This is a genomic window from Lysinibacillus sp. NPDC056959 (assembly GCF_042674095.1).
GTDB lineage: Bacteria > Bacillota > Bacilli > Bacillales_A > Planococcaceae > Lysinibacillus > Lysinibacillus zambalensis.
Map to the genome: position 1 here is coordinate 44,557 of NZ_JBHURE010000021.1, position 41,117 is coordinate 85,673.

Genomic DNA, 41,117 nt, shown 5'->3' on the forward strand with positions numbered 1-41,117 from the left:
TCGCTACGTTACCACTGCTTTCGCACAGAAAACATTTGTTGCTGTCGCTACGTTACCACTGCTTTCGCACAGAAAACATTTGTTGCTGTCGCTACGTTACCACTGCTTTCGCACAGAAAACATTTGTTGCTGTCGCTACGTTACCACTGCGTTTTCGCACAGATCAATTGCCACAGGACGTGGCACTCTTAAACTGAGACCCTCTATTTCAGCAGGTATTTAGACACACTCTAAAAAAGGAACCCCATCCGCATTCATTCCACCACCTTGAAGTGGAAGTCTTCTACTGAATGGAAATAAAATGCACCTTACCACTATTATATGGAAGACAGCTCTATATTGGTTACACATATGCTCTCAATATTAAGCCAATAAACAATGTAATAAACAAAAAGACAGTGACATGAATCCATTTATACATTTCTAATAAACCAATAAATTCACGAGTAAATGCATTAGGTACATAATAAAAGGCTGTCTTTGAACCAACACCTTGTGCATCAAGCTTCACCTTTTTGGCATAAATACTTGCACGAAAAACATGAAAATTATTCGTTACGAATAAGGATCGATATTTTTTCCCCTGAGCATGTTTATCCATAATTTCTTTAGAGAATGCCATATTCTGCTCAGTATTTGTCGATTGATCTTCCATAAATACTTTTTGAGACGGTATTTGATGTTCGTCAACTATATATTTTTTCATGGCATATGCTTCTGATACTTTTTCATCACTTCCCTGTCCACCTGAGACGATAATGTAAGGTCGTTCATCATACTTTTGAAACTGCTTTACTGCCTCGTCTAAACGGCTAGCTAAAAGCGGCGGTACTTTATCTCCGATTAGTCCTGACCCTAACACAATAATATAGTTAGGCTCATAAAAGATAGGCGTAAAATGATATAGAGTAGCGTAGGCCATTATGCTTGTATATAAAAACATTGTATAACCGAAAACCAAGAACCCATAGAAGAAAAGAATATGCCAAAGATCATTTTCGATATTCATAAAAATCACAAATACATACCAAATCATCATAATAAAAAAACTCAAACCAAAAACAGCTAACAATAGATTTCGTACTTTACGTCCTTCTTTTTCAAGTAAAACTTTACTATTAAAAAACGTAGCTATCGATAAAATAAACATTATACTCGGGAAACTTCCAAGTATTACGACTATACCCATCTTCGACACAATCCCCTGCTCATTCGGGAGAAATACAGGATGACTAAGTATAATGCCTAAAATAAACAACCCTACAAGACCCAGCACTACTGCATTGAAAAAACGTCTTCTTTCCGTTATATAAAAAATTAAAAAAATTAAAATTAATAGTAGTAATGTTGAAATCATCGTTTCACTCCTTTCTTTCTATATACCTTTTTAAGGCTTATCCTCTTAACTCGAGATTGAATTCTGCTCCTACAGGGGCGGACGTCCAACCTCCACTACAATTAACGATATAAGGAATGCATGTCCAACATTTGGATTAACATTGTCACTACTTGTTCAAATTTGTGCATATACCTAAATTGATGAAAGCGTTTATTTTATTTTTCGAGATGGTTCATGTAAAATTACTATTAGATTAGTTTATGACAAAACTAAAAATTATATTGGAGGAATGTAAGTAATGAAAAAAATTCTTGCCGCTCTTTTTGCAGCGACACTTATGTTTGCAACTGTAGGTGCAACATTGTTCATCTCAGATACACCAACTGCAGAAGCTAAATCCTATAAGTCAGGTAAAAAAGGCTTCTCAAACAATAATAATAACAATAGCTCAAATTTCCAAAAATCTCAGGATAAATCTAAAGATCAAAATAATGCAACAACAAATAAAAGCACAAACAAAACGGATTCAACAGCTAAGAAAGGCGGCTTCTTCTCAGGTGGTCTTATGAAAGGCTTAATGCTTGGTGGCTTAGCTGGCTTATTATTCGGAAGTCTTTTCAGTGGTATGGGTATGCTTGGTAATATTTTAGGCTTATTAATTAATGTTGCAGCCATCATGGTTATCATAATGCTAGTTGTAAAAATTGTTAATATGTTTAAAGATAAAAAGCGTAAAGAGGAAGCACAATGGCACAAATAATTAATGAACAAGATATTATAAATGCAATTTGCTTATCTCAGGCTTACTATAAAAATATTCGCCCTGAGGATGTACTTGTAGAACTAACATACGATGATGACGCAGGCTTCGGTGCAGAAGTTGAAACGAATGGTCAAGTCGAGATGTTCAATACATCAGCAATGATTGGTGCACTACGTGTATGGATTAAAGACGTCCTACATGGTGATCCATTTTCAACAGGAATCGAATTAGTCTTAGACGATGAAGAAGGCATCATTGCTAGACTATCGTAACTAAGTAAAGAATAGCAGTTCAGTAAATCTTATAGATTTATTGAACTGCTTTTTTATTTTTTCAGACGTTTTATTGCTTGTTCTTTCTTTTCTTCCTCAATTGTAAAATCGACTATTGATCTGCCGAGCATTAATAGCGTAATAAACATGACGCCTGTTCCAACGATTAAATAAATCATCGTAAATATCTTTGAAAAATTACTAGTAGGATACAATCCCGTCTCAACACTAGTTGGAATTAAACTCACTACTGCAAAATACATGGCATCAATCCAATACCATCCTTCCGTTCCTTTATAAAACATTGTCCCTGAAAGAATGATAAAAAATAATGTTGTAAACAAAGATAGAAATTGTGGACGCTTGAATGACTTCCACATGCCTACTAACAATCTTTTTGCAGATAAAATAAATGACAGCATCGCATTCTCCTTTGATCCATTTTCACTTCAGCGTTATTACAATTTTAAATTCGTTTCTTGCCATAACGTGGGGTTGATTTCCGTTTCCGGCTGGGCGCTTTGTTGCTGCCGCTACGCTTTCGCACAGTTAAAACATTCGCTGACGCTTCGCTTTCGCGCAGAGCTTCCTGGGGGCGTCGGGCCAACACGATGTTGGTCACGAAGGCGTTATCACAGGATGTGATGGTTTTAGCCTTCGTTCCTCTATCCCTAATCCCCAAGGAGTCGCCCAGCCGTATCGAAGATCAACTTATCAATATGGCATACTTTTCAACTAATGTTATCTCCAACTTTTGATAATGAGCGCCTAAACTGTACTAGATATCCATCGAAATAAAAATAACATATGCAAACGCCTAAAGGTAGAGGTTTCTATTTACAACCTCTACCTTGAATGATTTCATTTCTTTAATAGACTATTAAAATTTATAAATATTTTCGCTGCATGGCCTCGTTTTGTAGGAGCCTCGGGTGCAAATCCCCCTTCACTACCTATAATAATACCTTGCTCATATAACATAGTTATTGCATGTTTTGTTTCTTCGTCGCAAGAGGCAATATCAGAGAATGGGGCTTTCCCTTTCACAGCATAAGATTGCTTTTTCTCATATTCATAAGCACGATTAATCATTACTGCTAATTGAGCGCGAGTAACTGGCAGCCCTGGGCTAAACGTCCCATCCGATCCCTTAATTAGCCCATATGCATACGCTGCTGCAATTTCTGACTGAGTTCCGACATCATAAATTGCAATGTCTGTAAACGGTGCCTGTTCATTCGTCGTTAAACCAAGACTTCTAACAAGCATCGAAGCGGCCTGTGCACGAGTAACAAATTGATCAGGTTTAAACGTACCATCTGGATACCCGTTCATAATACCCAATTCAGCTGCCTTCAATATAAACTCCTTTGCCCAATTCTTTTCTATATCAGTAAAGCTTAAATTTCTTCCCGTAGTAAAAGTAACTGTTGGACTTTGAACACTTTCATTCCCAGCCGCATCAACCGCTTTAATTGCTACCGTATATGCTGTATTCGCTATTAAATTATCCAACGTTATAGCGTTTATTGCAGCATCTTGTGTAAATGTTAGCTTACCGTTTACATATACTTTGTAACTAGTGACACCTACATTATCCTTTGCTTCCTGCCAGCTTATTTTTACCGTTGTACTATCCATCATGTTTGCTTGGATCGTTTTTGATACATCCCATAACGTACTTGTTTTAATCGCTGGTAAAAACGCCTCGTTCGCTACTGCTAAATAGCCTGCTTCACTTAAATGAATATTATCAGGGTTTGGTAAATAGCTTGGAACATCTTTTGCTACAATATTGTATGTCGGTACAAAAATGGCACTCGCTTTTTCAGCAGTTGTTTTTATCGTTGCATTCATAACTTTTAATAGCATTTTAAATTGTTGCTGTACATCCTCACTATAGTAAGGAAAAGAATTATAATAGCCCATCACATAAATTTGAGCATTCGGATTAAGCTTCTTAATTTCTTCTAATATAGCAGCAATATTTTTTATTGCTCCCTGGGAAGCTTTTAGCATCATTGCTGCATTAATGCCTGTTGTCTGAGACTCTTCTAAAATAGGTATTAAATCATTGGCACCAACGGTTAGTGTAATAATTTCAGCCTCTTTAATAGATGTGTGAACCTTTACCTTCTCACTTGGATAACCGAATCCTACCACTGACTTTTCCACATTATTTTGTATATCCTTTAATACATCACTCGTTGTATAGCCTGAATTGGCAAAACCCTTATTATAAGAAGTAATTAAACCATCTTGCTGTAAAGCTTGTGCAACAAAATCCGTGTAACCTAACCCGATCATACCAATCTCATTCATACCATGTGCTAAGGAATCACCCAGTGCTACATAATCTGCTTGAACTACCCAACTTGGCGCTATGTAGTCTCTTTGTTCCTCCGCATTTACACCTATTGGTACTACTAATTGACATACCAGAATGCTAGCCGCTAAAAATCGAAATTTCTTTGATAATTGCACACCCTCACTCCTCCAAATTTTACTAATTACTATTTTAATATACAGGAGATGGAAATGGGCTAAAAAAGCGTAATTATTTTTAATGTTCATCACCAAAAGTTATGATGCGTTTGTTAAAATGTACGCCATGTCTTCGTTCCGGCTGGCCGACTTCTTGGGGATCAGTGAACTGCGCCTATGGTGATGAACCTTTTTTATTCCAGCTGAACCTTCCCATAAATGCCGCCGCCACCAACTTCGATTGCCAATTGCCCCGTTCTTGCTAAATCAATCATCTTGGCAATTTTATGTGGCACGATTTGTTCGAGTTGTTCTAGCGTAACTCGATGCAAGATGTTCATCTCTGTACCAAATGCTTGTACTAATCGTTCCATCATTTTCGGCCCTAATCCTGGAATAAATTCTAGTGGTACTTGGTGAATAAATGGTGGTCGTGCACGTTTATCAGTTACTTGCTCTGAAAGCTCCTTTATGCGTGTTGCAACCCCTTTTATAATTTGCGTGCTTTCACAGTTTGTACAAATTGTTGCGGCGGTGCTGAGCTGCTCACCACATTTTGCACAGACGGTTTGATGATATTTACCAAGCAAAGGATTTAAACCATAATTGGCTGTTACTGCTCGACCTTGTCGCTCATGAAGCGCCATCTTTAATTCTGTAAAATTTGCATTTGATAGTCTCAATTTTTGATACTCACGTGCAATTTTCCCAAGTGAATGTGCGTCAGAATTGCTAACAAATGTATATGCTTGCAGTTCTCTAATGTTACTCACCATTTCAGTATTGGAGCTTAACCCAAGCTCTATCGCATCTATAAGCTGAGGGTCAAAAACTTCTGTTAAACTACGATGTACACCTTTACCGAACAAACTTTTAAATGGTGTGAAGACATGGGCAGGAATAAAAAGACCGCCTAATTCATGAACCTTTTGCTGCAATGTTAGCCCATCAGAATAAATTCGCTGAGAGCTTAAATGGATATTTTTCATATGATTAGACATCCAGTTTGAAAATTCCCTCATAAGCGAAAGTGTTGGAAAATAAGCAAGCACATGGATGGGTCCAAGGCAATGCTGATCATATATCTCAATTTCAGAACCTGGAATAAGTGTAGTTTCTTGAAAACGAAGTCCTCCCTGTTCCAGCTCCTTCAGTTCACCCTGTTCTATCATCTTTGCCATTTCATCCATTACTTCTGGTGAATGACAATCAATAATCCCGATAATTTCTAGTCCCTTTCTTGCGCTTGAAATCTCTAAAATTCTCGCTAGCGTTAACGTTTTACTGCCAGTTATTTTAACAGCACGTCCACTTGAAGTGCGTCCAATATGAATATGTAAATCTGCATAGAAATCCTGCATCATTGTAACCCCCTATCCACTCTTTAAGTGAAATAAAAAAACCTCACATTGCTGCAAGGCATTTTATTCGTAATTATGATGGATGATTGCTGTTAGTGCTATTATTTGACTCAAAGGCACCCGAGCCTTGTGATGGCAATGTTGAAGAATCATAGGCTACTAAGGTCACCCCAATGTTCTTTTCTAGCTCATTAATCCTTTCAAGCTGTTGCTGATTTAGTTGCGCAATTTTTATCTCTTCCATTTTCATCAAATCCTTTCACGAATAAAGTTCCCTAAATAAGAAACATATATACACAGAAAATAATGACTGACTGTCAGTCATTATTCGTTGACTTTATTTCAGCTATTTTGTAACATAATAAATAAGCAGGCTAAAAGCGAGGGATTCCATGTCAAAAGAAGAGAAAATTATTCAAGCTGCAATTGAAGTTTTTCGTGAAAAAGGAATTGAAAAGACAAAGGTTTCAGATATCGTAAAAGCTGCAGGTATTGCGCAAGGGACATTTTATCTTTATTTCCCATCACGGCTTTCAGTTATGCCAGCCATTGCAAAAGTTATGGTTGAGAAAATTATTGCTGCTATAAACGATGGTATTTCAACACAGGAGCCTTTTGCAAAGCGGCTTGAAAAGTTAGTAGATATTGTTTTTTCACTAACAGAGGAATATCGAGATGTATTTGCACTTATCTATGCTGGTATTACACAAACCGAGCATATGAAAGAATGGGAAAATATATATGCTCCCTATTACGAATGGATGAATAATTTCTTATACGAGGCTCAACAAGAAGGAACGATACGTGAATCTCTAAACACTACACGTTCTTCTAAACTTATTATCGGTCTAGTAGAATCTGCTGCTGAACAAATTTACTTGTATGATGACAGTGAAGAAGAAACAATTAGACTTCAAAAGCTTGAGCTCCTCAACTTTTTACATCATGCACTCGGTTTACGTCACGCCTAAGTGACGTTCTCTTTTACACTTAAAATGACTGATTGTCAGTCATAATCATGGATAAATGAAAGGAATAACTATGCAAAAAGATTGGATTTATGTTGGATTAACTAGTTTGTTTGAATTGTTTTGGATATTTGGTTTTAATGTTGCCGGTGCTTGGTGGCATTGGATTATTATTGTGTCCTTAATTGCGTTGGATTTTCATTTCTTATCGAAGGCTTGTGAAAACCTACCTACTGGCACAGTTTATGCGACTTTTGCAGGGGTCGGTGCAATTGGTACTACATTAATGGACATTTTTATTTTCGATGTTGAGTTTAATACGATAAAAGGAATTTTCATGTTTATTTTAGTATTAGGTGTTATTGGTCTTAATTTAGCTGATAACCCTTCAAAAGATTATGATGAAAAGAAAGGAGCTAATGCATAATGGGCTGGTTACTTGTTTTATTAGCCGCAATTTCAGAAATTATCGGTGTTGTAGGTTTACGCTTTTATAGTCAGAACAAAACTATACGTAATTTATTAATATATGTGGGCGGCTTTGGTATGTCCTTTGTGCTTTTATATACCTCCTTTAACTATCTACAGTTAAGCATTGCCTATGTAGTGTGGATTGGTATTGGTACAGTTGGGGCTGTTCTCGTGAATATTATATTCTTCGGTGAATCTAAAAACCTGACTCGAATTATTAGTATCATCGCCATTATCATTGGTGTGGCAGGCTTAAAAGCAGTATCTTAATTTGTCTTCAATTCTAAGTAAGTAAATGTGTCCTAAAGCTTATGGCCCTTTGGCAAAGCGAGGGGTTGATTTCCGTTCCGACTAGGTGCTTTGTTGCTGCCGCTTCGCTTTCGCACAGTTAAAACATTTGTTGCTGCCGCTTCGCTTTCGCACAGTTAAAACATTTGTTGCTGCCGCTTCGCTTTCGCACAGTTAAAACATTTGCCGCTGACGCTTCGCTTTCGCGCAGAGCAGAGCTTCCTGGGGGCGTCGGGCCAACAGATGTTTTTTGCGCGAAAGCGTAATGCTAACGTAGCGACAGCGGCACGATGTTGGTCACGAAGGCGTTATCACAGGATGTGATGCTCTTAGCCTTCGTTCCACTATCGCTGATCCCCAAGGAGTCGTCCAATCGAAACGAAGATCAACCACAATTTATAGAGATAAAAAGAAACCTCAGCATTGTTTATTTGTGCGAAAGCGTAGCGACAGCAACAACAAATTTTTCACTTTTCTATATACATTTTTACTTTCAAATCTCTCCATAACAATATGTATCAATCATTTAACTTCCTTCGTGAATTGCTCTGGGATATAGGTTAAATATGGCTTACCTGTCAGTGGATGTGTTTGAATATCGGCATAAACCCCAAATACATCTTGTAATAATGTCGGTGTAAGTACTTCTTCTGGCGTGCCAAAACAAACAATTCGACCTTGCTGTAAAACATAAATTTGATCGCAATACATAGCCGCAATGTTTAAATCGTGGATTGCAGCAACAACTGTTAATTGTAAGGTTTGAATTAGATCCATAAGCTGCAATTGATGCTGAATATCTAGATGATTTGTTGGCTCATCTAAAATAAGCACTTGTGCTTGCTGAGCAAGGGCACGGGCAACCATCACACGCTTTTTTTCGCCACCCGAAAGAGAGCTATAGCTACGTTTCTCTAAATGAGCGATACCCGTTTGCTTCAGTGCATCCTTTACGATTTGAAAATCTTTCTCTTGATCAAACTCCAATAGTTTTTTATGGGGTGTTCTCCCCATACTCACTAAATCATGCACTGTAAAATCAAATAAGACCGGTGTTTCTTGACTCACAACTGCTAGATTTTTAGCTATGTTTTTACTCGATTGCTTTAGAATATCTTGTTCATTTAATAACACTGTTCCACTTTCTGGTTTTAATAAACGGTACATATTCTTTAATAGCGTTGACTTCCCACTACCATTAGGACCGATCAACCCAACAAATTGCTTGTCCTTTATTTGAACATTTACTTCATGTAATATGCGTTCATCGGAAATGGAGAATGATATTTGTTTCGCTTCTAATGTCATATTTTTTTAATCTCCTTCACCGAAAGAATAATTGTTACGACGTAGCAGCCAAATGAAAAATGGGCCTCCGCAAAAAGCCGTGATAATTCCTATCGGCATTTCCTCAGGGGCAATTAATATTCGAGCAAGTGCATCTGCCCAAACTAAGAAGATCCCCCCTAATAATGCGCTAATCGGTATGACATACTTATGATTTGAACCTACAATTAGCCGTACAATATGTGGAATGATTAAACCAACAAATCCAATTGAGCCACTTACAGCAACCAGCACACCCGTTAATAACGATACTAATAAAATAAGCTGTATTCGAAATTGTTGTAAGTTAACCCCTAATGTAACTGCGGCTTCTTCTCCAAGAAGTAATAAATTTAAGCTGCGATAGTTGAGCCATAACAAGGCAAATACTGCAATAAAAATGACTGCAGGAATTACAAGAATACTCCATTTCGCACCTGCTAGGCTTCCTAGCATCCAAAACATGACTGCCTTCATTCCCCCCTCTTGCTTCGACAACATTAAGATAAAATTTGAAATAGCAGATAAAATAAATGACACCGCCATCCCTGAAAGCAAAAGTCGAAAGACGGATACTCTACCGCCAACATGCGATAAGAAGAAAACTAACCCCATTGCTGTGAGAGAGCCTAAAAAAGCCGATACGGAAAGAGCATAAACGCCCAGAAATGAAAAGGCACCTAAAATGATGACAGCTGTGGCACCAACCGTCGCTCCAGAAGAAATCCCTAAAATATATGGTTCTGCAATTGAATTACGAACGAGCGCCTGAATAGCTGCTCCTGCAATTGCCAAGCCTGCTCCGACGATAGCAGCGAGTAATACACGCGGAGCCCTTATTTGCCAAATGATAATTTCCTGTGAGCGACTCCAATCTTGTTCGATTGAGCTTTGAATAATAGGGATTTTAGAAAGGATAACCTTCCATACATAAAGTGGCGTAACGGAAACCGATCCAACCATAATTGCAATTGTCATTGAAATAATAAGTAGTAGAAGAAGGGTCATTGAAAGTAACATAAATTTTCTATTCATCTTTTTATTAACTCCTAATCATTAAACATTAATTTCATCTAGCCGTAATTGTAGCTGATACTCTGCTACTATTTGCAGTACGAAGATAAATGAAAGAAAAAAGGGTATTCCATGCAAATGCGCATGGAAATACCCTAGAATCAATTATGCCTGGCATAATCGCGTCTTTCAGCGTGTATTTGGACACCTGCTGAAAGAAATTAAACAAAGTTAGATTTTCTTCTACTATTGTCCGTAATCGCTTTCATCCTCGTGGGCATTACAGGAATAACTAAATGGCAGGTCTCCTGGCTTCGAATCAATGTACCTATGATTGCCTTCCCATTCTAGAACAGTGGCTAAATCATCATAGAACTCCTCGTTACAGTTGCGGGACAGCGTCGGATTTGCACCGATTTCCCTTTTAAGTGACACATTGTACAAGATGTCACACCATTAGTATCGAATGATTTAAAATTATGACAATTCTATCATATATTTCAATAGTTAGTCTATACTATCAATCATTTATCAAGTTAAGAAACACCTTTATGTTAACCTAAAATAATAATAAAATTGACACAAAAACTTTATTTTTTTACACTATTATTATCAACATTACTTTTTAGGGGTGACATAATGACAACCGTTGTGGAACATACACATCAAAAATTAAGAACAGTAGATATTGCATACATTGGACTATTTTCAACATTAATGATGATAGGAGCTAATATTACGTCCATTGTACCTTTCATGGTTGTTGGCGGAGTACCGATCACATTACAAACGTTTTTTGCTATTTTAGCGGGACTTATTCTCGGTAGTAGAAAAGGGGCACTCGCTTGTACTGTTTATATGTGCATCGGTTTAGCAGGCGCACCTGTATTTGCACGATTCAGCGGAGGCTTTGGACAAATTTTAAGTCCTACATTTGGTTTCATTGTCTCGTTTATATTAGCAGCATTTGTCGCAGGGCTTATTGTAGAACGCATTGGAACGAAGAAAAGCTATGTAGTTGCTGCATTAGTTGCAACTGCTATTAATTATTTATTAGGGACAAATTGGATGTACTTTGCCTATAAGCTATGGGCTAGTGCGCCTGATGCTTTCACGTATAAAATAGCATGGCTTTGGATGATGCCTCCTTTGCCAAAGGATATTATTTTAGCTATATTCGCGGGTATTTTTGCATACCGTCTTCAAAAGGTATTAAAAATAATTCCAATCAAATAAAGGTTCATCACCAAAACGTAGGTTGATTTCCGTTCCGACTTATATATAAGGCAAAGAGTGTCGGGGCTTTAACCTCTATCATAAACTAAACAAATATTTTAAAACCTAAAAATGTCCCATCAGTATTTTACATACTAATGGGACATTCTATTGTTAAACGTATGTTTTCATCCAGTTTAAGAAGTTATCAATAACTACATCTAGGAATTTGATAGTACCCTCATCTGTTAAATTGCCTTCAGCATCAAATTTAGTGTGTACTGCGCCAATATAAACATCATTACCACTAAGTAATGGTGAATTTACTCCAGGTGAGAATAAAATATCTCTTAAGTGTAATTGTGCTTTAACAGTACCTAAGTTACCCATTGATGCACCCATCATGAATGATGGCTTGCCAATCATTACTTTATCAACGCGAGATAACCAATCGATGGCGTTAACCATAACACCTGGCACTGTACCATTATATTCTGGAGTCAGCCAAAGAACGGCATCCGCCTCTTTTACTTTTGCTTTAAAATCTAATACTGTTTGCGGTGCTTCATTTTCGATATCTTGGTTATACATTGGTAGGTCTTTTAAGCTTAATACTTCAAGATCCAATTCCTCCGCATAACGCTTTTGAATAAATTTCGCTAACTGCAGATTATAAGATTCTTTACGGATACTACCTACGATTGCTACTACTTTCACAATATTTCCTCCTAAATGTGCATTAAATTTATTTTTTGTAAAGCACTTTTATTTTATACCGACCTAATAATAGGTTGCAAATTCCTCAACTGGTTTACGATAACCACGCAAGCGGCGACTACTTTCTTTTTCCTTACCAATTGTAATCATTAGCGCAATTTCTTGTGTTTCCGGGACATTAAAAAGGGCTCTCATTTGTTGGTGATCAAAGCCGATCATTGGACATGTATCCCATCCACGATTTTTGGCTGCCAACATAAATAACATAGCTGAAAGTGAAGCGTTACGAATAGCCTCCTCTTTCTTAAACTCCTCGCCGCGCTCATTATAAAATTTTGTATTTTCTTCAACAAGATTTTCTAACTCACAAGCATTAATAATGCCTAAGTCTACCATCCCTTGACTAAGGTTAGCAGTTTTTTTATAGGCTTCTTTATCTCCTAAAACAAGTATAACCGCCGAGGCTGAGTGCACTTTATATTGCCCGTATGCTGCTTCTCTTACTTTTTCTTTTTTTTCTTCATCTAAGACAACGATGTAATTAGCATGCTGTAAATTAAAAGCAGATGGAGCAAGTTTGACATCCTCCAAAATAGGACGTATATCTTCTTCGCTCATCTTAATACCCTCTATAAAATTATTCGCAGAACGACGCTTATCTATTACCTTTGCAAACTCCATCCAATTGACCTCCAATCATTTTCTTTTAAAAATATGTAATTTCCATTCAGCGAGGCTTGTGTTTCTCTACTGAATGGAATGAAAAGTATTACTCTTATTCTTTATCGAACGTAATCGTACTTCTTACAGTGTCAATAGGACGAACAAGCTCTTCAATTTGTGCACGCTTTGGCTCTAAAAACGGTGGCAACGATAATTTTTCACCTAATGTTTCATAAGGCTCGTCCCCCATAAATCCTGGGCCATCAGTAGCTAGCTCAAATAAAATTTGTGGTGCAACTCGTGCATAAAGGGATTCAAAGAAGTGACGGTTTACATAACCCGAAGTATGGAAGCCAAAGCTTTCAAATCGTTCAGTCCATTCATCTAATACAGCGCGATCCTCTACGCGGAATGCTGCATGATGTACTGTACCGAAGCCTTGACGAGCTACTGGTAAAACTGCGTTAAACTCTACAATGATTTGTGCACCGTTTCCGCCTTCACCAACCTCAAATAAATGGAAATCCCCTTCCTCTGCAATTTCTGTAAAGAGCATCACTTTTTCTAGCACCTCTTTGAAATATTTTAAATTGGCAACTCTTACAAAAACTGGACCTAAGCCTGTAATTGCGTATTCTAGAGGAATCGGTCCATCTTGCCATGGAGTGCCTGATGCAACGCCTGTATTGTTTTCATCAGAAATAAGTTGATATTGCTGATCATCAAAATCTACGAATGATAAAGTTTTCTTGCCAAATTGCTCTTGTATACCTGTATGTTTAACATTTAATCGATCAAAACGTTTTACCCAATAGTCCAATGCCGCATCTGTAGGCACGCGGAATGAAGTTTTGGAAATTTCATTCGTTCCATGCACACCTTTTGGGATGTTTGGGAAATCGAAAAATGTCATATCAGTACCAGCACTACCTTTATCATCCGCAAAGAATAAATGATATGTTTGGATATCATCCTGATTTACTGTTTTTTTCACTAATCGCATCCCTAATACATAAGTAAAGAATTTATAATTCTCTTCCGCACTACTTGTAATAGCAGTAACGTGGTGAATTCCTTTTAAATGGTTCATTTTATGTTCCTCCTATTTATCTCGATTTCGAGATATATACGTAAAATTTTTTTATTTTTCAACTGCGTTTAAACCAACCTTTTTTAAAGACAGGATCATTGTGTCCATCTCCTGTTGATCTAATACTTCAAAAATCTCATTAATTTTTTGTTCATGCTTTGGAAATATTTCTTCCATCAACGTTTGTCCTTCATATGTTAATAAAACATATGTGACACGACGATCCTTTGGGCAAGCACGTCGATACACAAAACTTTTTTGTTCGAGCTTATCAATAACATACGTAATACTACTGCTTGCAATTAAAATTTTCTTTCCAATCACTTGAATTGGTTGCTCACCATGGTGATATAAAAACTCAAGTACTGAAAATTCGGTTTGATTTAAATCGTATTGAAGTAAATCTCTCTTTGTTGCATCCTGAATCGTTTGATACGCCCGGAACAAGACCGTAAAAGCTTTTAAATTACGATTGTTTTCCTTCATACGACTCCCTCTTCTCATTTACTTCGAATTCATTTATCTTTAATTCGAGATAATAATAACATATAAAATAATTAACGGCAATCCTTTTGTTTTACTGTAATCATCAATTATACCTCGTCATATTTGTAACTGCCGTTTCACTTTCAGTACAGAAAACACTTGCACCTGTCGCTTCACTTTCGGTACAGAAAACACTTGCACCTGTCGCTTCACTTTCGGTACAGAAAACACTTGCACCTGTCGCTTCGCTTTCGGTACAGAAAACACTTGCTGAAAGAAGTTAAAAAGGGTATCCCCTAAAATAGGAGATACCCTTTCATGTATCGTTTATTGATTAATAGTAGTAACGGCGGCCGTTATTTTCCTCATTAATAGCCTTTGCTAGACGAACTGTAGATATTGCCAAATCTGCATACGTCACTTTCCCAGTAGCATTGAATTTATTTTGCTGTCCATCAATTAGACCCATCGCACTTGCTAAAGCAATATAACCTGCGTATTCCTGTTTAATTGAGCTTGCATCAGCAAAGTTTAATTTGTAAATGTCACCATGCTTAGCAGCACTCTCTAAATTTAGTACACGTACTAACCATTCTGCAAGCTCTTGACGAGTCAATTCTTTATCTACTGCAAATTGATCCGCAGGTTGTATAATACCTATGCCTACAGCTTGTTCAACGGTTCCGTATAATGGATGCTTTTTGTCAATATTTTTAAAGGATTGCTTCTCGTCGTCTCTTCCATACGGACCAAAATCATAATAACCGTATGATAATGATTTAACTAAAATTTTTAAAGCATCTCCCTTATTTACAGCTGTATCAGCATTAAAGTTTGCTGGGTCTTTCACTTCTAATACATTTTGGTGTAGTAAATAAGTTAATTCTCCTCCAGCTGTTGGATGTGAAATAGCTGGTTTTTCTTTAGCATCATCAACATTTTGAAGCCATTTACCAGTTGTTGCATCAATACTATTGAATGAGCTACCATCATAAACTGGAGAGTATACTAAATCATAGTGATGTTTATCCTCGCCATCCTGTTTTGCATACTGAAGCTCCAAGCTTAGTCCCTTATGGAACGTTTCTTTTGCTTTATCAGCAGGAATTGCTTTATTTACAGCTGGCCAATTATCAATCTTGTGATTACTAATATTTAATGAACTTAATTTCCCATCTGCACTAATACCTACAGAAATTTCATCCCCTACTACAGCAATACCATTGACAATACGTGGGAAGGAGAAGTAATATCGTTTACTTTCTTTGTCATATGTTGTTTCTTCTATTGGTTTTGAATAGTTATGAAGGTAGGACGGAGCCCATGCTTTTAAGTAGTCTATCGCTTTTGCTAAAGCAGCTTCTTTCGCGATTGGTTCTACTTTCTGATCTGTCTCCATGAAATCTCTACGTATATCCCAGTAATCTGTAATCTCACCTGTTGCCTTGTTCACTTCGAATGATGCGCCATAGCCACTATTTCCTAAATGATACATATAATTCACTGAATAAATTGTCTCACCATTGTCGTTTTCTCTTTCATTAACCGACTCAATTTCTAGCTTCACTTTGTCTGAATCAACTTTCAAGAAAGACTTAGCTAACTCTTCGACTTCTGCTACTGTAACGTCCTTCTTTCTAGGTTCAAGTGGTTGCGATGCCAGTTTTTCTACACCTTTTGCCGTTGGAACTTGAGAAGTAAAACCATTCACTGTATGCCACTGCCCATTTAATGCATGCACACCCGTGAAGCTTGTTGGCGGCATATATACAAGCTTCGCAATAGATTCGCCTGTTTGGTAGTTATAATCCACCATATAGCGTAAATCTACTGACAAATTTTCGCGAACTTGTGCAAGTATATCTGATTCATTTTTTTTCTGATCTACATTATCAAATGTTGCCTTACTAGTTGACCCAGTATTACGATACATACTCACAACTTCACCATTTGCTAGAACAGTAATATTGAGATTCTCATTACTTAGTGGTACACCATTATGTGTTGGCGAATAATTGAATGAATACGTAATTGGTTCAGATAAAGGTCGACTAAAACTAAAACCAAAATCACCATACCAATCGTCTTCACGAAGCTTGTAATTTGCAGTATTCGGCAATTTCTTTAAGAAGTCTTGGGCAATTTTCTTTGCATCGGCCTCTGAATACTTCACTGGATACAATGCATCCGCTATATTGGCAGGTTGATAGTGGAAATATTCTAGTTCTAAATTTTCGCCTTTAAACGTAAATTCACCAAAAACGTCTTTGCCATTGATTGTCTTTTGGAAGCTTAAGTCATAGCGTATTGTAGCATCATCATTAAAGTAATGCGCTTCCCCCATTGAGAAATCCTTCTCTGATACAAATTTGAACTTGCCTGGGAATAATGTATTCAATTGCTTAATAAGTTCACTTTTTGTAACCTTTGTTTCTGTTGAAGCAACTTGGATTGCAACTCTCTCTTGTGATTCTTTTACATTTGCTGAAGCTTGTGCCATTGGCGAAATTACACCCACTGAAAATGCAGTAGACGCTAGTATGATACCTAACTTTTTAAATTTATCCAAAATATACCTCCTAAAATATCATTTACCATTATTATAATATATATTTCCATAAATGGAAATGTCATTTCCAGATAATTAATATTTATTAGAAAAAGGGAATGAGCTCCTTTTGCAGCGAGAGTATTTACTCCTTAAGATTCTCATTTCTTTACTACGTCAAAATTTGATCCGATCAATAGCCAATTTTGCGGGAACGGGAGACCTAATTTCCAATAACCTACTCCTCTAAGATTGTACCTTTTGATTAAATTGAACTTCGCTTGAATGGATCTTGCATCCTCGAACCACACCACATGTGCTCTACCTTGCTCATCGTAGTATTCAAAGAACGGAGCTTGAGATCTCAAATCAAACTGAATAGCAGCATTATACTTTTTAGCAATTTCAATTGCTCTTTGTGGACTAATTGCTTCTGCATTCGGGCCCCCTTGTACAAAAGGCAATGTCCAGTTATATCCATATAAATTCTGTCCAAGTATAATTTTGTTACGAGGTATCTCACTTACTGCATATTTTACAACCGCCTCTACCTCGGGAAGTGGCGATACGGCCATAGGTGGCCCTGCAGAATATCCCCATTCATAAGTCATTAACATAACAAAATCCACTATTTCTCCATGTGCTTTATAATCATGCCCCTCTGTCCATGGACCTCGCTCACTAGCACTTGTTTTTGGAGCTAGTGCTGTCGATACGGTATACCCCTGTGGATGGAATCGACTCACCGCTCTCCTTAAAAAATTGTTATATGCTTCTCGTTGATCGCCCGGCAAATTCTCAAAATCGAAATGAATATCTTTAACGCTTCCTAAACGCTTTGCCTCTTCAAGAATATTATTAAAAAGTAAATCCTGTACTGCTGTACTTTGAAAAATATCTCTCGCTAAATCACCGCTAAAACTAAAATTCTCTAGGTTTGAGACAACCATCGCTAGAGAAGCTCCTGTATCATTTGCAATTTGCGCCACACCTTGACTCGGTGGTACCTTAAGCGTTCCATCTCGCCTTGCCTCATAGCTAAATAAAGCCAGATACGTTAAAAATGGACCCGCTTCTCTTGCTTGGCTCAATAATGCTTCACTAACGAATGTCCCTCTCGGCTCTAAATATGCCAATGTTTCAGCTCTTGTTTTTGGTTGAGGTGGAATATAAAGTCGCATACCAATCGATAAAGGCTGACTCGGACTAATATTGTTGACTTGAGCAAGTGTTAAATAATTAATGCCAAAGCGTTGGCCGATTGAATATAAACTATCCCCTGACTGCACATAATAAAAATTTCCGACAATCGGTATTACAAGCGCTTGCCCGACAACTAATCGATTCGGTTCAGGAATTTGATTGGCATCTACAATACTTTGAACTGTTGTCCCATACGCCTGCGAAATACCCCATATGGACTCCCCTGCCCTTACAACATGTATTTGAATGGCAGTGCCTCCTTCTAGCTTGATAAAATCATACCTATAAAGCTTATGAATTAGGAAAGGAAAAGATGTCATTGCTAAGTAAACACAGATTCCCTAAAACAAAAAAGATCCATCGCTTGTTACAGCGAATGAACCTTATTTCCATTATTATTTTTATAGTATTTATGACACGCTCGATAATAGAATATAAATAAAAAATAAGCAAACACCTGTAGTAAAGAGCCTATAAAATGAACATTTCCTCGCATACTTGTATCAACATTTATTGAAAATGCCTGTATGACAAAACCGCAAAGCATAAATGCCATGAATTTCTGGTATGTTTTAAATGTTTTTGCTTCAAGAGGTTTATTATTATGAATTTGTAATAATAATTGAAAAACCCAGTACATGAAGATGATGAATAAAAATTGCATAAACTGTACACCAATTTCTCCTAATATACTATAGTCTAGCCATTGACCTAGCTCTAAGAAAAATGACATTACCGCCAAAATAATAGCGAAGTTTTTCGACCAACGCTTTAAATTATGGAACGTTGGCAGTAAGTGAATACCATATGCAAAAAATATATAGCCAATAAAATCCGGCAACATATCCGGTAATCCGAAATTACTTAAATCTACAAATACAAAGCACACCCCGTTAAATAAATGATCGTAAGGATTTTTCATTATTTCATACCCCCCTCATTTGTTTTCATCAAATAGTTATCATGTTCCTGTTGAATTTCATCTATATAGTATTGCTTACTCGTATAATCGTAGGTTTCGTTATAGCTTGAGCTTGGTTGTACAATAGGTTCATCCATATTTTGATGCTCTGCATATATTAAGTTCCCTACCCATGCCAAGAAAGATAAAGAAAATGTCATGTAGACAAGTCTTCCCTTCGTAAGTCCTTTGTAATAAACGAACAAAATAAACAATGAGAGCGTAAGCATGAGGAACATACATACTATATTAGTAAGATCTTTTTCCAGATTGATAGTTAACTGTGCGGCATTTTTCAAATGGAACGATTGTCCTGTACTAATGCTGAATACAAATAGAAGTGCAGCTAGCGTCACTGGAACGGTTAGTATGGTTGCGATAGAAAATCTCTTTGTCTTTTTTATATGAGTCTTTTCGAGTTTTTGACGTAATTGATTTGAGAAATCTAAATCTGGATCTTTATCAGGGCGTTTCTTTAATGCATCAACTAAATCGTAATCACGTTCTTCCATCAATCATCCCTCCCTACCTTTTTTCGAAGCCTTGCCATTGCTCGGTGAAAATCAACACGTACTTTGACTTCCGAGATACCTAATATCGCAGCTGTTTCTTGTATCGTGTAGTCTTTTACCATTCTGCAAATAATGATTGTCCGATCATGTGATTTTAATGTCATTAATGCTTCTTGTACTGCCTGCCATTGCTCATTTTTCTCCACAATCTCTAAAGGCTTTGGTACTTCCTTCAAAACGGGCTGCAAGCTAAGCTTTTCTGTTAATAAACGCTTTATTTTCTGCCTTCTATGTATATCTACTGCTGTATTCCGTGCAATTGATAAGAGCCAAGTTTTTACTTTATCTTTATCCTTCAAATTATGTAACTGCTTCATCGCCTTAAAAAACGTTTCTTGCGTAATATCCTCTGCCTCTTGTTTGCTATTTGTATAATAAAGCGCAAAATGATACACATCACGATGATAACAATCGTACAAATGTTCAATTTTTAATATATCCTGATGCAAAACTTCACCCCACTTTCTACACTTACAAATAAGTCGTCGCAACTAATGATTTGTTACACTTTTTTTACAGCTAGCGTAAAACACCTCGTTCTTTATATTGTTTACCCTCGTTGTAAATGTTGCTCAAGTTGGTAGTGTCGATTCCGAGGCAAGTCCATTCTACAATTGATATGCGTAGTGTCATTGTGGAGGAATTAGCGAAGTTATTAAAAGCTAACAAACGTTGAAATGAAAAAACAACTCTTATTTATTGAAGGTAAACTTGCTAGCTATTCATTACACTTAGGCAGTGGTAGGATTATGTCAAAGCTTTTATTGTTAAGTGAAGAAACAAAAATTAAAGATTCAGCTATTTTAGGACATATTTACAACTATGAACAAGCACAAAAAGGAAGAGATGACTGTTAGCGATTTCCGTCATCTCTTGTTAAATGTCTAACCATTTGTTCAATTTTGAAATGCATAGATTATATAAAAAGTTCTACACTATTACTGATTGTAGTGGAAGGCTACTCGACTCCCGTGGGAAAGCGAAGCGGCAGCGACAAATGTTTTAACTGTGCGAAAGCGAAGCGGCAGCGACAAAGCGAGTAGCCTGGAACGGAAATCATCATTCACAAAGATTACCTTAGCCATTTTGTTTTTCAGCACTATGCAATGCCCTCCACTGAACATCGGAGGGCATTTTATTGTACATCTGATTTAATCATCTCAAATAATAACGGTACATTCGTTCCGCGTTGTAACGAATTGCAGCCCTCCATTAAAAATGACCAGCTCATTTTCATTTTTTCTTTATACGGAAGCTCTGCATTAACTGGAAGATAGTCTTTTAAAAACTCTTCTATGGAACTCGATAAATTGTCCATAAATTCATCTGCCTTTTGCACCTTTTCCGTTGCTATTTCATTGCGCTCATTCCAAAGTACATGCTCTAAGTTTGTAGAAAAATAAAATAGCTGGTACGGTATTCTTAATCGCTGAATGCTAAAATGATCATTCGCCACAAGGATTTTGGCATTATTCGCCTTCATTTCATTTCGTTGCTCGATTTGTTCCTTACGCTTCTCAGATTTCACCAATATTGCATCTTCTGTATAGTATAGTTTTTGCTCAATATCTTCCTTCACTTTGACAAATTCGGGGTCAATAAAACAACCGTCTGCATCGGTAATATGAACAACAGCAGTTAAATCCTTCGCTAAAAACTTATACTTTTGCAAATAGTTCTGAATCACACGCGTAACACTATTTTTAATATTAGGTATTCGTTTATTGGCATCCCACTTCGTTAAAATATCCTCCCGTTGTACATCGAAGCGAATCGTAGAATTTGCAAAATGTTCATCTAAATAATCCTCTAAAACAATTTGCTCCGTCTGCCCCTCTACAATGATTAAAAGAACTTTTTTAGTCACGCTGGACACCCGCTTTTCTAAAGGCACGCTTAATTTTAAATATCTTCGTTTCTTTATAAACCTCTTCATCCTGTCCGCCCAACTGAATTGCACGTAAATAAACATCTCGAGCATTATTTACCTCTTTAATACCTTTTAGCTGCATATAACGACGTTCCTCGTTCGTTGTCGTAAACCATAAGTTTTTAATAGCAAGCACCTCTAACACGCGTAGATTATGAGACGTAAAAATAAGCTGGCCTTTTCCGTCCTCATCAATCACTGTTAACAACTCGCCTAATAAATATTCAAAAACACCAGAATCTAATTCATCAATTACTACACAAGCATTTGGGTTATTATAAACGGCAATGAGCACACTGAGTACAGAAATAATTTTCAAAATCCCTTCTGACTCTGTTCTTAGTGGTAATTCACGCTCCCCACGCTGTGATAAAAATTCAAAACGGACTCCTTTTTCTCCATTATCCATCGTTTGTTTTGTAATGACATTAATCTTAATAGTCAGACCCGGAATAATTGCTGATAATACACGATTACTTTGTTCTATTACTTCACATAACACATTAAACGTATCCTCTGGTAATAACGCTGGTCCTTTCAAATTGTAAGGGATAGAACCACGAGTTTTTTCTAGATGGATACTAAATGGCATGCTGCGCTCCTCAAATAATGGTGCGATATTTTGATTATTAACAACATGTAGATCTCGATTAAAATCTATTGCTAAATTATGAAGTAATTGCATTTCTAGCTCTGACAATCTGTCTTGTAATAATGGCTTTAAATCTTTGTGAAAGATAAAGGACGTATATTGTTTTTTAGATAGTTGATGAATGACTAGTAATTGGATACGCGTTTTTTCATTCATATCAGAAAGATTAGCTTTACGTAGTTGTATGTCTTCCTCTGTAACATTAATTAGAATCTTTGAACGCTTACCTTTCTCATTCTCTCTGTAAGCTATACGTTCAACCGTTGTGTACAATCTGTTTTGATCTTCTTTTAACTCTACATAATAATTGAGATAAAAAGTGCCAAATTGATTTTCTACAAGAAACTCGAACTCAATACTTGCCGTATCCTCTCCTGCCATAATTAATCTCTTTTCCTGAGACGGTAATTTTATTTCAGTAATCCAGCCGGAGATCAGTGCCTTTAACAAGCCAAATGCATCAACAATAGTTGTTTTCCCTGAACCGTTTTGTCCGTATAAACCTACAACGTTAGCCTTAAAAAATGTCTCAAAATTCACCGTTAAAACAATTTCACCATGTCGTACATTTCGTAAATTTTGTATCTTAATTTTCTTGATTTTTATAATGGCCATTTATCTAAACATCCTTTAAATAATATTTTCTTCTATTATAATTAAATTTGATATATTTTATAACATTTTCTAATTTAATGTATTATACCTTTGTCAACTATTCACTTAGTTTAATGCCTACAACGATCATAATAGTAGGCATATGTTAGAGAAGAAAAACGAAGAAAGGTGTGTTTCATTGGTCAACCCTAATTTAAATCCCGACGATATTGATGTTAATATTCCGTTTCACCCTAGCATGCCTTCCGGTAACCCATTTCCACCTTTAAATCCGTTACCATATCCGCCGCGCCCTCCGCAGCCATATCCGCCGCAACCATATCCACCACGTCCTCCACGACCATATCCGCCGCAACCATATCCACCACGTCCTCCACGACCATATCCGCCGCAACCATATCCGCCACGTCCTCCACGACCATATCCGCCGCAACCATATCCGCCACGTCCTCCACAGCCATATCCGCCGCAACCATATCCGCCACGTCCTCCACAGCCATATCCGCCGCAACCATATCCACCACGTCCTCCACAGCCATATCCGCCGCAACCATATCCACCACGTCCGATGCCATTTCCAGGCGGGCAATATCCTGGCTTACCAGGGTTACCGGGCTTAAACCTACCAGGCATGTAGATTTTCACCCGACATATTTGGAAGTCTAAGATCAATAACTATAGCAAAAAGGCTATCCAGAAGTTCAAATATGAACTAATGGATAACCTTTTTATAAATTAATATTTAATATGTCACACCAACAGAGTTAAAGCGGGTGCCAAACAATTATGAAAAGAAATTACATGCACTCAAGGAGGAAAATCCCATCCTAAAAAGGGGATATATATTCTTTACGGAAAACCAGCTTTTATCAGAGATTTACTGATAAATATTCACTAAAGCATGAAAAACACTTCTCAAATTTGAGAAGTGTTTTTGTGCTAGAGCCGTAGATTACATCATCCCCGGCATGCCGCCCATACCAGACATATCTGGCATTGCTGATGCTGGTTCTGGAATATCTGCTACTACTGCTTCTGTTGTTAAGACAGAACATGAAGTAGTATTCTCTTACCTACTGTTTTCGCTCTTTCAGCTGTTGATTTATCTACTTTTCATCTCACAATCATTAGGCAACTACCACTTCCCAACGATTTCCTATAATTTCTATTGTAAAGTAGTGGTAGCTCGATGTGAAGAAGGAATTTCACGTGAGTGCAACGGTCACACTTATATAAGAAAAAACCCTACCTCAATATTGGAAAACATGCCCCTACCATCTGTTCAGAACAAGCTCTGTGTTTTAGAAATCTAAAACTACCTGACCTTTACCGTTGCCTAATTAGTGTAATCTGGATGTATTCCAGTTGTATGTCTAGTCTAATTAATGACTGTCAATGATTTTTACTTAACAATATGAATAATGGATATTCCCCACCTATCAATCTGTGAGACCCCCGTTAAACATAGTTCGAACAAACTTCCCTAACTTCTCGTTATCTAGTCCACTATCTATTGCCGATTGTATCGCCCTTATACGTTCCCTTTCGACGGGTGTAGCTTCTATTTTTTGAGTATCCGTAGTCCTATTCCATTCTCTATACTTTTCACCATGTTCTCTTGCGAAGTACATAGCCCCTTTAGCGTCTTCAAGCTTAACACTAGCCCAATGGTCGGCTATCTTTTCCATGTATGGACGGACTAGCTTATTGTTAGACGTTAAAAATACGTATTCGGTTAATGCATTAATAACACCAGTAGGAAGCCCCGTTTTCTCTTGTATATCGTTTATCAGTTTTATATCTGCTTCTCTTGGTTCTCGCCCAAAGTTTATGTCTTTTAATACTTGCCATGTCGTAGTTTCTTCTAAATATTTTATAAGCTCTTCTTCTTTGCTCATTTATTTACGCTCCTTCCCTATCCTTAGAAGTCATTTTAACTAAATGCGGACACGTCTTTTTTCATAAAAATCTCCCTAAGAAAAAAATATGTTCGTTTATTATTACAATTATTGTTGTTGTATTAATCGCTCTACAATCTCAACTAATATTCTACATGAATACGTAAAAGTGTTCCTCTACAACCTGACCCGATTGTTAAACAAAAGTTAAACAACGCTCTTCCACTAAACTGCAACGTTAGTTAGTTGAAAAAACAACCATCTTTGAGAAAGCAGCCTAAAATAAAAATTGATAATCACTTAATTTATCCCGTCATTCCTATGTACTTTAGCTTCATAAAGTTGTTCCCGTGTCACTTCATTTCCCTTTGGGTGTGCGTGTAGGAGCTAGCTTGGATTCTTCATTCACCATCATCAAAATATCGGAAACTGCGCCCCCCTCTCTATACTATGTAGCGCTCCGATTGTCCATCCGATACTCTTCTGACCTTCACTGACCAATATGTCAATTCGACTTCTAGGAGCAAGCTATGAAGCTCCTGTAGCTCTACAGAAGGCTTCTGACACGTTCATGACAGTTTCACCTCGGCTCAATAAAAGAATGATTTTATTTAGATAGTATTCAAAAGTTTTTTTATTAAAATGTTTTTTTCAGAACCGCTAATTTTCATTTCTCCATCAAAACGATGTAAAGCCTTATTACCGCCTACATCCCCACATGTTTCATCCAACCAATACATTTCACATTCCATTTGAAATGTATTTTCTAAAGGTGAATCATAAACAAAATCAGAAGTTAATCTTCCATTAATATGTAAAATGTCTGAATCAAATTTAAATCTCAACTTAACCCAACTCATGTTTTCTATAATTATAGTGTTTTCTTCGTAAACTATAGTGTCTACGGGGTATCTAACTAAATAATCTGTAGATTTCAAAAAATACCATATAGCATCTAATAACTCCAGACACTTTTCAAAGGAAGGTGGTTGAGCATCTCTATGTTCAATATCATTTCTAATTGCTAATAATTGCTTCATTAAAAAAGGTCTAACAACTCCTAAAAACTCCAATAATTCTAAATATCCCTTTGGTTTATCTTCTAATTTAATACTTTTTAAGTGATATAAATCTTCAATTAATTGCAATCTTTGGTTTAATGACCTCTTTAAGTTAGCAATGCCATCAGAAAGATGAAAATCGGTTTGATTACTCTCTATCAATCCTCTTGAATGTTCCCAAATTTCATAGGCACGATTCAATCTATCTATATTTGTTACTTGAGTAGATTCAACTTTATAATCAAAAGTTAGAACATCTTTACTAATCCACTTATTTTCGATAATCAAAAATTTCCCTCCCTGTATATCTTCCATTTAATTTAATTCTCAGCTATAAATACTTATCAATAGTTTTATCATTTACAGAAAGATAATGTCTATTGATAGTTTCAAGGTTTTTGTGACCACTTTGCTTTGCGATTGTTGCAAGGTCTGCTCCTGCTTCGTGCATTGCTGAAATTTGTGTCTTGCGTAGTGTGTACGGTGCAAACCCTAGCCACTTGTTAATTGACTTTCTGTATGCTGTATCACTAATTCTTGTGTTGTGATATTTATTGTATCTATTAACTTTACCTACTAGGTAGCTTTCATCGTTTAGACCATATTCCTTTATGTAGGCACGAACAGCGTTTACGCATTCAAGCGTTAAGCGCTTAGATTGCCAATCACTCTGCTTCAACATGTAGACATTTACCGAACAATTATCTAAATTAATATCTTCAATTTTGATATTTATCATTTCAGATGGGCGACATGCTGTAATCAGATTGAACAAGGAAATGGCTTTGGCTCTTGTATCTAATTTTTCAATCAGTGCCATGACTTCACTTTTCGATTGTGCCGATTGACCTTTCATCAGCTTCTGCTTTGCATAGGCAGTATGATTGTATTTTTGTCTTAGTAGGGCAATGCGCTTGTTTTGGTCTTCTGTTTCAATCAATCCATATATATTGACTAAGAAGTGTTTAATCCCTGCTGAACGCTTGTTGAATGTACTTAGTTTAAGACCTGTTTCAATCGTATGTAGCAAATATTTTTCTAGTGTTTCAAATGATATTGGTTGTTTCATCTGCTCTGCATAATGCATGAAGCGATTGAAGTCTCCTTCATACATTTTTGACTTCTTATCTATCTCCTGTTGGATAGCATCATTTACTTTCTTATCTTCTATGATTGATTGAACTTGAATTAATTCTCCCATGACCGCACTTCCTTTTTTTCTTATCTTTGTAAATTTATAGCACCATTCTCAAGTTGCGATAAGCAACCTTTTCGTAATTTGATAACCATTCTCATAGATGTATTTCTTGAACGAGAATCAACCCACTCTCGTCAGAAACGTATGTTCTTAATGTGAATCTTAAATGGAATCAGTCACAATTTAATCAATGAAACATTTTTATTTATGTATTGCTGCTCTTTCAACTATTTATCCATTGGAGCAATAATTGGGGTTTATGCTGTGTTTTATCATGGATAAGCCAATGGTTAGATTATTGGAGGTTTAGTCCTTATCGTATCGTGAAAGGTAACAAGGTTGTGATTCAATTAGACATACGCATAAAAAGTAGAATGAAATATTATCATGTTCAATTTGTACAAATAAAAGACACACTACAATTAAGTAATGTGCCTACTCTACATTATATCTACTTCACTATAATTCTAGTTATTTCTTCGGTTGCTTTGTACTATCAACATATTCCCATTCCTCAGTAACTTCCATACTACCTCCAAGCGAATTAATGAAATCTCGTGCTAATTCGAACGCTTCTTTTTGTGCATCATTAGTTGACTTAATAGTATTAATATTTACTAAAGATTCAATTTTAGTTCTTTCTTTATTCAAAAATGTAAAAGAATAATTACTTCCACTACCTTCAGCATTTTCAGTAGTTATAGAGAATTCATCAGTTTCTTCATTTTCAGAAACAACTTTATAGTCATAAACCATCTTAGTTCCATTAATAACCGTAGTAAAATTCTGCTTGTCAATATAATAATGTGTTTCCTTTCCATCTTCATCTATACTTTTCCAATGACCAAGCAGGGAACCCTGTAAAGTTTCAATATCTCTACCGCTACATCCTGTTATTATCAATAGTATAGAAATTAATAAAAATAAAAGATACGCTTTTCTCACAAATCATTACACTCCTTAATTATCCAAGTTATATAAATATATCATTAATAATAGTATTTTGGAATCAAGTTTTGATTTTTTCTATGATTCTTTATCTTCAATTTAAAATAAAATACTAATAATATAAGAAGAAGCACAACAATTAATGCTGTGCTGAAAGAAAATCATATATGAAATCCTTTGAATCAAGGTAAGCCTGCTCAATATCATCCCTGCAAGCCTTGAAATGCTTCCTGTGAGTGTTCCATTTGCTTTGATTGTTTAGCATCATACGGACATAGTTTTCATTTTCTACGGCTTTGGCTTGCTTGATTAAGTCATTATGTGACTGTGTGCCTGCTGTTGTTGCTACTGTACGCTCGTGAAAATATGAGTAAGTTAAGCAGGGAATGAACATTTCCTTTTGCAAACGTTGAAAGATTGTGATTCAAGTTACATAGTCCTTTTGTTAATGCCTTCACTTACTCATAGTATCGCTCCTAGACCAATAGAAAAGCGATAGAGTGTGTTTCCCCCTACCGCATGATTTTAATTCGATTCTCTTAGCAAAAATCGCCTTCGGTAAACCCTCTGTGAATCAACCTGATAGCAATACATGCAACCAAGTATGCACTAGCTAATTTTCGAATCGTCTGTGCGTGCGCTGGTTCAATCTCCTAATAGCTCCTTTTGATTCACAGAACTCTACAAAAGGAAGAAGCAACTGCTTGTAGTTTTGAATATTCACCTCTGTTGTATTCTTAAATCTTCTGTCTGCTATGAAGTCCTCGTAAGCAAATTTTAATAGCATAGAAAAAACCACTCCTCATAATTATTAAAAATCATGAGAAGTGGTAGTTGCTTTGTATTTTAATTGTGAGTAACACTACTTCACAAAAAGAAGTGTTGCAACGTGGATTTCAAGGCTCTCTAGAGGCGAAATCATCAACCTTCAAAAGCTGTGTAAACCCTTGCTACGAAAGGATTACATCATTCCTGGCATGCCGCCCATACCAGACATGTCTGGCATTGCTGATGCTGGTTCTGGAATATCTGCTACTACTGCTTCTGTTGTTAAGAATAGAGCTGCTACAGATGCTGCGTTTTGTAAAGCTGAACGAGTTACTTTCGCTGGGTCTACTACGCCCGCTTCAATCATGTTTACCCATTCGCCTGTCGCAGCGTTGAAACCTACACCGATTGCTTCACGTTTTAGACGATCCACAATAATTGAGCCTTCAAGACCTGCGTTGTTTGCGATTTGACGTACTGGCTCTTCTAAAGCACGTAGAACAATTTTCACACCTGTTGCTACGTCGCCTTCTTCTGCATCCGCAACTTTTTCAACTGCTGCATATACGTTAAGAAGTGCAGTACCACCACCTGATACAATACCTTCTTCAACTGCTGCACGAGTTGAGTTAAGAGCATCTTCAATGCGAAGTTTGCGTTCTTTTAGTTCTGTTTCTGTTGCAGCACCAACTTTGATTACTGCTACGCCACCTGCTAATTTTGCAAGGCGTTCTTGTAATTTTTCTTTATCGAATTCTGAAGTTGTTTCAGCAAGCTGAGCACGGATTTGACCAATACGGCCTTCGATTGCATCTGCACCGCCAACACCTTCTACGATTGTTGTATTATCTTTTGTCACAACCACTTTTGCAGCGCGACCAAGTGATGTAATATCAGCTGATTTAAGATCTAAGCCTAATTCTTCTGTAATTACTTGACCACCTGTTAAAATTGCGATATCTTCTAGCATTGCTTTACGACGGTCACCAAATCCTGGCGCTTTAACCGCTACAGCATTGAATGTACCACGAAGCTTGTTCACTACAAGTGTTGCAAGAGCTTCCCCTTCAACATCTTCAGCAATGATTAACAGTGGACGACCTTGTTGTACCACTTGTTCCAATAATGGTAATACTTCTTGGATGTTTGTAATTTTTTTATCAGTAATTAAAATATATGGATTATCTAATACAGCTTCCATTTTATCTGTATCTGTTACCATGTAGTGTGATGCATACCCACGGTCGAATTGCATACCTTCAACTACATCAAGCTCAGTTGTGAAGCCTTTAGATTCTTCAATTGTAATAACTCCGTCGTTACCCACACGTTCCATTGCTTCTGCAATTAATTGCCCTACTTCATCATCAGCAGCAGAGATAGCCGCAACCTGTGCGATTTCCTCTTTGTTGCTTACTGGACGAGAAATAGCGTTTAATTCTGTAAGGGCCGCTACAACTGCTTTGTCAATCCCTTTACGAATGCCTACAGGGTTTGCACCAGCTGTTACGTTTTTTAAGCCTTCACGAATAATAGCTTGAGCTAATACTGTTGCAGTTGTTGTACCGTCACCAGCGATCTCGTTCGTTTTAGAAGCAACTTCTGCTACTAATTTTGCACCCATGTTTTCGTATGGATTTTCTAGCTCGATTTCTTTTGCAATTGTTACACCATCATTTGTAATAAGTGGTGAACCGAATTTTTTTTCTAAAACTACGTTACGACCTTTTGGCCCTAGAGTAATTTTTACCGCGTTTGCTAATTTATCTACACCTTGTAGCATTAATGAACGAGCGTCTTCTGAGAATTTAATATCTTTTGCCATTTGAATTTACCCTCCTGAAATGGAATATTCGTTAAGCTTCATCAATATATTTATAAAAATTTCGCCATACTGTCATTGTCACCTATTCATTTGTTTATCTGTGACAATGACTAAAGGTATTAACTTTAATAAACTAAAAAAGTATGAACTTATTCAATAATTGCAAGAATATCGCTTTCGCGTAAAATTAGGTATTCATTACCTTCATATTTAACTTCTGTACCAGAGTATTTAGAGAAAATAATGCGGTCGTCAACTTTAACGTCAAGCTCTACACGTTGTCCGTTCTCTAATATACGACCTGTCCCAACTGCTACAATTTTACCTTCTTGTGGCTTTTCTTTTGCAGAGTCTGGCAGTACAATACCGAATGCAGATTTTTCTTCTACCTCGATTAGTTCGATTACAATACGATCTCCTAGTGGTCTTAACAAGTGAAACAACCTCCTATTAATTAAATATAAGATTAAGTCTATTAGCACTCTACCCATACGAGTGCTAATACAATTATTATGATAATCAATCACACTTTTTTTTGCAAGTCAGAACTTCGAAAAATTTTGTTTTCTTTCCATATTCCTCTACAATAGAAAGGTAGCATAATGAATGGAAAGGATTTTGACTGTGAACAATTCTACAAAAATAAATAAGCATAAAAAAACAGCCCTTTATGTTTTAGTGATTTATATCGTCATGCATTTATCAGGGATATTGCTAGCAAAACCGTTTCACAAGCTTGTTATGAGTACGACTGGTTTACCTAGCGAGCAAGCTGCTCCGCTTACGCAAGGCTGGTATATTGCACTTAGCTTTGCCATTGCGTTAATTCTAAGCTTAATCCTAACATCTCGCGATAAAGCGTTTTGGGATATTTATAAAGGGAAGAAAGAAACGATACCACTGTCCATTATGTGGGGATTTATTGGTTTCTTCTTAGTTTTCTTTGGCCAAATGATTGGCGCAGCGATCGAAATGGCTATATTCGGTATCCAAGGTGGATCGCAAAACACAGCTGATATTGTAGCTATTGCAAAAGGTGCTCCTATTGCGATATTAGCGATAGTTGTTTTTGGACCCATATTAGAAGAGTTCGTCTTCCGTCGTGTTATTTTCGGATCGCTTGTCCAAACAACTAATTTCTGGATAGCCGGTATAGTAAGCGCCATTTTCTTTGCTCTTATTCATATGGACTTCTCACATATCTTGCTTTATACAATTTGTGGATTGATCTTTGCCTTCTTATATCACAAAACAAAACGCATTTGGACGTCCATTATCGCCCATGTCATGCTGAACGGTTTTGTGACACTTGTACAATTGTATGCAGAACCATTGCAAAAGTTTCTTCAAGAACTAGAAAAAATGCAATAAAAATCAGCGGGTGTTTAGACACCCGCCGAAAAGAAGTTAAATTTACCTGTATCTATCACGACAAAAAAGCTCGATGCTACTAATTAGCATCGAGCTTCTATTATTATTGATTCAGTTCTTCGATTTGACGTCTCTGCTGTTCAAGTGCCTCTTCTATCTGACGTTTTTGCTCAGCTTCTTGTTCTTCCTTCATTCGCATTTCCTCTGATTTTAAGTATTTCTTATAGCCAATACGAGAAATCATAATGCTAATTTCATAAAGAACAAACAACGGTACTGAAACCATTAAGTGCGAAGCTAATTCAGGTGGCGCGATTAGTGCAGCACATACAAATAAACCAAAGTATGAATACTTACGAATACGAATTAGTAACTCAGGAGATAAAATCCCAATACGTGAAAAGAACAAGACTACAATCGGTAATTGGAAAAGGAAACCAAAAGGTATTGTAAGCTTAAATAAAAACGAAAAATATTCATGTATGCCAATTGTTTGTTGAATTTCTAAATCGTTTGATAAATTCATCATAAACTTTATGACATAAGGGAATAGTAAAAAATATGAAAAAGACAGCCCTGCTAAAAACAATAAAAATGAATACGGTATATAGCTTAAAGTTGCTTTTCGTTCTACGTCCCTTAATCCAGGGCTAATAAAAGCCCACAATTGATACATCAATACCGGTGAGGATAGGATAAATGCTATTAAAAAAACTACTTGGATATAAATTGCAAGTGGTGTTACTACATCAAATGCATGGAGCTCTATATTATAATTCGCTCCAGTACTTTGAAGATATTTAACAAGCGGCTTTGCAACAAAGAAGCCGCCAGCCATAGCTAGAACAAAGAAAACGGCAACAATGAAAAGCCGTTTTCTTAATTCTTCTATATGTTCAATGACAGTTAGATCTCTTGGATTCATTCCTCAAACATCCTAACTTACTTATCTAATTCTTTCTTTTTCTTGTCATCATCATCTTCGTCGGCTAAACCTTTAGTAGCATTTTTGAATTCACGTAATGTTGAACCAAATGCTTTACCAAGCTCTGGTAACTTTTTAGGACCAAAAATTAGTAATGCGACAATTCCGATAATAATGAGGCTCATAGGACCAATACCACCCATTAAAGCCACCTCCTCTTTATATCCATCATTTTAACGTATATTTCGCCATTTTGCTAACTAATTATATGTGAAAGTTTTTCGTCATTCTCTCAATTTTATACTTACTTCTATTTAACAGAAACTGTGAGCTATGCTATCAATTATGCCTAGGTCTAATTGCGTCCTAAGGCTTTAACTTCTTTCAGCGGGCGTTTGTACACCCGCTGAAAGAAGTTAAATTATGTACAATGATCACTCTTCCTGATTACGAATTAAATAAATAAGCGCCTGCAACTCTACCGACAAATCAATTGTTAAAAGTTGCATTTTATCTGGTACAGTAATACGCTCTGGCGTAAAGTTCAAAATTCCTTTTGCGTTCATCACTGCTAATCTATCAGCCATTTTCTGTGCAGAGCGTGGTGAAACTGTTAAAATTGCAAGCTCCGCTCCATATTCCGCATATTTTTCTTCCAATAAGTCAGGGTGAAAAACAGGAATATTGCTAATCATTTTCCCTTCTTTTGGGGCCTTCGAGTCAAATGCAACAACGATATGAGTATTGTGGTTTTTTTGAAAATTATATTTTAATAAAGCACTACCTAAATTCCCTACACCAATTAACGCAACCTTTGTCGCTTCATGTTGATCGAGCGTTTGGCTAAAAAATTGTAAGAGATGCTGCACATCATAGCCATATCCCTTTTTCCCAAGAGCACCAAAATAAGAAAAATCTCGGCGAATAGTTGCAGAATCAATTTTCATCGCTTCACTTAGTTCCTTCGACGAAATGCGTTCCATGCCTTCTTGTGCAAAGTTTTGGATAAAACGATAGTAAAGAGGAAGTCTTTTCGTAGTGGCTTGTGGAATTTTCAACTCTTGTTTCAAACTTTTTCCTCCTTAAAATGTATCAAGTTCTATTTATGATACAGGCTTTATATTTCTAAATTTATAATATTCACTAGAGGATTTCCCTTTATTTAATGGCGCTTTTACGCCACTAAATAAAGGGAAATCGTTTCAATCTTACATGACAGCTTGGAATAAGTAAAGCATCGACATTGCAAGCCAATCGCTCATCCATTACACTAAGGAAGAATTGAGGTGTCAAGAATGATTGTTTTACAGGTCAATCAACTATATAAATCCTTCATTGCAGATGAAATTTTAAGTGGCGTAAAATTAGAAGTTCAACATCGTGACCGAGTTGCATTAGTAGGTCGTAACGGTGCGGGTAAATCCACTTTACTTAAAATTATTGCTGGTCAAATGTCATATGACTCTGGCGATATTATTATCCCGAAAGGTATACAAATTGGATACTTAGAGCAGCATGCTGGTTTAAACTCGACATTGTCGATTTGGGATGAAATGATGACAATTTTTGAGCCGCTTATTGCCCAAGAACAAACGCTACGATCATTAGAACAACAAATGGCCGACCCAGCTGTTTATGAAAACCCTACTATATATGCAAAAATAATGTCTGAATACGATCATTTGCAGCATAATTTTAAGGATGCGGGTGGCTATCAATATGAATCGGATACACGATCCGTGCTTCATGGTATGCAGTTTTATCCTGAGGATTACCAAAAGTCAATTAGCTCACTATCAGGGGGACAACGGACTCGGTTAGCACTTGCTAAGCTTCTTTTAAGTAAGCCTGACCTATTAATCCTTGATGAACCTACTAACCATTTAGATATTGAAACCCTTTCTTGGTTGGAATCATATTTAAAGGGTTATGAAGGGGCTATTCTAATTGTTTCCCATGACCGCTACTTCTTAGACCAGGTTGTTTCCATTGTCTACGAAGTATCTCGTCATCGCGTCACAAAATATACAGGCAATTATAGTGCCTATTTAGATGAGAAAGCGAAAAATTATGAGCGTGATTTGAAGCTATATGAACGTCAGCAAGATGAAAAGGCCAAGCTTGAGGAATTTATTCAAAAAAATATTGCTCGTGCTTCTACTACAAAAATGGCACAAAGTCGTCGTAAAATGCTCGAACGAACAGAATGGATGGACTCCCCTGAAGGTGATGAAAAGTCAGCAAGCTTCGGTTTTACAATTGAACGTCAAAGTGGTAACGATGTATTATCTATCGATGACTTAACGATAGGTTATGGCGATAAGAAAATATCAAGTGGCATCACACTACGCACTTTCCGAGAAGATCGCATTGCACTTGTTGGACCAAATGGTGTTGGTAAATCCACTTTATTAAAAACCATTGTCAAAGATTTGCTACCATTCACTGGAGAGATTCGCTATGGTACAAATGTTCAAATTGGTTACTATGATCAAGAGCAGGCAAAGCTATCGAGCAATAAAAGTGTTTTAAAAGAGCTATGGGATGAATGGCCTTTAATGAATGAAAAGGATATTCGCACAGTGCTAGGCCGCTTCTTATTCAGTGGAGTTGATGTAGATAAAACCGTGTCGTCTTTATCTGGTGGAGAAAAGGCCAGACTTGCATTAGCTAAGTTGATGATGCAAAAGGCAAATCTCTTAATTCTTGATGAGCCTACCAATCACTTAGACTTAGATAGTAAAGAGATACTGGAAAACGCACTTATTGATTATCCTGGAACGCTCTTATTCGTATCGCATGACCGATATTTTATCAATCGAATCGCTACTAAAGTAATCGAACTGTCTGGTGATGGTTCCTTTGAGTACTTAGGTGACTATGATTATTTTCTTGAGAAAAAACAAGAGTTACTAGAAATCGCCCAAATGAAGGCTGCTGCTCAACCTCAAGCGCAAGCTGATGTACCTGAGAAAATCTCTACCTCTAAAATTGATAAAGAGGCTAAAAAACGAGAACGTCAAATTAGACGCACGCTTGAGGAACTAGAAGGGAAAATGCAGCAAGAAAATCTTGAAATAGCTCGCTTAGAGGAAGCTCTTTGTGATCCTGAGATTTTCACAGACCACGAAAAAATCACACAGCTCCAGGATGAATTATCCACTTCTAAAGAACAGTACGAGTTATTTGAAATGGAATGGCTTGAGCTAAGTGAGGAACTTGAAAATATTACCTTATAATATATCCCCTACCGAACTTCTATCTTTACAGTGGTAGTATTGTAAAGCCATGTGCCTTGTCACATGGCTTTTTACTTTACTCGTCTTCATTTTTCATATATATTGGTCAAGTGCTATTTTTCGACAAAAAATGCCCACAACTTTATTCACACTATAAAACTAGTAATACCAACATATCAACAGACTTTTCCACATTGTCCACAATTCAAAAATATTTTATTCACATGATTCTGTGCAAAACAGGCTACTATATATTGAATAATCACAAGTTATGCACAAGTTATCAACATTTTGTGCATAAGTACGGATGTTCGCTCTTTTATTTTCGTCTTGCCTGTGGATAATTTTCTGAAAAATTTGTCAACTGATAAGATTTATATTTTCTTATGTCCACTGTTTTCTCAACATTTTTTTCATAAAAGCAAAAAAGAGGTGTTTTAGAATTAAATCTAAAAAACCTCTTTCTCTATAGTGAAAGCATTTACACCCAGGATTTTAACTCCATTCCAGGGCGACCGTTCATTGATAAATTGCCTCGAATATTCGTTTCAAACATAGGTGTTGCTGCTGCCCCTATCATAGCGGCATTATCTGTACACAGCTTTAATGGCGGTACATACAGCGGGATACCTTCTTCCGCAAAAACAGACTCAAGTGATGTACGTAAGCCTTTATTTGCCGCTACACCTCCAGCTGCAATAACTTGTTTCACTTTATATTCACGTGCTGCCCGTAATGTTTTAGCTGTTAGCACTTCAACTACGCTATCCTGAAATCCTTTGGCTACGGCAGTCGGAGAAATCTCATCTCCACGCTGATCCATATTATGCTTATAATTAATAACTGCTGATTTTAAACCGCTAAAGCTAAAATCATAAGAATCTTCCTCTAACCACACTCGTGGGAAGGTTACAGCCTCATCTCCCTCGTGTGCTAGCTTGTCAATACGTGGACCACCTGGATACGGTAAGCCTAAAACACGTGCAACCTTATCATAAGCTTCACCGGCTGCATCATCTCTCGTTTCACCAATGACTTCAAAAGATCCATGTTCTTTCATATAAACTAGCTCTGTATGGCCACCTGATACAACTAGTGCTAATAATGGGAATTCCATCGGCTGCACGAGTGCGTTAGCATATATATGTCCAGCTATATGATGCACACCGATTATCGGTAAATCATTGGCAAATGCAAAAGCCTTCGCTGCATTAATCCCAATTAACAATGCACCTACAAGACCAGGACCTTCAGTAACTGCCACAGCGTCTAAATCAGTTGGCTTCATATTTGCCTGTGCTAATGCTTCTTCAATAACCACTGTAATTTGCTCAACATGATGACGAGATGCAATTTCAGGTACAACCCCACCAAATCGTTTATGACTTTCTATTTGAGATGCAACCACATTTGAAACAATTTCAGTGCCATTTCGAATAATCGCTGCTGCTGTTTCATCACAGCTTGATTCTATTGCTAATATAATTCGATCTTCCATCATAAATTCACCCACATGACAAGGGCATCCTCCCCGTTATCTGTATAATAGCCTTTACGTATGCCACCGTCTTGGAAATCAAGCTTTCGATAAAGATTTTGAGCAACTGTATTTGTCACTCGTACCTCTAAACTCATGACTTCCATACTATGGTCTTTCGCAATACGCATTGCCTCTCGCATTAATCCTTCACCAATTCCGTGACCGCGAGCAGCATCTATAACGGCTACGTTCGTAATTTGCGCTGCGTCTATAACCATCCACATGCCACAAAAACCGATAATGTTATTAAATTCATCTATAGCTAGCACATAATGTGCATACTGATTTTCATGCACTTCATAATAAAAAGAGTCTAACGTCCATGGCGTAGAAAATGTAGCAAGCTCAATTTCATACACTACTGGGACATCTTCAGATACCATTTTACGATATATTACATTACTACTCATGTGCCTTCTCCTTTTGTTCCTTCAGCCAATTCGCCTCCGCCTCTGCAATACGTTTGTATTGCGGGACAAAATGATGAACAGCCTCCACACTTGGTAGCTCCACTTTCGTCGCTAATCGAACTGTTTCACTTGCTCTTGGCAAGTCATGACTAAACGGTATGCGTTGAGCATAGTCACCTAACACCTCTACGATTTTATACCAAAAAATATCTACATCTACTCCAACAAATAAAATCGGTGCCTCTAAAGCCTGTAAACGCTCTAATAAGCCATCAATATGATCGTGATAATCATCTATAATTGTTTCAAGCTCACGACCTTTATAAACGGCCGTATAAACATTGCCTCTTCGCGCATCAAAAACAGGACAAATAAATCCATCATATAGTGCTGCATTTGCGGCTAATGACTTTAAGCTAGATATTCCAACTAAAGGCTTTTTCAATGTCCATGCTAATGTTTTTGCAAGCGTCACACCTATTCGTACACCTGTATAAGAACCAGGTCCTTCTGATACAGCAATCGCATCCAACTCGCTTGGCTTTATGCCAGCGTTTGCTAGCACTTCTTCAATGGCTGGCATAGCACCTGCCGAATGCGTTAATTTTATATTTTGTACAATCTCTGCGACCACTTTACCGTCCCTTATTACAGCAATAGAAAGTGGTGCATTCGCTGTTTCAATCCCTAACCAAATCATTTCATTAGCTCCTCACATAATGCCTCATATCGCTTTCCAAGAGGTGTTAATACAAATCGTCGTTGATTTTCTCCCATTCGGTAAATTTCTATTCCAAGGCGCTCCTGTGGTAAATCCTGTTCAATCAAATGAGCCCACTCGACAACTGATACCGCATCACCATAAAATAGTTCGTCCCATCCAAGGTCTTCATCGCTTTCTGCTAAACGATAAACATCTAAATGATTAAATGGTAAACGCCCCTCATATTGCTTTACAATCGTAAACGTCGGGCTATTGACTGTCCTCTTCACACCAAGCCCCTTCGCTAATGCTTTCGTAAATGTCGTCTTGCCTGCGCCCAAATCACCCTCTAATGTAATTGTATCCTGGGCTTCTAGTAAGCTTGCTAGCTTCAGCGCAAAATGCTCAGTATCATCAAGTGAATTCATTATTTTTTCATACATCATCTCTTTTTCCTCTCCTAGCTCCATTACTTCTAGTTTACCGAAACAAGCGTAAATGTTCAAAGCATCCAATGGATTTTAAAAAAAAACAATTACACCTTGGCGTAATTGTTGCAGCTTGTCGACAAAAAGAATATAAATTACTGTATATCGAATTAATAAAAGTGATATTCACTCAAGTTGGTGCTCATCATAGGATGGGTCGATAAGGTGAAACTACTAATCAATTATGCCTTGGTGTAATTATCGCTATCGCTACTAAAACATGTGCAAAATGAAGAGACAACATCCTTATAAAAAGAAGTGCTTATTTTTTTTACCCTTTATCTCACTAATCTCTTTTTTAACCAATTTATCATCTTTAAATTGTACATTATAAGCTTTTGTCATAAGTATTTCATCATTCCAGCGGAATTGATCTTTTTTCAATGTTTCTCCTGCTCCCCCTGCAATTTTTACTACCTCCATATATGTCATACCTTCTTTTATTTTTTCAAACTCTGCTTCATTCATATTTTTTTGCCAGTGGTACGCATTGGATTCCTCAATATCTAAGATAGGATCTCCACAGCCTACTAGTATTACAGCAGCACCTATGAGCAAGCTTATATTAAGACGTTTTATGTAATAATAATTTCTCATGTAACACCTCCAAATCTTTTTCACACGAGAGAAATCGATAATCATCGTCATTTTTATAGTTAATGCCCTATTTGTTAGATTTATTACCCAGCTCTTTATTTCTATCACTCTTCATCAACTGTAGTGAAACGTAATGGTAAGGTTTCTATGCTACCCCCTACAAGCACTATAGGGTCTTTTCTAGTCTGTTTTATGCAAGGGTTCGAGGTATTCACCTCCATCTTAAATTGTATTGCATATAAGAAATAATATTTTTAGAAATTATACATATCCACTAATTTCCTTATAATAACAATAAAAAAAGTTCTTATGATTTAAAAGCATCATAAGAACTATATTATCAATTATAATGGCGGTCCCGACCGGGATCGAACCGGCGATCTCCTGCGTGACAGGCAGGCATGTTAACCGCTACACCACGGGACCTCTTTAAGACATTTATAAATATATCATATGTAATTAAGGTATGCAATACTTTTTTATATATTTTTTTTATATTCTCTATCTTTTACGTATCGACTTTGCAGATCTATTATGTCGACGCAAGATTGGATTTGGCTTATGCCTGCAGATTTTTGCATAAAAGCGAAGCGGCAGCACAACATGAGGGGCGACACGATATCGGTCATTTCGGTAATGCCACAGGACGTGGCGTTTTTAGCCTGAGCTCCCCTATTTCAGGGGGGTGTTTGAACCCCCCCTGAAAAGCAGCTTAAAATCGCATTCCTCTCACAATCTATAGAGGTAGGAAAGTTTTGTATCTGACGCTATGCTTACGATACAAAAGACATTTGTAACTAATGTTTCACTTTTGCTACGAAAACACTCTTGCTGAAAAAAGAAAGGCGATAAATATAAAAAGAGCAGCTACAATACTAGTGTTTTGTAGTCGCTCTTTACATTGTTTCATCGTCTACAGCTTTAGCTTCTTGTCTATAATAAAAAACAGCCAGCACACAGCTGACTGTCTAAATTGCCTAGCGACGTCCTACTCTCACAGGGGGAATCCCCCAACTACCATCGGCGCTAAAGAGCTTAACTTCCGTGTTCGGTATGGGAACGGGTGTGACCTCTTTGCCATCATCACTAGACTTATTTAGTTAAAAGAAATTATTCTTTCAAAACTGGATAAACGGTTCATTGAATGTTTCAAACATTTTGGTTAAGTCCTCGATCGATTAGTATTCGTCAGCTCCATGTGTCACCAC

Annotated in this window: 42 protein-coding genes, 1 tRNA gene, 1 rRNA gene and 1 riboswitch; of the genes, 9 read left to right on the forward strand and 35 right to left on the reverse strand. The window is 37.0% G+C overall.

What is annotated here, in order from left to right; genetic code table 11:
- Positions 1-343 precede the first annotated feature (343 nt).
- Positions 344-1,357, reverse strand: coding sequence for a YdcF family protein (locus ACFTQ7_RS19220; protein WP_386830420.1), 1,014 nt, complete (start codon positions 1,355-1,357; stop codon positions 344-346).
- A 280-nt stretch (positions 1,358-1,637) separates the two neighbouring features.
- Between ACFTQ7_RS19220 and ACFTQ7_RS19225 the strand changes: the two genes are divergently transcribed.
- Both ACFTQ7_RS19225 and ACFTQ7_RS19230 read left to right on the forward strand, forming a co-directional pair.
- Entirely contained in the window at positions 1,638-2,099 is a 462-nt protein-coding gene (locus ACFTQ7_RS19225; protein ID WP_079563637.1) for a hypothetical protein, read from the forward strand.
- Positions 2,087-2,374: a DUF2653 family protein gene (locus ACFTQ7_RS19230; RefSeq protein WP_197142883.1), complete on the forward strand. Its 288-nt coding sequence runs from the start codon at positions 2,087-2,089 to the stop codon at positions 2,372-2,374. Before ACFTQ7_RS19225 ends, ACFTQ7_RS19230 begins: the two co-directional genes overlap by 13 nt.
- 53 nt (positions 2,375-2,427) lie before the next feature.
- Here the strand turns inward: ACFTQ7_RS19230 and ACFTQ7_RS19235 are convergent, their stop codons facing one another.
- The 4 genes from ACFTQ7_RS19235 to ACFTQ7_RS19250 form a co-directional block, all read right to left on the reverse strand.
- Positions 2,428-2,796, reverse strand: a complete 369-nt coding sequence (locus tag ACFTQ7_RS19235) for an ion channel (protein ID WP_386830421.1) — start codon at positions 2,794-2,796, stop codon at positions 2,428-2,430.
- A gap of 439 nt (positions 2,797-3,235) precedes the next feature.
- The gene (locus tag ACFTQ7_RS19240) at positions 3,236-4,858 is read right to left on the reverse strand and encodes an S-layer homology domain-containing protein (RefSeq protein WP_386830422.1); all 1,623 of its coding nucleotides are present in this window, start codon (positions 4,856-4,858) and stop codon (positions 3,236-3,238) included.
- 194 nt (positions 4,859-5,052) lie between these two features.
- A complete protein-coding gene (locus tag ACFTQ7_RS19245) occupies positions 5,053-6,219 on the reverse strand; it encodes an endonuclease Q family protein (protein WP_386830451.1) in 1,167 nt (388 codons plus the stop codon).
- A 73-nt stretch (positions 6,220-6,292) separates the two neighbouring features.
- A complete protein-coding gene (locus ACFTQ7_RS19250; protein WP_349662317.1) occupies positions 6,293-6,463 on the reverse strand; it encodes a hypothetical protein in 171 nt (56 codons plus the stop codon).
- Between the two features lie 148 nt (positions 6,464-6,611).
- On the opposite strand from ACFTQ7_RS19250, the gene ACFTQ7_RS19255 reads away from it, so the two are divergent.
- From ACFTQ7_RS19255 to ACFTQ7_RS19265, 3 genes are all read left to right on the forward strand, one after another.
- Entirely contained in the window at positions 6,612-7,190 is a 579-nt protein-coding gene (locus ACFTQ7_RS19255) for a TetR/AcrR family transcriptional regulator (RefSeq protein ID WP_349662316.1), read from the forward strand.
- 70 nt (positions 7,191-7,260) lie between these two features.
- Complete coding sequence (locus tag ACFTQ7_RS19260; RefSeq protein WP_386830423.1) at positions 7,261-7,614, forward strand: DMT family transporter; 354 nt, start codon at positions 7,261-7,263, stop codon at positions 7,612-7,614.
- Positions 7,614-7,928 (forward strand): DMT family transporter, encoded by a 315-nt coding sequence (locus ACFTQ7_RS19265; protein WP_079563631.1) that lies wholly within the window; start codon positions 7,614-7,616, stop codon positions 7,926-7,928. The genes ACFTQ7_RS19260 and ACFTQ7_RS19265 overlap by 1 nt, the downstream gene beginning before the upstream one ends.
- Positions 7,929-8,468: 540 nt before the next feature.
- Here the strand turns inward: ACFTQ7_RS19265 and ACFTQ7_RS19270 are convergent.
- Together ACFTQ7_RS19270 and ACFTQ7_RS19275 are read right to left on the reverse strand one after the other, a co-directional pair.
- On the reverse strand, positions 8,469-9,254 hold the full coding sequence (locus tag ACFTQ7_RS19270) for a heme ABC transporter ATP-binding protein (protein ID WP_386830424.1): 786 nt from the start codon (positions 9,252-9,254) through the stop codon (positions 8,469-8,471).
- A 6-nt stretch (positions 9,255-9,260) separates the two neighbouring features.
- A complete protein-coding gene (locus tag ACFTQ7_RS19275) occupies positions 9,261-10,307 on the reverse strand; it encodes a FecCD family ABC transporter permease (RefSeq protein ID WP_386830425.1) in 1,047 nt (348 codons plus the stop codon).
- Between the two features lie 260 nt (positions 10,308-10,567).
- Positions 10,568-10,759: riboswitch (cobalamin riboswitch) on the reverse strand.
- A gap of 166 nt (positions 10,760-10,925) precedes the next feature.
- On the opposite strand from ACFTQ7_RS19275, the gene ACFTQ7_RS19280 reads away from it, so the two are divergent.
- A complete protein-coding gene (locus ACFTQ7_RS19280; RefSeq protein WP_386830426.1) occupies positions 10,926-11,522 on the forward strand; it encodes a biotin transporter BioY in 597 nt (198 codons plus the stop codon).
- Between the two features lie 153 nt (positions 11,523-11,675).
- Here the strand turns inward: ACFTQ7_RS19280 and ACFTQ7_RS19285 are convergent, their stop codons facing one another.
- The 9 genes from ACFTQ7_RS19285 to ACFTQ7_RS19325 form a co-directional block, all read right to left on the reverse strand.
- Positions 11,676-12,218: an NADPH-dependent FMN reductase gene (locus ACFTQ7_RS19285; RefSeq protein WP_386830427.1), complete on the reverse strand. Its 543-nt coding sequence runs from the start codon at positions 12,216-12,218 to the stop codon at positions 11,676-11,678.
- Positions 12,219-12,281: 63 nt separating this feature from the next.
- Entirely contained in the window at positions 12,282-12,899 is a 618-nt protein-coding gene (locus tag ACFTQ7_RS19290) for a nitroreductase family protein (protein WP_386830428.1), read from the reverse strand.
- A gap of 94 nt (positions 12,900-12,993) precedes the next feature.
- Entirely contained in the window at positions 12,994-13,971 is a 978-nt protein-coding gene (locus ACFTQ7_RS19295) for a ring-cleaving dioxygenase (RefSeq protein WP_349662238.1), read from the reverse strand.
- 51 nt (positions 13,972-14,022) lie between these two features.
- Positions 14,023-14,457 (reverse strand): MarR family winged helix-turn-helix transcriptional regulator, encoded by a 435-nt coding sequence (locus tag ACFTQ7_RS19300; RefSeq protein ID WP_079563624.1) that lies wholly within the window; start codon positions 14,455-14,457, stop codon positions 14,023-14,025.
- A gap of 334 nt (positions 14,458-14,791) precedes the next feature.
- A complete protein-coding gene (locus ACFTQ7_RS19305) occupies positions 14,792-17,026 on the reverse strand; it encodes a YcdB/YcdC domain-containing protein (protein WP_386830429.1) in 2,235 nt (744 codons plus the stop codon).
- A gap of 140 nt (positions 17,027-17,166) precedes the next feature.
- Positions 17,167-18,456 carry a LysM peptidoglycan-binding domain-containing protein gene (locus ACFTQ7_RS19310; RefSeq protein ID WP_349662246.1) on the reverse strand — a complete coding sequence of 430 codons (1,290 nt, stop codon included), beginning with the start codon at positions 18,454-18,456 and terminating at the stop codon, positions 17,167-17,169.
- Positions 18,457-18,575: 119 nt separating this feature from the next.
- Entirely contained in the window at positions 18,576-19,130 is a 555-nt protein-coding gene (locus ACFTQ7_RS19315; protein WP_386830430.1) for a hypothetical protein, read from the reverse strand.
- Positions 19,130-19,681, reverse strand: coding sequence for a hypothetical protein (locus ACFTQ7_RS19320; RefSeq protein ID WP_386830431.1), 552 nt, complete (start codon positions 19,679-19,681; stop codon positions 19,130-19,132). The genes ACFTQ7_RS19315 and ACFTQ7_RS19320 overlap by 1 nt, the downstream gene beginning before the upstream one ends.
- Positions 19,681-20,190, reverse strand: a complete 510-nt coding sequence (locus tag ACFTQ7_RS19325) for an RNA polymerase sigma factor (protein ID WP_386830432.1) — start codon at positions 20,188-20,190, stop codon at positions 19,681-19,683. The genes ACFTQ7_RS19320 and ACFTQ7_RS19325 overlap by 1 nt, the downstream gene beginning before the upstream one ends.
- Positions 20,191-20,418: 228 nt before the next feature.
- Here ACFTQ7_RS19325 and ACFTQ7_RS19330 point away from each other — a divergent pair, with 228 nt between their 5' ends.
- Positions 20,419-20,598: a hypothetical protein gene (locus ACFTQ7_RS19330; RefSeq protein ID WP_386830433.1), complete on the forward strand. Its 180-nt coding sequence runs from the start codon at positions 20,419-20,421 to the stop codon at positions 20,596-20,598.
- A 278-nt stretch (positions 20,599-20,876) separates the two neighbouring features.
- On the opposite strand, the gene ACFTQ7_RS19335 is transcribed toward ACFTQ7_RS19330, so the two are convergent.
- From ACFTQ7_RS19335 to groES, 9 genes are all read right to left on the reverse strand, one after another.
- Positions 20,877-21,608, reverse strand: a complete 732-nt coding sequence (locus ACFTQ7_RS19335) for a hypothetical protein (RefSeq protein WP_386830434.1) — start codon at positions 21,606-21,608, stop codon at positions 20,877-20,879.
- A complete protein-coding gene (locus ACFTQ7_RS19340; protein WP_349662232.1) occupies positions 21,601-22,938 on the reverse strand; it encodes an AAA family ATPase in 1,338 nt (445 codons plus the stop codon). Before ACFTQ7_RS19340 ends, ACFTQ7_RS19335 begins: the two co-directional genes overlap by 8 nt.
- A gap of 228 nt (positions 22,939-23,166) precedes the next feature.
- Positions 23,167-23,571, reverse strand: coding sequence for a hypothetical protein (locus ACFTQ7_RS19345; protein ID WP_386830435.1), 405 nt, complete (start codon positions 23,569-23,571; stop codon positions 23,167-23,169).
- A gap of 806 nt (positions 23,572-24,377) precedes the next feature.
- Positions 24,378-24,836 (reverse strand): DnaD domain protein, encoded by a 459-nt coding sequence (locus ACFTQ7_RS19350; RefSeq protein WP_386830436.1) that lies wholly within the window; start codon positions 24,834-24,836, stop codon positions 24,378-24,380.
- A gap of 611 nt (positions 24,837-25,447) precedes the next feature.
- Positions 25,448-26,185 (reverse strand): hypothetical protein, encoded by a 738-nt coding sequence (locus tag ACFTQ7_RS19355; protein WP_386830437.1) that lies wholly within the window; start codon positions 26,183-26,185, stop codon positions 25,448-25,450.
- A 43-nt stretch (positions 26,186-26,228) separates the two neighbouring features.
- On the reverse strand, positions 26,229-27,098 hold the full coding sequence (locus tag ACFTQ7_RS19360) for a tyrosine-type recombinase/integrase (RefSeq protein WP_386830438.1): 870 nt from the start codon (positions 27,096-27,098) through the stop codon (positions 26,229-26,231).
- Between the two features lie 468 nt (positions 27,099-27,566).
- The gene (locus tag ACFTQ7_RS19365; RefSeq protein WP_386830439.1) at positions 27,567-28,040 is read right to left on the reverse strand and encodes a hypothetical protein; all 474 of its coding nucleotides are present in this window, start codon (positions 28,038-28,040) and stop codon (positions 27,567-27,569) included.
- Positions 28,041-29,004: 964 nt separating this feature from the next.
- A complete protein-coding gene (gene groL / locus ACFTQ7_RS19370) occupies positions 29,005-30,636 on the reverse strand; it encodes a chaperonin GroEL (RefSeq protein ID WP_386830440.1) in 1,632 nt (543 codons plus the stop codon).
- Between the two features lie 149 nt (positions 30,637-30,785).
- On the reverse strand, positions 30,786-31,070 hold the full coding sequence (gene groES, locus ACFTQ7_RS19375; protein ID WP_079563614.1) for a co-chaperone GroES: 285 nt from the start codon (positions 31,068-31,070) through the stop codon (positions 30,786-30,788).
- Between the two features lie 172 nt (positions 31,071-31,242).
- On the opposite strand from groES, the gene ACFTQ7_RS19380 reads away from it, so the two are divergent.
- Positions 31,243-32,007, forward strand: a complete 765-nt coding sequence (locus ACFTQ7_RS19380; protein ID WP_386830441.1) for a CPBP family intramembrane glutamic endopeptidase — start codon at positions 31,243-31,245, stop codon at positions 32,005-32,007.
- 103 nt (positions 32,008-32,110) lie between these two features.
- Here the strand turns inward: ACFTQ7_RS19380 and tatC are convergent, their stop codons facing one another.
- The 3 genes from tatC to ACFTQ7_RS19395 all read right to left on the reverse strand — a co-directional run bounded on the left by tatC (position 32,111) and on the right by ACFTQ7_RS19395 (position 34,002).
- The gene (tatC, locus tag ACFTQ7_RS19385; RefSeq protein ID WP_079563612.1) at positions 32,111-32,932 is read right to left on the reverse strand and encodes a twin-arginine translocase subunit TatC; all 822 of its coding nucleotides are present in this window, start codon (positions 32,930-32,932) and stop codon (positions 32,111-32,113) included.
- Between the two features lie 17 nt (positions 32,933-32,949).
- On the reverse strand, positions 32,950-33,135 hold the full coding sequence (locus ACFTQ7_RS19390) for a twin-arginine translocase TatA/TatE family subunit (protein WP_010857065.1): 186 nt from the start codon (positions 33,133-33,135) through the stop codon (positions 32,950-32,952).
- 231 nt (positions 33,136-33,366) lie between these two features.
- Positions 33,367-34,002, reverse strand: a complete 636-nt coding sequence (locus tag ACFTQ7_RS19395) for a redox-sensing transcriptional repressor Rex (RefSeq protein WP_079563611.1) — start codon at positions 34,000-34,002, stop codon at positions 33,367-33,369.
- A gap of 225 nt (positions 34,003-34,227) precedes the next feature.
- Between ACFTQ7_RS19395 and abc-f the strand changes: the two genes are divergently transcribed.
- Positions 34,228-36,171 (forward strand): ribosomal protection-like ABC-F family protein, encoded by a 1,944-nt coding sequence (gene abc-f / locus ACFTQ7_RS19400; RefSeq protein ID WP_386830452.1) that lies wholly within the window; start codon positions 34,228-34,230, stop codon positions 36,169-36,171.
- 481 nt (positions 36,172-36,652) lie between these two features.
- Here abc-f and tsaD read toward each other — a convergent pair whose 3' ends face one another.
- The 7 genes from tsaD to rrf form a co-directional block, all read right to left on the reverse strand.
- Positions 36,653-37,672: a tRNA (adenosine(37)-N6)-threonylcarbamoyltransferase complex transferase subunit TsaD gene (gene tsaD, locus ACFTQ7_RS19405; RefSeq protein ID WP_386830442.1), complete on the reverse strand. Its 1,020-nt coding sequence runs from the start codon at positions 37,670-37,672 to the stop codon at positions 36,653-36,655.
- The gene (gene rimI / locus ACFTQ7_RS19410; protein ID WP_386830443.1) at positions 37,669-38,121 is read right to left on the reverse strand and encodes a ribosomal protein S18-alanine N-acetyltransferase; all 453 of its coding nucleotides are present in this window, start codon (positions 38,119-38,121) and stop codon (positions 37,669-37,671) included. Before rimI ends, tsaD begins: the two co-directional genes overlap by 4 nt.
- On the reverse strand, positions 38,114-38,821 hold the full coding sequence (tsaB, locus tag ACFTQ7_RS19415; RefSeq protein WP_386830444.1) for a tRNA (adenosine(37)-N6)-threonylcarbamoyltransferase complex dimerization subunit type 1 TsaB: 708 nt from the start codon (positions 38,819-38,821) through the stop codon (positions 38,114-38,116). The genes rimI and tsaB overlap by 8 nt, the downstream gene beginning before the upstream one ends.
- Positions 38,818-39,267, reverse strand: a complete 450-nt coding sequence (gene tsaE, locus ACFTQ7_RS19420) for a tRNA (adenosine(37)-N6)-threonylcarbamoyltransferase complex ATPase subunit type 1 TsaE (RefSeq protein ID WP_349662244.1) — start codon at positions 39,265-39,267, stop codon at positions 38,818-38,820. The genes tsaB and tsaE overlap by 4 nt, the downstream gene beginning before the upstream one ends.
- Positions 39,268-39,558: 291 nt before the next feature.
- Positions 39,559-39,909, reverse strand: a complete 351-nt coding sequence (locus ACFTQ7_RS19425) for a hypothetical protein (protein ID WP_386830445.1) — start codon at positions 39,907-39,909, stop codon at positions 39,559-39,561.
- A gap of 350 nt (positions 39,910-40,259) precedes the next feature.
- Positions 40,260-40,335: transfer RNA gene (locus ACFTQ7_RS19430), tRNA-Asp, on the reverse strand.
- 549 nt (positions 40,336-40,884) lie between these two features.
- A 5S ribosomal RNA gene (gene rrf, locus ACFTQ7_RS19435) occupies positions 40,885-41,000 on the reverse strand.
- Positions 41,001-41,117: the final 117 nt, after the last annotated feature.

Coding starts and splice junctions, on each gene's coding strand:
- ACFTQ7_RS19350 (WP_386830436.1), bottom strand. CDS start 24,836: ATGAGCAAAGAAGAAGAGCTTATAAAATATTTAGAAGAAACTACGACA.
- ACFTQ7_RS19225 (WP_079563637.1), top strand. CDS start 1,638: ATGAAAAAAATTCTTGCCGCTCTTTTTGCAGCGACACTTATGTTTGCA.
- ACFTQ7_RS19270 (WP_386830424.1), bottom strand. CDS start 9,254: ATGACATTAGAAGCGAAACAAATATCATTCTCCATTTCCGATGAACGC.
- ACFTQ7_RS19320 (WP_386830431.1), bottom strand. CDS start 19,681: ATGGAAGAACGTGATTACGATTTAGTTGATGCATTAAAGAAACGCCCT.
- tsaE (WP_349662244.1), bottom strand. CDS start 39,267: ATGTATGAAAAAATAATGAATTCACTTGATGATACTGAGCATTTTGCG.
- ACFTQ7_RS19235 (WP_386830421.1), bottom strand. CDS start 2,796: ATGCTGTCATTTATTTTATCTGCAAAAAGATTGTTAGTAGGCATGTGG.
- ACFTQ7_RS19260 (WP_386830423.1), top strand. CDS start 7,261: ATGCAAAAAGATTGGATTTATGTTGGATTAACTAGTTTGTTTGAATTG.
- ACFTQ7_RS19300 (WP_079563624.1), bottom strand. CDS start 14,457: ATGAAGGAAAACAATCGTAATTTAAAAGCTTTTACGGTCTTGTTCCGG.
- ACFTQ7_RS19265 (WP_079563631.1), top strand. CDS start 7,614: ATGGGCTGGTTACTTGTTTTATTAGCCGCAATTTCAGAAATTATCGGT.
- ACFTQ7_RS19230 (WP_197142883.1), top strand. CDS start 2,087: ATGGCACAAATAATTAATGAACAAGATATTATAAATGCAATTTGCTTA.
- tsaD (WP_386830442.1), bottom strand. CDS start 37,672: ATGATGGAAGATCGAATTATATTAGCAATAGAATCAAGCTGTGATGAA.
- ACFTQ7_RS19390 (WP_010857065.1), bottom strand. CDS start 33,135: ATGGGTGGTATTGGTCCTATGAGCCTCATTATTATCGGAATTGTCGCA.
- rimI (WP_386830443.1), bottom strand. CDS start 38,121: ATGAGTAGTAATGTAATATATCGTAAAATGGTATCTGAAGATGTCCCA.
- ACFTQ7_RS19360 (WP_386830438.1), bottom strand. CDS start 27,098: ATGGGAGAATTAATTCAAGTTCAATCAATCATAGAAGATAAGAAAGTA.
- ACFTQ7_RS19340 (WP_349662232.1), bottom strand. CDS start 22,938: ATGGCCATTATAAAAATCAAGAAAATTAAGATACAAAATTTACGAAAT.
- ACFTQ7_RS19425 (WP_386830445.1), bottom strand. CDS start 39,909: ATGAGAAATTATTATTACATAAAACGTCTTAATATAAGCTTGCTCATA.
- tatC (WP_079563612.1), bottom strand. CDS start 32,932: ATGAATCCAAGAGATCTAACTGTCATTGAACATATAGAAGAATTAAGA.
- ACFTQ7_RS19295 (WP_349662238.1), bottom strand. CDS start 13,971: ATGAACCATTTAAAAGGAATTCACCACGTTACTGCTATTACAAGTAGT.
- abc-f (WP_386830452.1), top strand. CDS start 34,228: ATGATTGTTTTACAGGTCAATCAACTATATAAATCCTTCATTGCAGAT.
- ACFTQ7_RS19275 (WP_386830425.1), bottom strand. CDS start 10,307: ATGAATAGAAAATTTATGTTACTTTCAATGACCCTTCTTCTACTACTT.
- ACFTQ7_RS19380 (WP_386830441.1), top strand. CDS start 31,243: ATGGAAAGGATTTTGACTGTGAACAATTCTACAAAAATAAATAAGCAT.
- ACFTQ7_RS19220 (WP_386830420.1), bottom strand. CDS start 1,357: ATGATTTCAACATTACTACTATTAATTTTAATTTTTTTAATTTTTTAT.
- ACFTQ7_RS19280 (WP_386830426.1), top strand. CDS start 10,926: ATGACAACCGTTGTGGAACATACACATCAAAAATTAAGAACAGTAGAT.
- groL (WP_386830440.1), bottom strand. CDS start 30,636: ATGGCAAAAGATATTAAATTCTCAGAAGACGCTCGTTCATTAATGCTA.
- ACFTQ7_RS19315 (WP_386830430.1), bottom strand. CDS start 19,130: ATGAAAAATCCTTACGATCATTTATTTAACGGGGTGTGCTTTGTATTT.
- ACFTQ7_RS19250 (WP_349662317.1), bottom strand. CDS start 6,463: ATGGAAGAGATAAAAATTGCGCAACTAAATCAGCAACAGCTTGAAAGG.
- ACFTQ7_RS19290 (WP_386830428.1), bottom strand. CDS start 12,899: ATGGAGTTTGCAAAGGTAATAGATAAGCGTCGTTCTGCGAATAATTTT.
- ACFTQ7_RS19255 (WP_349662316.1), top strand. CDS start 6,612: ATGTCAAAAGAAGAGAAAATTATTCAAGCTGCAATTGAAGTTTTTCGT.
- tsaB (WP_386830444.1), bottom strand. CDS start 38,821: ATGATTTGGTTAGGGATTGAAACAGCGAATGCACCACTTTCTATTGCT.
- ACFTQ7_RS19245 (WP_386830451.1), bottom strand. CDS start 6,219: ATGCAGGATTTCTATGCAGATTTACATATTCATATTGGACGCACTTCA.
- ACFTQ7_RS19330 (WP_386830433.1), top strand. CDS start 20,419: ATGAAAAAACAACTCTTATTTATTGAAGGTAAACTTGCTAGCTATTCA.
- ACFTQ7_RS19345 (WP_386830435.1), bottom strand. CDS start 23,571: ATGCCTGGTAGGTTTAAGCCCGGTAACCCTGGTAAGCCAGGATATTGC.